The sequence below is a fragment of the Denitrobaculum tricleocarpae genome, assembly GCF_007004665.1.
Classification (GTDB): Bacteria; Pseudomonadota; Alphaproteobacteria; order Kiloniellales; family Kiloniellaceae; genus Denitrobaculum; species Denitrobaculum tricleocarpae.
In genome coordinates, this window is record NZ_ML660060.1 from 113,022 (window position 1) to 170,407 (window position 57,386).

The 57,386-nt window shown below is 60.9% G+C and carries 48 protein-coding genes (2 of these 48 cut by a window edge); 20 read left to right on the forward strand and 28 right to left on the reverse strand.

The genetic code is table 11. The features are described 5' to 3' along the window. A protein-coding gene (locus tag FKG95_RS22840) for an IclR family transcriptional regulator (protein ID WP_142898740.1) crosses the window boundary here: on the forward strand, positions 1-79 show its end. It extends 764 nt beyond the left edge of the window; only the last 79 of its 843 coding nucleotides appear in the window; its start codon lies off the left edge, out of view; the stop codon is at positions 77-79. A 147-nt stretch (positions 80-226) separates the two neighbouring features. Here FKG95_RS22840 and FKG95_RS22845 read toward each other — a convergent pair whose 3' ends face one another. Together FKG95_RS22845 and FKG95_RS22850 are read right to left on the reverse strand one after the other, a co-directional pair. Then, positions 227-553, reverse strand: coding sequence for a DnaJ family domain-containing protein (locus FKG95_RS22845; RefSeq protein ID WP_142898741.1), 327 nt, complete (start codon positions 551-553; stop codon positions 227-229). 255 nt (positions 554-808) lie between these two features. Further along, the gene (locus FKG95_RS22850; protein WP_142898742.1) at positions 809-1,597 is read right to left on the reverse strand and encodes an LCCL domain-containing protein; all 789 of its coding nucleotides are present in this window, start codon (positions 1,595-1,597) and stop codon (positions 809-811) included. A 360-nt stretch (positions 1,598-1,957) separates the two neighbouring features. Here FKG95_RS22850 and FKG95_RS22855 point away from each other — a divergent pair, with 360 nt between their 5' ends. Further along, a complete protein-coding gene (locus FKG95_RS22855; protein WP_142898743.1) occupies positions 1,958-2,506 on the forward strand; it encodes a 2'-5' RNA ligase family protein in 549 nt (182 codons plus the stop codon). Positions 2,507-2,609: 103 nt separating this feature from the next. Then, a complete protein-coding gene (gene speB, locus FKG95_RS22860) occupies positions 2,610-3,578 on the forward strand; it encodes an agmatinase (protein WP_142898744.1) in 969 nt (322 codons plus the stop codon). Here the strand turns inward: speB and FKG95_RS22865 are convergent. Beyond that, positions 3,563-4,285, reverse strand: a complete 723-nt coding sequence (locus FKG95_RS22865; protein ID WP_142898745.1) for a S1C family serine protease — start codon at positions 4,283-4,285, stop codon at positions 3,563-3,565. The two genes, speB and FKG95_RS22865, sit on opposite strands and share 16 nt — an antisense overlap. A 115-nt stretch (positions 4,286-4,400) precedes the next feature. On the opposite strand from FKG95_RS22865, the gene FKG95_RS22870 reads away from it, so the two are divergent. Together FKG95_RS22870 and FKG95_RS22875 are read left to right on the forward strand one after the other, a co-directional pair. Continuing rightward, a complete protein-coding gene (locus FKG95_RS22870; RefSeq protein WP_179954235.1) occupies positions 4,401-5,540 on the forward strand; it encodes a S1 family peptidase in 1,140 nt (379 codons plus the stop codon). A 306-nt stretch (positions 5,541-5,846) separates the two neighbouring features. Further along, the gene (locus FKG95_RS22875) at positions 5,847-6,953 is read left to right on the forward strand and encodes a hypothetical protein (protein ID WP_142898747.1); all 1,107 of its coding nucleotides are present in this window, start codon (positions 5,847-5,849) and stop codon (positions 6,951-6,953) included. Positions 6,954-6,977: 24 nt separating this feature from the next. Here the strand turns inward: FKG95_RS22875 and FKG95_RS22880 are convergent, their stop codons facing one another. The 3 genes from FKG95_RS22880 to FKG95_RS22890 all read right to left on the reverse strand — a co-directional run bounded on the left by FKG95_RS22880 (position 6,978) and on the right by FKG95_RS22890 (position 10,390). Continuing rightward, a complete protein-coding gene (locus FKG95_RS22880) occupies positions 6,978-8,096 on the reverse strand; it encodes an acetoin dehydrogenase dihydrolipoyllysine-residue acetyltransferase subunit (protein WP_142898748.1) in 1,119 nt (372 codons plus the stop codon). Positions 8,097-8,212: 116 nt separating this feature from the next. Next, entirely contained in the window at positions 8,213-9,226 is a 1,014-nt protein-coding gene (locus tag FKG95_RS22885; RefSeq protein WP_142898749.1) for an alpha-ketoacid dehydrogenase subunit beta, read from the reverse strand. 198 nt (positions 9,227-9,424) lie between these two features. Then, positions 9,425-10,390 (reverse strand): thiamine pyrophosphate-dependent dehydrogenase E1 component subunit alpha, encoded by a 966-nt coding sequence (locus FKG95_RS22890; protein ID WP_281281494.1) that lies wholly within the window; start codon positions 10,388-10,390, stop codon positions 9,425-9,427. A gap of 270 nt (positions 10,391-10,660) precedes the next feature. On the opposite strand from FKG95_RS22890, the gene FKG95_RS22895 reads away from it, so the two are divergent. Further along, positions 10,661-12,604, forward strand: a complete 1,944-nt coding sequence (locus FKG95_RS22895; RefSeq protein ID WP_142898750.1) for a sigma-54-dependent Fis family transcriptional regulator — start codon at positions 10,661-10,663, stop codon at positions 12,602-12,604. 6 nt (positions 12,605-12,610) lie between these two features. Here the strand turns inward: FKG95_RS22895 and FKG95_RS30490 are convergent, their stop codons facing one another. The 11 genes from FKG95_RS30490 to FKG95_RS22950 form a co-directional block, all read right to left on the reverse strand. Further along, positions 12,611-12,847 (reverse strand): type II toxin-antitoxin system Phd/YefM family antitoxin, encoded by a 237-nt coding sequence (locus FKG95_RS30490; protein WP_142898751.1) that lies wholly within the window; start codon positions 12,845-12,847, stop codon positions 12,611-12,613. 30 nt (positions 12,848-12,877) lie between these two features. Next, positions 12,878-13,501, reverse strand: a complete 624-nt coding sequence (pncA, locus tag FKG95_RS22905; protein WP_142898752.1) for a bifunctional nicotinamidase/pyrazinamidase — start codon at positions 13,499-13,501, stop codon at positions 12,878-12,880. Between the two features lie 392 nt (positions 13,502-13,893). After that, positions 13,894-14,583 (reverse strand): hypothetical protein, encoded by a 690-nt coding sequence (locus FKG95_RS22910; RefSeq protein WP_142898753.1) that lies wholly within the window; start codon positions 14,581-14,583, stop codon positions 13,894-13,896. A gap of 135 nt (positions 14,584-14,718) precedes the next feature. Then, on the reverse strand, positions 14,719-16,503 hold the full coding sequence (locus FKG95_RS22915; protein WP_142898754.1) for an AMP-binding protein: 1,785 nt from the start codon (positions 16,501-16,503) through the stop codon (positions 14,719-14,721). A 2-nt stretch (positions 16,504-16,505) separates the two neighbouring features. Then, a complete protein-coding gene (locus tag FKG95_RS30245; RefSeq protein ID WP_142898755.1) occupies positions 16,506-18,971 on the reverse strand; it encodes an amidase in 2,466 nt (821 codons plus the stop codon). Next, positions 18,968-19,687: an ABC transporter ATP-binding protein gene (locus FKG95_RS22925; protein ID WP_142898756.1), complete on the reverse strand. Its 720-nt coding sequence runs from the start codon at positions 19,685-19,687 to the stop codon at positions 18,968-18,970. Before FKG95_RS22925 ends, FKG95_RS30245 begins: the two co-directional genes overlap by 4 nt. Then, complete coding sequence (locus tag FKG95_RS22930) at positions 19,677-20,711, reverse strand: branched-chain amino acid ABC transporter permease (RefSeq protein WP_142898757.1); 1,035 nt, start codon at positions 20,709-20,711, stop codon at positions 19,677-19,679. Before FKG95_RS22930 ends, FKG95_RS22925 begins: the two co-directional genes overlap by 11 nt. Positions 20,712-20,717: 6 nt before the next feature. Then, entirely contained in the window at positions 20,718-21,584 is an 867-nt protein-coding gene (locus FKG95_RS22935) for a branched-chain amino acid ABC transporter permease (protein ID WP_142898758.1), read from the reverse strand. 118 nt (positions 21,585-21,702) lie between these two features. After that, positions 21,703-22,923 (reverse strand): urea ABC transporter substrate-binding protein, encoded by a 1,221-nt coding sequence (locus FKG95_RS22940; RefSeq protein WP_142898759.1) that lies wholly within the window; start codon positions 22,921-22,923, stop codon positions 21,703-21,705. Positions 22,924-22,975: 52 nt separating this feature from the next. Then, a complete protein-coding gene (locus FKG95_RS22945; RefSeq protein WP_142898760.1) occupies positions 22,976-24,553 on the reverse strand; it encodes a flotillin family protein in 1,578 nt (525 codons plus the stop codon). 238 nt (positions 24,554-24,791) lie between these two features. Beyond that, on the reverse strand, positions 24,792-25,847 hold the full coding sequence (locus tag FKG95_RS22950; RefSeq protein WP_142898761.1) for a substrate-binding domain-containing protein: 1,056 nt from the start codon (positions 25,845-25,847) through the stop codon (positions 24,792-24,794). Between the two features lie 221 nt (positions 25,848-26,068). On the opposite strand from FKG95_RS22950, the gene FKG95_RS22955 reads away from it, so the two are divergent. Together FKG95_RS22955 and FKG95_RS22960 are read left to right on the forward strand one after the other, a co-directional pair. Next, positions 26,069-26,491: a MarR family winged helix-turn-helix transcriptional regulator gene (locus tag FKG95_RS22955; protein WP_142898762.1), complete on the forward strand. Its 423-nt coding sequence runs from the start codon at positions 26,069-26,071 to the stop codon at positions 26,489-26,491. A gap of 207 nt (positions 26,492-26,698) precedes the next feature. Then, complete coding sequence (locus tag FKG95_RS22960; protein ID WP_142898763.1) at positions 26,699-27,397, forward strand: endonuclease III domain-containing protein; 699 nt, start codon at positions 26,699-26,701, stop codon at positions 27,395-27,397. A 33-nt stretch (positions 27,398-27,430) separates the two neighbouring features. Here FKG95_RS22960 and glyA read toward each other — a convergent pair whose 3' ends face one another. The 5 genes from glyA to FKG95_RS22985 form a co-directional block, all read right to left on the reverse strand. After that, the gene (gene glyA, locus FKG95_RS22965; RefSeq protein ID WP_142898764.1) at positions 27,431-28,738 is read right to left on the reverse strand and encodes a serine hydroxymethyltransferase; all 1,308 of its coding nucleotides are present in this window, start codon (positions 28,736-28,738) and stop codon (positions 27,431-27,433) included. Between the two features lie 49 nt (positions 28,739-28,787). Beyond that, positions 28,788-29,759: a 2-hydroxyacid dehydrogenase gene (locus tag FKG95_RS22970; RefSeq protein WP_142898765.1), complete on the reverse strand. Its 972-nt coding sequence runs from the start codon at positions 29,757-29,759 to the stop codon at positions 28,788-28,790. 12 nt (positions 29,760-29,771) lie between these two features. Then, positions 29,772-30,662, reverse strand: coding sequence for a succinate--CoA ligase subunit alpha (gene sucD, locus FKG95_RS22975; RefSeq protein ID WP_142898766.1), 891 nt, complete (start codon positions 30,660-30,662; stop codon positions 29,772-29,774). Next, the gene (locus FKG95_RS22980; protein ID WP_142898767.1) at positions 30,659-31,858 is read right to left on the reverse strand and encodes a malate--CoA ligase subunit beta; all 1,200 of its coding nucleotides are present in this window, start codon (positions 31,856-31,858) and stop codon (positions 30,659-30,661) included. The genes sucD and FKG95_RS22980 overlap by 4 nt, the downstream gene beginning before the upstream one ends. Before the next feature lie 66 nt (positions 31,859-31,924). Then, the gene (locus FKG95_RS22985; protein WP_142898768.1) at positions 31,925-33,133 is read right to left on the reverse strand and encodes an aminotransferase class V-fold PLP-dependent enzyme; all 1,209 of its coding nucleotides are present in this window, start codon (positions 33,131-33,133) and stop codon (positions 31,925-31,927) included. Positions 33,134-33,461: 328 nt separating this feature from the next. On the opposite strand from FKG95_RS22985, the gene FKG95_RS22990 reads away from it, so the two are divergent. From FKG95_RS22990 to FKG95_RS23015, 6 genes are all read left to right on the forward strand, one after another. After that, a complete protein-coding gene (locus FKG95_RS22990) occupies positions 33,462-34,142 on the forward strand; it encodes a response regulator transcription factor (RefSeq protein WP_142898769.1) in 681 nt (226 codons plus the stop codon). A gap of 240 nt (positions 34,143-34,382) precedes the next feature. Next, entirely contained in the window at positions 34,383-35,822 is a 1,440-nt protein-coding gene (locus tag FKG95_RS22995; RefSeq protein ID WP_142898770.1) for an aldehyde dehydrogenase family protein, read from the forward strand. 448 nt (positions 35,823-36,270) lie between these two features. Beyond that, positions 36,271-37,860: an ABC transporter substrate-binding protein gene (locus FKG95_RS23000; RefSeq protein ID WP_142898771.1), complete on the forward strand. Its 1,590-nt coding sequence runs from the start codon at positions 36,271-36,273 to the stop codon at positions 37,858-37,860. 174 nt (positions 37,861-38,034) lie between these two features. Then, positions 38,035-38,997 (forward strand): ABC transporter permease, encoded by a 963-nt coding sequence (locus FKG95_RS23005; protein ID WP_246116873.1) that lies wholly within the window; start codon positions 38,035-38,037, stop codon positions 38,995-38,997. Positions 38,998-39,013: 16 nt separating this feature from the next. Continuing rightward, positions 39,014-39,838, forward strand: coding sequence for an ABC transporter permease (locus FKG95_RS23010; RefSeq protein WP_142898905.1), 825 nt, complete (start codon positions 39,014-39,016; stop codon positions 39,836-39,838). Between the two features lie 7 nt (positions 39,839-39,845). After that, positions 39,846-41,480 carry an ABC transporter ATP-binding protein gene (locus FKG95_RS23015; protein ID WP_142898773.1) on the forward strand — a complete coding sequence of 545 codons (1,635 nt, stop codon included), beginning with the start codon at positions 39,846-39,848 and terminating at the stop codon, positions 41,478-41,480. An 11-nt stretch (positions 41,481-41,491) separates the two neighbouring features. On the opposite strand, the gene FKG95_RS23020 is transcribed toward FKG95_RS23015, so the two are convergent. Further along, complete coding sequence (locus tag FKG95_RS23020) at positions 41,492-42,445, reverse strand: alpha/beta hydrolase (protein WP_142898774.1); 954 nt, start codon at positions 42,443-42,445, stop codon at positions 41,492-41,494. A 206-nt stretch (positions 42,446-42,651) separates the two neighbouring features. On the opposite strand from FKG95_RS23020, the gene FKG95_RS23025 reads away from it, so the two are divergent. Both FKG95_RS23025 and FKG95_RS23030 read left to right on the forward strand, forming a co-directional pair. Further along, positions 42,652-43,485, forward strand: coding sequence for an alkaline phosphatase family protein (locus tag FKG95_RS23025; protein ID WP_142898775.1), 834 nt, complete (start codon positions 42,652-42,654; stop codon positions 43,483-43,485). Between the two features lie 26 nt (positions 43,486-43,511). Beyond that, positions 43,512-45,509, forward strand: coding sequence for a CocE/NonD family hydrolase (locus FKG95_RS23030; protein ID WP_142898776.1), 1,998 nt, complete (start codon positions 43,512-43,514; stop codon positions 45,507-45,509). Between the two features lie 11 nt (positions 45,510-45,520). On the opposite strand, the gene tmpB is transcribed toward FKG95_RS23030, so the two are convergent. Further along, on the reverse strand, positions 45,521-46,114 hold the full coding sequence (tmpB, locus tag FKG95_RS23035; RefSeq protein ID WP_142898777.1) for a (R)-1-hydroxy-2-trimethylaminoethylphosphonate oxygenase: 594 nt from the start codon (positions 46,112-46,114) through the stop codon (positions 45,521-45,523). Then, positions 46,111-47,262, reverse strand: a complete 1,152-nt coding sequence (tmpA, locus tag FKG95_RS23040; protein ID WP_142898778.1) for a 2-trimethylaminoethylphosphonate dioxygenase — start codon at positions 47,260-47,262, stop codon at positions 46,111-46,113. Before tmpA ends, tmpB begins: the two co-directional genes overlap by 4 nt. Before the next feature lie 232 nt (positions 47,263-47,494). Between tmpA and FKG95_RS23045 the strand changes: the two genes are divergently transcribed. The 3 genes from FKG95_RS23045 (at position 47,495) to FKG95_RS29760 (ending at position 50,921) form a co-directional block, all read left to right on the forward strand. Then, the gene (locus FKG95_RS23045) at positions 47,495-48,409 is read left to right on the forward strand and encodes a DMT family transporter (protein ID WP_142898779.1); all 915 of its coding nucleotides are present in this window, start codon (positions 47,495-47,497) and stop codon (positions 48,407-48,409) included. 132 nt (positions 48,410-48,541) lie between these two features. Then, the gene (locus FKG95_RS23050; RefSeq protein WP_142898780.1) at positions 48,542-49,975 is read left to right on the forward strand and encodes an MFS transporter; all 1,434 of its coding nucleotides are present in this window, start codon (positions 48,542-48,544) and stop codon (positions 49,973-49,975) included. A 298-nt stretch (positions 49,976-50,273) separates the two neighbouring features. Then, a complete protein-coding gene (locus FKG95_RS29760; RefSeq protein ID WP_179954237.1) occupies positions 50,274-50,921 on the forward strand; it encodes a transaldolase family protein in 648 nt (215 codons plus the stop codon). Between the two features lie 31 nt (positions 50,922-50,952). On the opposite strand, the gene FKG95_RS23060 is transcribed toward FKG95_RS29760, so the two are convergent. From FKG95_RS23060 to FKG95_RS23070, 3 genes are all read right to left on the reverse strand, one after another. Beyond that, a complete protein-coding gene (locus FKG95_RS23060; protein WP_142898782.1) occupies positions 50,953-51,954 on the reverse strand; it encodes a carbohydrate kinase family protein in 1,002 nt (333 codons plus the stop codon). 99 nt (positions 51,955-52,053) lie between these two features. Then, entirely contained in the window at positions 52,054-53,622 is a 1,569-nt protein-coding gene (locus FKG95_RS23065; RefSeq protein WP_142898783.1) for a trimethylamine methyltransferase family protein, read from the reverse strand. A 63-nt stretch (positions 53,623-53,685) separates the two neighbouring features. After that, the gene (locus tag FKG95_RS23070; RefSeq protein WP_142898784.1) at positions 53,686-56,124 is read right to left on the reverse strand and encodes a GcvT family protein; all 2,439 of its coding nucleotides are present in this window, start codon (positions 56,122-56,124) and stop codon (positions 53,686-53,688) included. Between the two features lie 573 nt (positions 56,125-56,697). Here FKG95_RS23070 and FKG95_RS23075 point away from each other — a divergent pair. Next, a protein-coding gene (locus tag FKG95_RS23075; RefSeq protein ID WP_246116881.1) for a GlxA family transcriptional regulator crosses the window boundary here: on the forward strand, positions 56,698-57,386 show its 5' portion. Its footprint extends 274 nt past the window's final position; the window shows 689 of its 963 coding nt (coding positions 1-689); it begins with the start codon at positions 56,698-56,700; its stop codon lies off the right edge, out of view.

Genomic DNA, 57,386 nt, shown 5'->3' on the forward strand with positions numbered 1-57,386 from the left:
TTGGACTCTGGAGCGCACGCAGGAGAAGATCGTACCGCTGGCCATCGAAACCGCCCGGGCTATTTCTTACTCGCTTTGAATTCTTTAAATGCATTTGCAGCCGGTCCGGCATTTGACCGGGCAGATGACGTACACAACGCAAGCACTCGAGACAGGTATTTGCATGCAGCTCTGTTCGCGTGGAATACGTCTCGTGATGCCATAGATCGGCGCTCAAAACGCGATATTAAGACAAATTACGGTTCAGGTTGCGGCGCGCCTCTTCCTGAATAGCCAGCCGCATTTCTATATCCGCAAGTTTCGCGAGGGCGGCCTTGCGTTCCTGCGGATCGACAAGCTGCTGCAGAACCGCCCGTTGCGCTTCGACTTCTTTACGAAGTTTGACCTCTTCCGGTACCGCCCCGGCTCCGGCCATGATCTTAAAGCCGACGGCCTCCGGGCCACAGCCGGTTTCTTGCGCGCACAAGGGTTTTCCTGCGCCCGCCAGGTTATCCAATTCTCCTCTCAACTGCGCTTGTCTGATCTGCTGTTCGGCGATCTTGTCCAGCTTCATCAGGTTTTCCTTTGACTGAAACCTGCTCTACGGGAGAGTCCCGGACTTCAACTCCACCAGACTAGGTGGCATCAGAGTGCGTTTTCAAGTGCTTCTCGCATGGGACCGACCTCAGCGACCGAGACGGTCTGAACAAAGGAGCCCCAGTCAATCCGGTCGATTGTGACACGGATCAAACTGGGGCTTCACTCAGTCTGTTAGCGATAAAGCATGCGGAACCAGATTGCGGAATCCGATCGCAGAAGCTTGCAGCGCTTAATTCACGAGCGGGCTATCGACGAAGGACACCGTCTGATGACCGCCGGGTCCGTCTTTGCTTTCGACCCCATTGCGCAGGCTGCCGACCAGCTTTTTCTTCCCCGGATCCAGCTGCAGATGGATCAGGCCGCCGTCCTGGGTGATTTTACCGGCGTGCATGGCTGCGACGCAAACCCGGGTGTTGTTCGCATAGGAATCGGTACCGGTAATGCGGCGCAGCTTGCCACTGGGGGCGGCCGGGCAGTTGAACGTGAACCTCTGGCCGACGAACTGCTTATGTCCGAAACCGGTCGACGAAAACTTGGTATCCCACTTCAGCCGGGGAATGTAGGGCGCCTGAGCGGCGTCAGCCGTCGTGGTGTCTGCCGCGTCGATGAAGACCATGGAACGCTTGGAGTTGTTCAATCCCGTGGAGTCGACACCGTTCTGACTGCTGGCGGTGTAGGCCTCCACGCCCGGGTTCAACTGCACCGTTACCATGCCGCCGGCATCGGCTGTAATTTTTCCGTCGTGGATGGCGGCGACGCAGATCGGACTCTTGCTCGAATAGACTCCGGTGCCTGAGATTGCCTCGTACTTATCGTGAATCGTGGTTGACGGACACTGCGCGGTAAAGCGCTGGCCAATGAATTTGTCGCTGTCGAACTGAAACTTCTCGAGCTTGGTGTTCAGTTCCAAGGCGGGCAGGGCCGCTGTCTCCTGAGCTGTCGCGGAATTGACGATGGCGCCCAATGAAAATCCGGCAACCGCAAGGGCGGTCAGGAATTTTGAATGACGTGTTTTCATAGAAATTTCTCCTTTTGATAAATGCGCGGGTAACAAAAAATTCGGGCAAGAATTTTCCCTGATTGAAGCGATGTGAAACGATCAGGTGCGACTGCTCCAAAAACTCTTGTGGCGAGGAACTTCGTCCGTGGTTAGTTTGCTTTTCGACTTATCATCACTCATGAGTCGGCTGAATCGGATCGGCTTTAAAATTTGTGAACGCATGAACTGAGATAGTATTAAGGACGCTCATGTTCGGTATGAACCCGCACAACCGCACGAGCCCCATGTAATTTTGCAGTACCCTGCGGCGGCCCGGTCAGATCTTCGGGCTCCCGCCTTCGGGGGCAGTGTCGGGAAAACGAAAATCAGGAGTCGAGTTTGAGCCAGGTTGAACCCAACGCCGGAAGCTATTCGCTCTGGCTTCTGCTGTGTGAAGAAGACGAAGTCTGGGTCAGGGGTTTGATCAGCGCGCTCGCCGGCGAGTTGGGGACAGAGGCTTTCTTTCCTCATGTCACGCTCATGGGCGCTTTATCTGAAGATCCAACGCAGGCCACGGCGGCGCTGCCTGCTCTGGCGGAGAGCCAGCCTCTTTTTGCTGCCGAAATCGACGGGATCGGTATGCAGCCTTCGGTCTTCACAGCGTTTTTTTTACGCTTGAGAGGCCATCCGGCACTGACGGCTCTTCACGAGAGGGCAAAGGACTTCGGTGGAGGTTCAGTTTCTGCACCCATGCCGTTCATGCCGCATATCTCGCTGGCGTACGGCCATATCGACGAGGGTGTGAAGCGGTCTTTGCGTGCGCGCCTGGAAGGGGAATTCGCCGGACGTTCGATCCGGTTTGACCGCATCGCATACGCCTATTCGGGCGTCGATATCCCCATCACCCGGTGGCGGATCGATGCCTGTGTCAGCCTCGCGTATGCATAGTGGGCCGTTCCAACCTGGGGTCTCCTGATTATTTGGTGTCTTCGAAAAGCCTTTAGGCCTTATCCTGGCGCGGTGAGTGATACGGCAGCAGAGGATGGAGAAGATGTCGAAGCATGGTTACGAGACGGGGCGGCTCAATCTTCCCTTTGTCGGTCACTGTACCTTCGGGAAACAGCCGATCTGCCTGGAGTGGGACAAGATTGAAGCTGATGTCGCGATCCTCGGTGCGCCCTTCGACATGGGCACTCAGTACCGCGCCGGTGCGCGCTTCGGTCCACGTTCGATCCGTGAAGCCTCCACGCTCTTCTCCTTCGGGCACGGCGGTGCTTACGATTTTGAAGACGACATCACCTATCTGCCGGTTGACAAGGTCAGGATGGTCGATATCGGCGACGCGGATATCATCCATACCGACACCATCAACAGCCATGCCAACATCGAAACCGGCGTTCGTGCGATCCTGAAAGCAGGCGCGCTGCCTGTCGTTCTTGGCGGCGATCATTCGGTGCATATTCCTTGCATCCGCGCCTTCGACGATCAGCCGCCGGTCCACATCATTCATATCGATGCGCATCTGGACTTTGTCGACGAGCGCCACGGGGTGCGTTACGGCCACGGCAACCCGCTGCGCCGGGCGTCGGAGATGTCACATGTAACCGGATTCACTCAGATGGGGATTCGGAATGTTTCCTCCTCCAACCGGGAAGACTATCAGGCTGCGCGGGATGCGGGCTCTGACATCCTCTCGGTGCGCGACGTGCGCAGGCTTGGAACCGAAGGCGTGCTGGCCCGCATTCCGGAAGGTGTGCGCTACTATGCGACGGTCGATGTGGACGGTTTCGATCCCTCGATCGCACCGGGCACGGGAACGCCAAGCCATGGCGGCTTCCTCTATTACGAAGTTCTGGAGCTCTTCCAGGGCCTGGCCAAGCGCGGCGACATCGTCGGCATCGATTTCGTCGAGGTCGCGCCCGATTACGACCAGAGCGGTTCAACCGCGTTTCTGGCCGCGCAGTTCCTGATGAATGTGCTGGGCTTTATTTTCCACGAGCGGGATCAGCGCGCGGGTTGAGGCTCAACCTGGTCTTGAGACTCCAGCATCTTGTCGACCCGCGTGCGCAGGAGTTCCGCCGAGACGGCGAAATTGACTCCTGCGTTGGCGTCGGACTCCTTGGTGAAGATGGCGCTGAGCATGCCGACCAGGCGTCCTTCTTCGTCGATCAGCGCGCCGCCTGATGCACCCGGGTTGACGGCGGCGTCGGTCTGTATGAAGTCCTCAATCGGGTTGAAGCCGATCCCCGAGCGTGCATTGGCCGAGACAATGCCGCAGGTGATGCTGAGATCGAGCCCGAAGGCGTTCGCGATGGCGCAGACATGGGCGCCGGTGGCGGGGCGATCGGAGGCGATCTCGATGGGTTGTGTGGGCGCGTCGATCCGCAGCAGGGCGATGTCGGAGGCGCCGTCGATTGCAAGGATCTTAGCCGCGATCTGGTTCCCCTCGTGATCCCGAACCTTGACCTCCGTGGCGCGCGCAACGACGTGGGCGGCGGTGACGATCAGACCTTCTTCCAGGATGGCGACACCTGTGCCTTCGGGCGCCGTTCCTTGCGGCGCACCGAAACCCGGCCTGTTGTACCCGGGCCAGGTCGGTTGCACAGAAACCACCGAGGGCGAGGCGATCTTCCAGGCTGTTTCCGCGTGGTCCGCCTGCAGGGGCGCTGAGTGCGCAAGCGGCAGTGCGAAGATGCCGATGCAAAATGCCTTTAGAACCCGCTCCATAGCGTCCAACCAATTATCAATTGCTGCCCTTGACCGACTAGAGCAGACTCCTCTGCCGCGGTAAACCGCCGTCAGGATAAATTACGCCTCCGCAATTGCTCGAAAGCCGCAGAACGTGCACCAAAAAACCGATCTCCTGAAGCTCCTGCCTTTTGCTCTCGTTGCTTTTGCGGTTCTCATCCTACCGGCTGCCGCTCATGCTCAGGACGATGATTGCCGCCAGCCTGTGGCCGTTTGCGCGGCGCGTCTGGCGGTCTTTGCCATCTCGGCCTTTGATCCGGTCGGCAGCGCGGTACGCATCGGCGAGACACAACTGGTGACGGCGCGCCATGTCGTGGCCGACCGCCAATCAGCCGAGCTCTTCCTTCAGGACGGCAGCAAGATCGAAGCGCGAGTCGTGCCGAGCGATTACAAGGCCGATATCATCTTGCTTTCGGCGCCTGATCTGCCGCCGGGGCCGGTTCTGCAGGCAGTGGATGCGCAGGAAGATTCGAAGCTCTTCACCGTGGGCGCCGATGTCCGGTTACAAAGGATCAGGGCTTATGATCCGGGAGGTGTCACGCTTTTGCCTGCTGAGGATAAAGCCCTCGCACGCCTCCATCACACGGCGCACAGTCAGCCTGGCAACAGTGGCGGCGCGCTGGTTGATCAGGACGGCCGGCTGATCGGTATCGTGGCGGCGGGTGGTGAAGGACGGCATGAGGCGGTGCCCTCCGCCGATCTCGCTACCCTGAAAGACCGAAGCGGACCTGAACATGAAGCTGTCAGCGCAGAGATAGGGGCTGCGGTCCGCATCTGTACCCTGCAGCTCGAAAACCTGCGCGGGCGCCGTGGCGCGTTGGACGAACAGCAGATCAAGGCGCTGACCACGGCCTGCCGCCGCAGCGGCAATCGGCAGCTCTATGACCTGGCGGGCCAGGCCTTTGGCATCCGCAGGATGACTGACGAGTCCCTGGCTCTCTTTCTGGAGTCCATTGAGCAGGACCCTCATGCACTGAACAGTCGGATCGGTTTGGCGATCACCTACCACATGGCTTTGCGCTATGAGGAAGAGCTGCCGCATCTGCACTTTCTCATGCAGCATGCGCCGAAGGATCCGCAGGTGCTGCGTTTCGCCATACAGGCCGGGGTCTGGGGGAACGACTTGGAAATCGCTCAACTGGCCCTCAAGCGCCTGAAGGAAGTTGATCCGCGCGCGGCCCTGGCGGCTGAGCACTTCATGAAGGAACCGCCGCCCCGGCCCCAGCCCCGCTGAGTGAAGGGGGGGAGTGAAGGGCATGCTGAGCTGAAACCGAGCCGGTACTTGCCCGGTTGCAGATCCGGCTACACCACGATCCAGCCGATAAAGCTTTTGTAACGGCCAGTGGCAGGCCGCCAGTCTCTGGTCTGGCCGGTCTCCTGGTCAGCCGTCTCTTTCGCCCGCCAATCTACCCGACCGAGTGAGGGTCTTTCTTTCCACTTCGAAACCAGACTCTTCACTTGACTAAAATGCAAATGCAACTCATTCTCAAAATCTGTTTCTACCGGATTGGAAATCGTCACAGCGACAGGAGTTGATCACATGAATCGCGGTATGCAGCATGGCCTGGAAGGCCAAAAAGTCCGTGTTGTGGCCGACCTGACATTGCCGGAAGCCCTGGTCATCTGGTCGTTGCGAAAATATGATCATGCCCGTCGGGGGGAGGACGGCCGTGATAGCTATGGTGGCGATGATCCAACGAACCCGGTACGGCTAAATCCCACCCAGCCAGATCTCTGTCAGCTGGGCTTGAACATCGGAAAACTCGACTATCTGAGCGCGACCTTTACGAAGGTCTTCGGGGATGCACATCTTGCGGAGGCGCTCGAGACTTTTGGCCGGCTCATGACAGCCCTTGGACAAGGCGCGCGCTGCCAACTGCGCATCAATGCCTATGACGAGGAGTGCCTCTCTATTCATGAGGAGCACTTTCTATCGATCCTCTCTGCGTTTCAGCAAACGGAAATCGAGCGCGCGGCAATGCTCGTACAGTGGCTGATAAACGCCGATTTCAATCCCACCTTCACCCGGCACGCCCGCTTGTTTGCGATGCTTCTTTTGAAGTCAGGGCACTCCATGACCGGCATGGTCGTCGAGATGTTACAGGGCGAAACATCACTCTTCGAGAAGAGCCGAAAAGCGTGTACTCCCCTTGTCGAGCGGGTTCAGGACCTGACACTGGGGGAGGCGGTTATATTGCAGGGCACGCGGCGCTGGGTAGGCTGTCTGCATCAGGAAAAGGATCCTTTTCCTGTTCTTGAGGCGCACTTCGGACACTATGGTGTTTCAGGTTGCGCTGCCGGATTGAACGCTGTTCTGCGCAACATTGCCTACGCTGCCAGCCGTATGGTCGATGTACGCGGGCCTGCATGCCCGAATCTTTCGCCCGATGAGGCGGATCTGCTGCATGCGGTTGCAGGCTTCCAGCGGAGCGATAGCGCCCCCGCCCATCATGCGCTTGCAAACTGGCTGCCGCCGGCCGCAATCCGTTTATCCGCCGGCGCACTCTCAAGTCTTGCGGAAAGCCTCCGGACCGCGGGTTTGATTCTGCCCCTGCGGAAGCGGTCACCCGGTAGTGAAGTCATGTCCCATCACACCCGTTCCTGGCATTTCGAACGCAGTGACGCGACAGGCAGAACCCTGCACTGACCTCAGGCTTTCATTCCGTCACGCTCAGCCTTTGACAATGGCGCTGATCAGGGCGTTGACCTCGTTGGCACGCTCCATGTGCGGCATGTGCCCGGTATCGTCGTAGATCTGTATCTTCAGTCTGTCGGGCAACCCTTCTGCATGGGAGGCGGGAATGATCCGGTCGTTCCGGCCCCATATGATCTGTGTCGGCGCGACCAGGTCATCGAGACGGTCCTTGAGTGCCGACGCCTGCTGACCTGCGGGCATATTTTTGTCACGCAGCAGTTCCAGGGCCGGACCGACGCCGTCCAGGCGTTTGTACTTGATGATGTCCTCGATCATGTCGGGCGAGATTCCCGTGGGGTCGTCGACCAGAAGTTCGATCACGGCCCGGAGCTTCCGTGCGCGTGTCTGGGTGATGAAGCCGTCGATGTACTCCATGTTGATATCGGGCCCGAAACCGACCGGCGCGATCAGCGAGAGACTAGCCACCTGATCCGGATAGCGGGTGGCGAGATCCAGGGCGATGCCGCCGCCCATGGAGTGCCCGACGAGGTGCGCGCGCCCGATCTTCATGGCCGACATGAAGCTCTGCAGCATGTCGGTCAGGGTGGCGAGCTCACCATCGCCTATCTGTTTCGTCGAGCCACCATGACCGGGCAGGTCCACCGCGTAGGTCTGGAAGTCCTCGGACAAGGCTTCCTGATTCAGCATCCAGTTATCGAACCCACCGCCGAAGCCGTGCACGAACAGTATCGGCTCGTCACTGTCCGACCCCATCGTCATGTAACGGATCGACTGGCCAGGCTGAATTTCCACGGTCTCGGGTTCCGCAGCGCCCGCAGCGGCTTCGTCCAGGACGAAATTGTCTTTGAAGTCCCTTACGAACCCGTCGATCGTGGCATCGTCGACGTCTTCCTCGGCGCATACAGCGAGCAGGAAGCCCACCGGTACGGTTTCGCCATCCATGGTCACGAAGCGGCGCAACTGACCCGTCAACGGAGATTCGAACGCATTGGTGATTTTGGTGGTCTCGATGTCCGCGATCTCCTGCCCCTTTTCGATCGCGTCGCCTTCCTCAACCTGCCACTCAACCAGCATGCCTTCTTCCATCGCGAGGCCCCACTTGGGCATCAGGATTGGTTCGATATTCCCGCTCATTCAGCGTCTCCGAAATATTTGACCTTTTTTAAGTCGAATTGAAGGTAAAAAATCCTATTCCTTCAACGGGCTCAATAACCGCACAGGTGGTTTACATTCTGTAAAGAATGCAATTTTTAGTGGCCTTTTCCCAACACCTCCCGGACGGCCGCTTCGATCTTAGCGGTGCTGGGAATGTAGAGATCTTCCAGGGCCGGCGAGAAGGGTACTGGGCAGTGCGGTGCGGTCACCATTTTGACCGGAGCTTTCAGGTCGCTGAAGATCTCCTGGCTGACCAGGGCCGAAACATCTGTGGCCATGTTGCAGCGCGGATGAGCTTCATCAATCACCACCAGACGCCCGGTCTCGGAAACGGTTTCCAGAATTGTCTCGGTGTCGAGCGGCGAAGTGGTTCTGGGGTCGACCACGGTGCAGGTGATGCCCGAGGCCTTCAGGCTGTCCGCTGCCTCATTTGCCAGGTTCACCATGCGGCCGAAAGCCACCAGGGTGACGTCGTCGCCTTCGCGGGTCACGTTGGCCTCGCCGAAGGGGATGCCATAGGCCTCGTCGGGCACTTCCATCTCCTCGTCGTACATGGCCTTGTGCTCGAAGATCACGACCGGATCGTCGTCGCGGATCGCCTGGGTCATCAGGCCCTTTGCCTCGTAAGCATTGGAGGGCAGCGCGACCTTCAGGCCCGGGATATGGGTGAAGAGGGGATAGAGGCACTGGCTGTGCTGCGAGGCCGCCCGGAATCCCGCGCCGTACATGGTTCGGATCACCAATGGTGTGACCGCCTTGCCGCCGAACATGTAGCGGAACTTGGCGGCCTGATTGAAGATCTGATCGAAGCAGACGCCCATGAAGTCGACGAACATCAGCTCTGCCACAGGGCGCAGACCGGTCGCAGCCGCGCCCGCCGCGCATCCGATAAAGGCGCTTTCGCTGATCGGGGTGTCCAGCACCCGGTCCCGGCCGAATTTCGGCATCAGGCCCTTGGTGACGCCGAGAACGCCGCCCCAGGCATCGTCCTCACCGGGCGCGCCCATGCCGCCGGCGATGTCCTCGCCCATGACGACGACCCGCTCGTCCCGTTCCATTTCCTGGTAGATCGCTTCGTTGAGCGCCTGCCGATAGCTTTTTACGGACATTTTTTGCTCCCTTCCGTCGCCTATTTTGTTTCTGTGCCAGCCCTCTCCCCCTCCCGACCACCCAATGCGATTATCCTGTGGGTGGTCGGGAGGGGGAGAGGGCTGGCGCCGGTTCGACGTCAGTCGAACCTAATCAAAGAACACGCCGGTGCCGGTTCGACGGCAGTCGAACCTAATCAAACAGCGTGAGTCAGAACCTCAATACTTCACGTAGACATCGGTCATCAGATCGGCCTCTGCCGGCGGACTGGCGCTGGTGGCCGTGGCCGCGCACTGATCGATGTAACTCTTCACGTTACCCTCGATCTCGCTGAGCTCATCGCTCTCCAGCAGGGAGGTTTCGACGACCCGTTGCTTGAAGAGGTTCAGGCAGTCCTTCGTGGCCTTGATCTTGTCGATTTCGTCCTCGCCTTTGTAGGTGATGGCGTCGCCTTCGAAGTGGCCGTAGTAGCGGTTGAGCTTAACGTGGATGAGGGAGGGACCTTCGCCGCCCCGCGCCCGCTCGATCGCTTCCCGCGCCACTTCCCAGACCGCGAAGAAGTCGTGGCCGTCGACCTCCACGCCCGACATGCCGAAGCCTTCGGCGCGTTTCGTCTGGGTTCCCGCGACGGACCAGGCGGAGGCGGTGGATTCCGCATAACCGTTGTCCTCGACCACGAAGATGGCGGGCAGGTTCCAGACCTTGGCGAGGTTATAGGATTCCAGGGTCGTGCCCTGGTTCGACGCGCCGTCGCCCAGGAAGGCGATGGCGACCCCGCCGGTCTTCAGGGTCTTGGCGGTCAGGGCCGCACCGCAGATCAGGGGCGGGCCGCCGCCGACGATCCCGTTCGCGCCCAGCATACCTTTGCTGAGATCGGCGATATGCATGGAGCCGCCTTTACCGCCGCAGAGGCCGTCCTTCTTGCCGTAGATCTCCGACATCATGCCTTCCGCGTCGCAGCCCTTGGCAATGCAGTGACCGTGGCCGCGGTGGGTCGAGGCGATGGCGTCCCGGTCTTCCAGGTGCATGCAGACCCCGACCGCCGAGGCTTCCTCGCCCGCGTAGAGATGGACGAAGCCGGGGATGTTCCCGGCGGCGAATTCATCGTGAACCTTGTCCTCGAATTCACGGATAAGGCACATGCGCCGATAGGCTTCTTTCAGGTCATCGCGGTTTAATTGCACCTGCGGATCCTCCCTTAGACTATTGTTGCAGCTCTCGTGTCGCCTGAGTGAGGCGGAGCTTTTGTTCCTTGCTCTCTTGCCCGCAAAGGGCGTGCCAGATTCGCTTTCCTTGTCTTTCAACTGGATAGCGCCCTAGTGATGTTGCAGATGCGACAACTGTCGCAATGAAGACTGTCGCAATGACACAGTTCGAAGCGACTCCGTTTTTAACCCATTGGGTGCTATACTGCTGCTCACAAGCTGCGCAAAAAGCGGCGTGGGAGGAAAGCGATGAACCTGGATGGCGGTGCGGAAACACGTCACGTAAAACGGGTGCTGGCCGCGATCGCGCATGACGCGGCGGTCTCCAACCCAAAGTCAGGATCAAAACGCAACAGGGTGCCCAGGACCATCGAGGCCTCCTGGCGGCGTTGCGTGCTGTCCCACGGCATCGAACCCCACAAGGTGCGCCAGCCGGTCATCTTGAGCCATGTCGAGGTCACGCCCCTGCGCGACCGCTTCGACGTGCTGAAATCGATCTTCGCGCCGGAGCTGGACCGGCTGCATGAGCGCCTCGCGAAGCTCGACTATGTGGTGCTGCTGGCCAACGCCGACGGCATCACGGTCGATGTGCGCTGCAGTGACGAGATCGACAAGGAAGCCCGGGATTCCGGTCTCTATCCAGGCGTGATCTGGAAAGAGGATTTTCAGGGCACCAACGGCGTGGGCACCTGTCTGGCCACCGGGCAGCCGATCTCCGTGGTGATGGACGATCACTTCGCCATTCACAACACGCCGCTGACCTGCACCGTCGCGCCGATCTATTCCCCGGATCAGGAACTGATCGCGGCGCTGGACGTCTCCACACCGCGCCCGACCGATCACCAGACCCAGCAGCTGGTCATGCAGATCGTCGCCAATGCGGCGCGCCGGATCGAGAACCAGCTCTTCATGGCGCACTTCCAGAGCGGCCACGCCATCGTTGCCCTGTCCCAGGATTCCCGATTCAGCGATCTGGCGAGCGCGACCCTGCTCGCCATGTCCTCCGGCGGCCGGGTCGCCGCCTGGTCGCCCGCCGCCAAGACACTGCTGGACCCGGTGATCGAACGTTCGACGATGGAGTACCGGCTGCAAGATCAAGTGGATCTCTTCATCCGGACCCGCGCCGAGGGCGAGGAGCCCATCGTTCTGGAGGACGTGACGTCCGGCCGTTTCTTCGCGCGCTGTCTCTCCGACGGCGAAACGGTGCAGAGGCAAAAGTCTGGACCGCAGGCGCGGGCGAAACCCAGAGCGAGACAAGAGCCAACCTCAAAGCAGATTTCCGAGGTCATCGTCGGCGCCGATCCTGTGATGGAGCGCAACTTCGCGCTCGCCGCGCGGATCGTGGATGCCGGTCTGCCGATCCTGGTGACAGGCGAGACCGGCAGCGGCAAGGAGGTCTTCGCCAAGCACCTGCATCGGATCAGCGCTCGCGCCAAGGGCCCCTTCGTGGCGGTCAACTGTGCTGCCATTCCCGAGACGCTGATCGAGGGTGAGCTCTTCGGCTACCGCCCCGGCGCCTTCACCGGCGCGGCCAAGAGCGGCTATCGCGGCAAGGTCGCCGAGGCCAACGGCGGCGTGCTCTTCCTGGACGAAATCGGCGATATGCCGCTGGAGCTGCAGACCCGCCTGCTGCGGGTGTTGTCCGAGATGGAACTGACCCCGCTGGGCGGTGCGCCCATCGCGCTGGATCTTCTGGTGATCTCCTCGACCCATCAGGATCTCGAGGCCCTGGTGGCGGAGGGGCGCTTCCGGGAGGACCTCTTCTACCGCATCGCCGGGGCGAATCTCACGATCCCGCCGCTGCGCGCCCGCCGGGACCGTCGGCTCTTCATCACCGAGATGTTCGAGGGACTTTGTGATGCGGCGGGGCGGGATCTCACCCTAACGCCGGAGGTTTTGCATCTCTTCGAGACTTACCCCTGGCCCGGCAATGTCCGCGAGCTGCAGCAGATCCTGCGCTATGCGATTGCCGTGAGCGAAAGCGAGACGGTGGAACTGACCGCGTTGCCCGCCCGCCTGACCGCGGCTCTGGAACCGCGCGCGGCGTCATCGCACAAGACAGAGACCGAACGCCTGGTGATCGAACAGACCCTGAAGCGCTGCCACGGCAAGGTCTCCGCCGCCGCCGAACTGCTCGGCATCAGCCGCTCGACGATGCATCGCCGGATGAAAAGGTTGGGGGTGAAGAGGTAAGTTGCCTCAGTCGTCCTTATTGCCCAGAAGACTTGCATCTGTTGGGCCAACCATGTGGTCCAACGAAGGGCTTTCTGTCCCGTCTTTTGCCCAAATGCCAAAGGGGAAGGGCGCTGGAGGTTTGGCCGGTACGCACACAACGACAGCTTTGCCGTCCCGATAAATCGTGACCTCTTCACCACTTTCTACAGCGGCTAGAAGTTTCGAAAAATGAGTCTGGGCCTCGTCAACGGTGAAGCGCATGGTCAGAGCTCCTTGAGCTTTGCAGTTTGACTACCAGCTCGGCATAAGTTCAACACCCAGCCCGGTCATCTCGCTCTTGGCGGCGGCCAGAGAACCCTCCAGATCGATCGCCCGGCAGGCGGATTCGATCACGGTCGCCTCGAAGCCCTGCTTGCGCGCGTCCACCGCCGAGAAGCGCACGCAGAAATCCGTGGCCAGCCCGACGCAGAAGACCCGCTGAAACCCCCGCTCGCGCAGATAGCCCGCGAGCCCGGTCGGGGTCTTCTGATCGTTCTCGAAAAAGGCCGAGTAGGAATCGATCTCCGTCCGATAGCCCTTGCGGATCACCATCTCCGCCTGCGGCAGCTCCAGCTCGTCATGCAGTTCCGCGCCCCGGGTGCCCTGCACGCAATGATCCGGCCAGAGCGTCTGCGCGCCGTAAGGCATGGTTACCTGCGAAAAGGGCGCAGCCCCGTCATGGCTGGAGGCAAAGGAAGAATGCCCCGCCGGATGCCAATCCTGGGTGATCACCACATGCGCAAAGTCCCGCGCGATCCGATTGATCTCCGGCACCACCGCATCGCCATCCGTCACCGCAAGCCCGCCGCCGGGACAGAAGTCGTACTGCACGTCGATGACAAGAAGGAGATCGGTTTCAAGAGGCGTGATGGGCATGAAGATGATCCGTTCTAAAAAGAGTATTCTGGAGAAGTTAACTTAAGCTGTGGGTGTCCTGCCAGACGCGATCGGAGACTTCTAAATAAGATATAAACAGGTAGATCGGAATGATCGTGTGTCTGCAAGTCCACGCTTTCGGCCCAGGAGTCCAAGACACTGACGGAAACTAAGTACTCTTTGAACCGCCGGTTACATGAAAAAGATGGCCGATAGAACTATGATGGTTAGGCAGAATATGCCTAAACCTGACGCATTACAGTTACCAACACTTAATCTGGATTTTTCAAGAACGTCGAAGAAACGATTCATATCGAGCTACCTTTACGCCGAAAGACAGATCTAAGAAACGTTTCTAGCCAGTGTTGCGCAATTTTTTTCTAGTGCAACAGCTATTCAGGTTTGGATGGCCATTCGATGTTTCCATCTTTGTCGAAGAACTTGGAGAGTTTCTCTGCTTCCTCTTGAAAGCTTGTACCTGGAAACCATCGAGCCACAGTACTAGGTGCAACTGCGAAGTGTTGTGCTATCCCTCGGATGGTAGGTTCTGTCCCTTGAGCCTTCATTTGTGCTGCTAGCCATATCGCGGCCTGACGTTTTTCGTGAGCGTCGATTGTTTGCTGATATTGAGGGTTTGGGCCTCCTAGCCGTTCTCGAATAGGCACGATAAGGTCACGATGAATTATTAACTCATTGTTCCAGCTGAGAGAATCTAACATTGCGCAGATGAGCCAGTCGATCAGTTTATCGGGGACAGCAATACCCCTGCGCACTAAATGAGTTTCTCCATCGCGCGTTAGTTCCTTAGCCTGAACAATTTTTTCCATCAGCTGCAAGCTTAGAGAACTAACTGCATCCTCATCTGCATCAAAAATTGAGGCCACAGTTTGTGGATCAAACCCGAACCGCTCAAGTTCATCTTCCATAGCGAATAAAGCATCGATCCCTCCGAATACTGATATTTCTATTTCAGCATCGGGGTCTGAGCGCCTTAGGTGTAGGTAATTCTCGATGGTAGGATTATTTTTGAACTCAACAGTGGGTTCGTTGTAACCACCGCCTGGCCTTTCGGCGAATTCCATTGGTAGGACTCCTCTCGCAGTTGAACAGATCAACGCAATGGTCCGAGTGTTGGATTGGTCCTGTTAGCAGTTTAGTCGATTAGCATTGCTGTCAAAACTCCGATTTTGCGATTAGCCAACCATTGAGCGAAACGATTATTTGTCCTGATTACGCCCCAACATCTCCGCCATCCGCTCCCGCATCAGAAACTTCTGCGGTTTGCCCGTCACCGTCATCGGCAGCTCTTCCACGAACCTGATATGCCGGGGCACCTTGTAGTGGGCGATCTGGCCCTTACAGAAGGCGGTGATGTCTTCGGTGGTCGCATCGGCCCCCGGCTTTAGGACGATCCAGGCGCAGAGTTCTTCGCCGTACTTGGGATCGGGGATGCCGAAGACCTGGACGTCCTGGACTTTGGGGTGGCGGTGCAGGAAGTCTTCGACCTCGCGGGGATAGATGTTTTCGCCGCCGCGGATGACCATGTCCTTCACCCGCCCGACAATGGCGCAGTAGCCCTCGCGGTCCAGGGTCGCCAGATCGCCGCTGTGCATCCAGCCCGCCGGGTCGATGGACTCTTTGGTGCGGGCGTCGTCGTTCCAGTAGCCGCGCATGACCGAATAGCCGCGGGTGCAGAGTTCGCCTTCCTGGCCGACCGGGACCGTGCGGCCCTCGGCGTCGACGATCTTCACTTCGAGCTGGGGGTGGATGCGTCCGACGGTGGAGACGCGGCGGTCGAGCGGGTCGTCGCAGTGGCTCTGGAAGGAGACCGGGCTGGTCTCAGTCATGCCGTAGGCGATGGTGACCTCGCGCATATGCATGTCGGCGATGACGCGCTTCATGACGTCGATGGGGCAGGGCGCGCCGGCCATGATGCCGGTCCTGAGCGACGAGAGGTCGTGGTTGCGGAACGCGGGATGATCCAGCATGGCGACGAACATGGTCGGCACGCCGTAGAAGGCGGTGCAGCGCTCGCGCGCGACGGCTTTGAGCGCCGTCTCGGCCTCGAAGGCCTCGCTGGGGAAGACCATGGCCGCGCCCTGGGTCGCGCAGCCCAGGCTGCCCATGACCATGCCGAAGCAGTGATAGAGCGGGACCGGAATGGCGAGGCGGTCGTCGGCGGTCAGGCGCATGCGCTCCACCACGAAACGCGCGTTGTTGACGATGTTGAAATGGGTCAGGGTCGCGCCCTTGGGCGAACCGGTGGTGCCGCTGGTGAACTGGATGTTGATGGGATCGTCCGGGTCCAGCTTCGCGGTGATGTCGTCCAGGCGCAGGCGCTGCGCCGGTCCGGCCAGCGACAGCAGCTCGTCGAAGCGCAGCATGCCGGGGATGGGTTCGGGACTGGTGACAATGATCGAGCGCAGGAAGGGCAGTTTGCTTGACGACAGACGCCCTGCTTCGGCCTCGGCCAGCTCCGGCGCGATGGAGGTGATCATCTCGACATAGTTAGTCGACTTGAAAGCCTCGGCGATGATCAGCGCCTTGCAGGCCACCTTGTTGAGAACGTATTCCAGCTCGGCGCTGCGGTAGGCCGGATTGACCGTCACCAGGACCGCGCCGATGCGCGCGGTGGCGAACTGGGTCAGCAGCCACTCCGGGCGGTTGGGCGACCAGATCCCGACCCGGTCGCCCGGTTCGATGCCGATGGCCAGCAGGCCCGCTGCTAGGTCGTCGACCTTGCGCGCCAGTTCCGAATAGCTCCAGCGGACCCCATGCGCGGGAAAAACCGCCGCGTCGCGCGCGCCGTATTGAAGGGCGGTGTCGGCCAGCACCTGGGGCACGGTCTTGCGCCAGAGCGGTTGGCGGCGGTCGCCCGTGACGTAGGAGAGGCCGTCATGCGGTTTCAGGCTTTCGGAATCTTCGCTCCGGCTCTCCGCTGCACTGTCCGACAGGGAGGTAATCGGCTGCGAAAGATCGCCGATGGTGAAGCCGTAGTTCATGACTACATGCTCTTCCAGTCGCCGGCCTGCTCGAAGGCATGTGCGGCGCGGTAGATGGTGGACTCGTCGTAATGCTTGCCGATCAACTGCAGGCCGATGGGCAGGCCCTCGCTCATCCCGCAGGGGATCGACATGGCCGGATGGCCCGTGGCGTCGAAGGGGGCGGTGTTGGAGATCATCTCGAAGGCGCGCTGGATATAGAGCGAGAGCGGCGCGTCCGGCCCGGGCAGCGGCGGGGCCTTCAGGGGCAGGGTCGGCATCATCAGCAGGTCGTAACGCTGCAGCACCTGATCGTAGTCCTGTTTCAGGCGGCGGCTGAGATTCTGCGCCTTGGCATAGTAGTGGCCGCGATGGTGCTTGAGCATGTACTCGCCGATGAACATGGAGATCTTCAGGCTCGGTGAGAGCTCGTCGGCGCGGCTGCGCCAGTTGGCGTGATGATCCAGCAGGCTGGTCATGTAGAGGCCTTCCCAGCCGGTCGCAAAGCCGTTGCCGTGCATCATGATATCGGTCAGGCCTTCCAGCGCGATGGGCGTCCAGATCGCTGTGCCGTCCAGATGGATGGGCACGGAGATCTCCTCAACCATCGCGCCGAGCCGCCGGAAGGTCTCGGCGGCCTGCCGTACCTTAGCGTCCACGTCGGCCTCGCTGTTGGGCAGGCCGAAGCCTTCGCGTACCAGACCGATCCGAAGACCGGCGACGCCGCGCCCGAGCGCCGTCAGATACTTGTCGATCTTCGGCGCGTACTGGCGCGGGTCCAGGCCGTCTTCACCCGCCAGCACTTCCAGCAGCAGGGCGTTGTCCTCCACGTTGGTGGTCATGGGGCCGGTGTGATCGATGGTCGGCTCGATGGGCATGATGCCGGTGTAGGGCACCAGGCCGTGGGTCGGCTTCATACCATAGCCGCCGCAGAAGGAGGCGGGGATTCGGATGGAGCCGCCCTGATCGCCGCCAATGGCCATCTCCACCTCGCCCAGTCCGACCAGTGCGCCGGACCCGGAGGAAGAGCCGCCCGCCGTATGGCCCAGCTTGTAGGGATTGTGTACCGGGCCAGTAGCGTTGGTGTGGCTGCCGCCCGAAAGGCAGAAGTACTCGCAATGGGCCTTGCCGACGATGGTGCCGCCCGCATCCAGAATGCGGGTGACGATGGTGGCGTCGATATCGGGCGTGTAGCCCTCCAGCGTCGAGGCGCCGTTCATCATGGGCACACCCGCCAGACAGACGTTATCTTTCAGGGCAACGCGCTTGCCTTCCAGGGGACCCGAAGGTGCGCCCCGGATATCGGTCTTGATGTACCAGGCATTGAGCGGGTTTTCCTCCTGGTTCGGGCGGCGGCCCGGCGTGCGCGGATACTTCACCTGGGGCAGGTTGTCCGGCAGGGCATCGACCCGGTCATAGGCCTGGAGAGTGCCCTCCATGATGGTCATGTAATCCATGATCTCGCGGTCGCTCATGGACATGCCGAGCCCGCCGACGACTCCGCGCATCTGATCCAGTGTGGGGCGTCGAACGGTCATGTAGGCCTCCCTGAGTGGCGCCGGTGGGGTGCTGCCGGGCATGGGGTGGATGGGCGATGGTTTTGCCGTCGTTGCGTTTGGTTTCGTGAAGGAGAGGTGTTCGCTGGCGGCCGGCTGAATGGAGGACGGGACGGCGGGCGCAGTGTTTGCGGGGGCGGCTACTCTGCCACTGGTCTGCCGTGCCGCGCCGAAGCCGACGAACTCCTCGATCAGCGCCGGATTGACCGCCGCGTCGATGGGCACCTCGCCGGTGATGGCGCCGCGTTCCAGGATCATCAGGCGGCTGGAGACCGCGCTGAGGAATTCCAGGTTCTGCTCCACAACCAGGATGGTCAGATTGGTCTCGCGCCGGATGGTGTTGAGAGTCTCTTCGATCTCTTCGATGATCGAAGGCTGGATGCCTTCGGTCGGTTCGTCGAGCAGCATCATCAGCGGTTCGGCGATCAGGCAGCGCGCGAGCGCCAGCAACTGCTGCTCACCGCCGGAGAGCGCGCCGCCCTGGCGGTCCAGCAGGCGGGTCAGGCGCGGGAACCATCCCAGCAGGCGCTCCACGGCTTCGTCGGCGGTGCCGCCGGTCTCCGCCGGCCAGGCGAAGCGCAGGTTGTCGAGGACGCTGAGCTGGCTGAAGATCCCCCGGCCCTGGGGCACGTAGCCCAGCCCGGCCCGGGCGCGCAGGTGCGGGCTGCTCTTGGTGATGTCCTCGCCGTCGAAGATCACCGCGCCGCCGGTGGCGGGCAGGAAGCCCATGATCGTTTTCAGCAGGGTCGACTTACCCATGCCGTTGTGGCCGAGCAGGCCGACCGCTTCGCCCTCGTGCACCGTCAGGCTGACGCCGCGCAGCACCGGAATGTCGCCGTAGCCGCCCAGCAGGTTTTTGACTTCCAACAGAAGTGGGGCTTTGTCGTTGCCAGTCTGATCCTTTTCCGGGGCTGTGGAGGTGATCGCGTTCATGCCCGTTTCCCCAGATAGACATCGCGCACCGCCGGGTCGGCCATGACCGCCTCGACCGGCGCTTCGGTCAGCACCCGGCCCTGGTGAAAAACCGTCACGGTCTGAGCGATGCTGCGCACGAAGTGCATGTCGTGTTCCACGATGACCAGGGCCGCATCCCGGTTCAGTTCGTGGATCACTTCGATCATGCGCTCGACCTCTTCCCCGGTCAGGCCCGCCGCCGGCTCGTCCAGCAGCACCAGGGCCGGCCGTCCGGCCATGACGATGCCCAGCTCCACCAGTTGCCGCTTGCCGTGGGCCAGGGTCGCGACCTCGTCGGTGGCGATATCCTGCAGCTCGAGCCGTTCCAGGACTTCCTCAGTTGTGCGATTGGCTTCGCAGCTGCTTTGCGCCTGCCGGGCCGAGAGCCAGATGTTTTCGTGGGCCGTGAGGGTGTTCATCACGCTGGGCACCTGGGTCTTGATGCCGACACCGCGCCGCGCGATGGCGTGGGGATGTATGCCGGTACAGTCTTCGCCCTGCAGGTAGATGCTGCCTTCGCTGGGCTTGAGCAGGCCGGTCAGGCACTTGAAGAAAGTGCTCTTGCCTGCGCCGTTGGGGCCGATCAGGCAGCGCAGTTCGTCGTTTTCCAGGCGGAAATCCACGTTCTCGAGAGCGGTGACGCCGCCGAAACGCATGGTGACGGCACGGGTTTCCAGGATCGCGTCAGCGCGCATGACGGAGCCTCCGCCGGGCGTTGCGTCCGCCGCGTTTTCCGGCTCCTGCCGCCGTCGCCCTGCGCCGGCGTTTCTTGAAGAAGGGGGCTAGCGTCGGCACGATCCCGCGCGGCAGGAAGAGAACCGTGACCACCAGGATGCTGCCCAGAACGAAGAGATTGTTCACCAGGGTCTGCTGGCCGAGGAAGAATTTCAGCGCGCCCAAAGCAAAGGCGCCGACGATGGGACCCAAAAGGCTGCCCGCGCCGCCAACGATGACCCAGATGATGATCTCCGCGGACTGGCTGAGACTGAAGAGGGCGGGGGTGACGATTTCGGCCCAGTTGGCAAAGAGCATACCCGACAGACCCGCGAGCATGCCGCCGATGGCGAAGGCGAGGGTTTTGACCAAGCGCACGTCATAGCCAACCAGTTCGGCCCGCAGTTCGTTTTCCCGGATGCCGACCAGGATCCGTCCGAAGGGCGCGGTCAGGAGCCAGCGCAGGCCCAGATACGCGAGCAGCAGAATCAGGGCGCAGAAGTAATAGAGATACTCGTTGATCAGATACTCGCTGGAGTCCCAGGGCAGGGTCAGGGTGTCGAAGCCGGGAATGCCGTTGAAGCCGCCGAGGCGGGCGTCGCCGATCTTATAGGCGCTGCCCGCGGTGGAGTTCATGAACTTGAAGAGAATGAGAGTCACGACGAGTGTGACTACGGCGAGATAGACATCGCTCAGGCGGCCATAAAACAGCATAGCGCCCAGGGCCGCGGCAAAGAGCGCCGGAATGATCAATGAGACCAGGGCCGCGATCCAGGGATCGGCGAAGTTGATCGACGCGATGGCAAAGCCGTAAGCGCCGAGACCGAAGAAGGCCGCCTGACCGAAACAGAGAATACCGCCGAAGCCCCAGATGAAGCCCAGGCTGAGCGCGAGCAAGCCGTAGATGGTCAAGACTGTCAGGGTGTAGATGTCGTCGAAAAGAAAGGGCGCGGCCACCAGAAGTGCGAGCCCGACAGCGGCGGAGAAGGCGGTTTCGCGTAGCATCGCCCGTTACACCTTGTCTTTGAGAAACCGGCCGGTGATGCCGGTTGGCAGGAGGCGCAGGAGCACCACAGCGGCGACCAGCAGCGCGATCTCGCCGACCACCGGGGTTGCGAGAAAGGTGAAGGTCTGCGACACGAAACCGAAGAGGCCGGCGCTGGCAAGCGTCCCTGAAATCACCGCCGTCCCGCCGGAGATCACGGTGATGAAGGCCTTGGCGATGTAGGCGGCACCCGCCGCCGGATTGATCCCGACCAGCGGCGCCATGACGCCGCCCGCGAGCCCGGCGAGCGCGGAGCCTGCGATGAAGGTGAACATATAGACGCGTTTGGTGTTATAGCCGAAGGCCTGCGCCATTTCCGGGTTCTGCATGGCGCCGCGCGCGACCAGACCGGCCCGGGTTGTTTTCAGGACCAGGTAGACGCCGCCGATCACGAGGGCCGCGATGACGATGACAAAGAGATTGTAGCCGCTGACCTGGTACTGGCCGACGGTGAAGCCGGAAATGGGCGTCGTGATGCCGGTCGTGGTGTTGCCGAAAATCATACTGAAGCCGCCGATCATGGCGAGGCTGAGTCCCCAGGTGGCCAGCATGGTGTTGATCAAGCGGCCGTAGAGAAAGCGCACGATGAAATGTTCGACCAGAAAACCGAAAAGGGCCGCCGCCAGCGGGGCGGCGACCAGGATCGAAAGATAGATGTTGAGACCGGCCTGGTTCGACATGATGGCCGCATAGCCGCCCAGGGTCAGAAATTCACCATGGGCAAGATTGATGACGCGCATCATGCCGAAGATCACCGCGAGCCCGGCGCTGATCAATACCAGCACCGCGATCGCGTATAGGATCTCCATGACGACGACTGCAGAAAAATCCATCAAGGACGCTCCGGACCGGTCGTGTTTTGAACTCTAGCCCTCGCGCCTAACCCCGTAACAGGCAAAGACGTCATAAAGGACACGAATTTCAGTTCCACCACACCAGGCACCTCAAAGATCAGATATCGATCTCGTACTGTGTGGTGTCGTTGGGATTTTCTTCCAGATTGCAGACCGTCTGCGTATCGACCGGCGGCCGCTGCAGGAAGGTCTCTTGCACAGCCATCTTCTGATCTTTCACCTCGATCAGATGGACGTCGAAGGTCGCATGATGGGTTTTGGGATCGATCGAGATCCGGCCGGTCGGGCCGTCGAAGGCCGCGCCGGCCTCCAGAGCCGCAATCACGTCATCGCGTGCAACGGAACCGGCTTTGCGTGCGCCCTCCGCCCAGAGGTGAACGCCCTGATAGGTCGCGACCGCAAGTTCGTGCACATCGTCTGTCGCGCCGTAGCGCTCTGTCCAGCGCTCCAGGAAAGCCTGGTTGGCGGGTGTCTCGAGTTCCTTGGAGAAGGAGTAGGCCAGCATGATGCCGTCACCCTCTTCCTTGGTCAGGACCACATGCTCGTTGCCCGCACCCATGGTGGTCGAGGCCATGGGGATCTTCTTGTTCATACCGGCCGCCGCCCACTGCCGGTAAAAGGACAGATGTGCGCCGCCCACCAGAACGGACATGATGGAGTCCGGGTTCGTGTCCTGGATTTTCGTGATGGTGGAACCGAAGTCGGCAACGTCGAGCGGGAAGAAATCGACCTGAACGACTTCGCCGCCGGCTTGCTTGGCGTAGTGCTGGATCCACTTCGCGGTGATCTGTCCGTAATTGTAGTCGGCGGCCAGAACATAGACCTTCTTGCCCCACTTCTCGATCGCGGCGGGCACCAGAACTTCGGCCTGCTGCGCCGGGGTGATGCCGGTGCAGAAGATGTTACGGTCGCAGACGCCGCCCTCGTACTGCACGTTGTAGAAGTAGAGCACCTTGTTTTTGCGCAGGGTCGGCCGGATCGCCTCGCGGGATGCCGAGAGGATGCCGCCGTGCACCACATCCACCTTGTCCTGCCGGGCCAGGCGCTGGCCAAACTGCGTGTAGAGCGCCATATCAGACTGGGTGTCGTAGGCAATCTTCTCGACCATGCGCCCCGCAATGCCGCCATCGCTGTTGATCTCATCGATCGCCATGTCGACGGCTTTATCCATGGGCTTACCGTAGAGGTCGAAGATGCCGGAGGTGTCGAGAATAGAGCCAAGTTTGATGGTGTCTTCAGCACGCACAATGGCCGGCGCCGCAATAAGCGCCGTGGCGGCGGCGGCACCTTTAAGAACTTTCCTGCGATTTACAGACATATTCAGTTTCCCTGTTCTCTAGAGTCTGGTCCTGGACAAGCGCGTTGTTTTTTTAGCCGGCTTTGTCCGCTGTTTTAGAAGGGTCGCTCTCCCTATTGCCAAGGTCAAGGTTGACCCCGATGCTTTCCCCGAGTTTCTGCATGGCGGGGAGCTGGAGCGCGAGATTGAGAATCCCGTCCACCGCGCCTGACATGGGGGCGCCGGAGGAATTGCCGCCGGTTCCACCCGCTTGACCCAGGCCCGAGACCTGGTTGATCCGGATGGAGTCGATCTTCTCGAGGGGTTTCGCCATGCGTTCCGCGATTTCAGGCAGCTTGTCGACCTTGTGGGTGTCGAGTTTCGCGCGCAGGAGCTCGCTGCTGGCGATGTTTTCCGCTTCGATCATGGCGGCTTTGCCTTCGGCTTCCGCCTGCATCAGCTTAAGGGTCGCTTCGGCCCGGCGTTCGGTTGCGCTGGCTTCCGCCGCGGCGCTCTCCTGCAGGGTGGCATTGGCGCTGCGGGTTTGTTCGCCCGAGACCTCGCTTTCCTGCTTTGCCCGGATCATCGCGGTTGCGCGTTCGCGCTCTGCCGCAAGGCGGTCTTTTTCCAGTTGAACTTCTTCCTGCGCCCGGACGATTTCACCGCGCTTCATTTCGGTTTCGGCCTGCGCGGACATTTCCTCGGTGCGTTTGCGGGCCAGGGCGATCTGACTCTCGAGCTTGGCGGTCTCCGCCGCAAGCAAGGCCGTGACCTCGTTTTCCCGCAAGGAGCGGTCGCGCTCGATCTCCGCGACCTTCACACCGCGTTCCCGTTCGATCCTTGCGCGGGCGGCGGTTTCCTCTGCCTGTTGCCGGGTCAATTCGGTTTCCGCAGAAGACTTGGCTTTCAGTTTTTCGATGGTCAGGGTCTGGGCGATCTGGGCTTGTTGCTGTTCGCGGTCCAGTTCCAGTTTCCGCTTCAGAGAATCGAGTTGCGTGTGGCGCACGGCGACATCCGCGTCGGCCTCAATCTCGGCGCGCTTTTTTTTGTTAGCGGAGATAACTTCCGCCAGGCGGCGCATGCCGACGGCATTGAAAGCATTGTTGTCGTCCAGCGCGCTGAAGGGTGCCTGGTCGAGCCGCACCAGAGACGCCGATTCGAGGTACAGTCCGTTCTGCGCTAAATTCTCCTTCAGGGTCTCGGCGACTTTCGTCACGAAGACACCGCGGTTTTCGTGCAGTTCATCCATGGTTTGCGTTGCGACTACGGCCTGCATGGCATCGATGAAACGGCCGCCGAAAAGGGTCTTCAGGTTGTCCGGGTTCAGCGCCCGGGAACCGATGGCCTGGGCCGCGGTTGCGACGCCCTCTGGTGTCGGCTGGACGCGCAGATAAAATTCCATTTCCAGATCAAGGCGGAGACGGTCTTCCGACATCATCGACTTTTCGCCGGTGCGCAGCACTTCGAGACGCATGGTGCGCATGTCGATCTGGTCGGCCCGGTGCAGGAAAGGCAGGACCAGCGCGCCGCCGTCCATGACCACCTTCTGTCCGCCGGCGCCGGTCCGGATCAGAGCCTTCTCCCGCGTGGTTTTGCGATAGAATCTCTGCAGGAAGGCAATCGCGACTGCCAGGACGACGACGAGGACAATGAGAGTTGCGAGTAGGTCCACGAATCTCCCCTCTTTTTGATGCCGAAGGTCAAAGCTTCACTTCAGGCGTCGCGAAACGGAGCAACGAGCAAGAGCTCTCCGCTATCGCTTGAACACTTAAAGGGTCAATTTATTTTCCCAGGAAATCAATATCTTTTTTCGCGAAGTATTTCATGGGCAAAGGTATCACGTGATTCTGGGCCGAAAGTCTGGGCCGAAAATCTGCCCCGAAAAGCTACGCCGAGGCAGTGCTAGCGCGCTAGTCGTCCGACAGTTGCTCAACAAGTTGAAAGGCGTGACCTTCGGCTTCCGCGAGATACATGGGCATCCGCGAATGGCCGGATTCCTGAAACACAGCTCCGCGCGGTCCTTTCACCGGCAGCGCTGTTCGAGGCCGAGACCAATCCGATGCTTGAGTCGCATCGGAGAGGGCCTGCAGGAAATAGAGACCTTCGTAGAGCGATTCGCCGATGGAGTTGAGCATCGGCCCGCGCTCGCCGAAGCGCGTGTGATAGCGTTCCCGGAAGGCACCATTGGCGGCCGTATCGAGAGACGAGAAGTATCCTGACGCCGCGAAGAGTCCGTCGGTGGCATTGGCGCCAATGCCCAACAGCGTATTCTCTTCGACGGCGCAGGAGAAACGAATGACCTTGCTAGACATAGGACTGCGGGCGAAGTCCCGGTTGAAGCGGATGCAGTCGTCTCCCACCAGTGAGAGCAGCAAGCCGTCAGGCCGGGCACGCCGTATGCGTTCCATGACGTGCTCGAAGTTCCGGGTTCCGAAGGGCAGGTAGGCCTGCCCCACGATGCCACGCTCTCCGCTTCGGAAATGACGATGCACGGCGGCGTGAGATGCGCGCGGCCAAATGTAATCGTTGCCGAGCAGGAACCAGCGCTTCAGGCGGAAGCGTTCCGACAGCCAGTCAAGACCGGGCAGTAGCTGCTGGCCCGGGGTTTCCCCGATGCAAAATACGCCCTGTCCCGCAGGGCCGCCCTCGAAAAGCGGTGTATAGACGTAGGGAAGACTCCCCGCGATCCGGTCTGCGATCGCCTCACGGACATCGCTGGTGTGCATACCGACCACGGCATCGATCATGCCGCTCTCGCGCAAGGCCTCGGCCTCCCGCGCCACCAGCTCGGGGTCGTTACCGGCATTCACGATGGTCAGATTGATCGGGCGACCGCCGATGCCGCCGTCCGCGTTTAATTCCTCGGCGGCAAGTTCAGCGCAGGCTCGGCAGGAAGGTCCCCAGATTCCGGCGGCGCCGCTGGTGGGGATGAATAGACCGACCCGATAGGATTCGCTCGTTTTCAAGCCCTGCTCCCAATCGTCTTTGCGCTGCCTGCGGGGTTGTCACCACGCGCTGCGACATTTTGTCCTGACAGTGTCTGCTATAACACGCCGGATTCCAAGGGCCCCGCACAACGGGTTGATTTTACGGCAAATGTTGCGGGTAACGCTTGATTGCCCTTCCAATTTTATTCCGGACGGGCTATCTCCTGACAGAAGCAGGTTTTGTTATTTTGGGATCTTACATGTCAGCCGACTCTCTGACGAATTCTCTGCCTTACCTTCTGGCCCGGGCACATCGCTCGGTGCATGGCGAACTGGATGCCGCTTTGCGGCAGGAAGAACTTCCGGTCGAGCACTGGCGGGTGTTGCGGGCTCTGGAGAGCGGCGAAGGTCTGACCATGTCGGAGCTGTCGCAGATTGTCTTGATGACGATGTCCGCCCTGTCGAAGGTCGTCGACCGCATGACGACGCGATCCCTGGTGCACCGAAAGCAGGACATGGGCGATCAGCGCCGGGTTCTGGTTTACATCTCCGATTTCGGTCTTGAGCTTCTCGCCCGTTGCGAGAGCCACCTCTCGCCTGTCCAGGCTTCTTTGGAGAGCCGCCTGGATCCCGACGATGCGGCACAGCTCAACGGATTGCTGCGTAAGCTGAACGGCCAGTAGAGACCCGGCCTGGGCCGTGCGGCACTCTCTCGTAACTCAGATACAGAACTATTGAACCCGCAGTCAGCGTTCCGACCGACCCGGCGACCGGAACGCGCGCTTTCGCGAAAAGCGACACGGCACAGGTCAAATCACGTTGGTGGTAGAGACATGCCTACTTCAGATTGTTCTTGATTTGTTCTCATAAACTGCTACTCTGAGTTTATTATGCAGCTCCTTCTCGCGTTTGACGATGGAGCCGCGACCTTCGCAGATATCCACTCCAGATTGCTGACCCGTTTCGGGCGGCAAGGACCATGGCATCACCCCGATCCCGTGAGCCAGTTGGTATTGGGTATTGTCGGCGGTCGGACCCGTGGCTCTGTTTCCCTCTCGGCTTTCGAGACTCTCATGCAGCGTTTCGGGTCCTGGGACGCCGTTCGCGATGCGCGCTATGCCGAGGTGAGGAAGGCTATCGGCACGGTGACCTTTCCCGACAATAAAACGCACTATCTGCAAAGTGCCTTGCGTCAGCTAACGCAGATGCGTGGCCGTCTGGAGCTGGAATTTCTTGCGGATTGGCCGGTGGAGTCTGCGCTGGACTGGCTGGAACGCCTGCCGGGTGTCGGGCGCAAAGTGAGCGCGGCGACTTTGAATTTTAGCAGTCTGAAAATGAAGGCGTTGGTGATCGATACGCACCATCTGCGGGTCATGAAGCGGCTTGGCCTTCTGCGGCGGCAAGCCGGTTTCGCAGAGGCCTACCGGCACCTGATGCCACGGTTGCCGGATTATTGGACGGCAGCTGACGTGGACGAGCACCATCAACTGGTCAAGCTCTTGGGACAGACCACCTGCCATCACGATGTTCCAGCCTGCGCAGATTGTCCTGTTGCAGCTCTTTGCGAGAAAACAACCCGTGATGGCTGAGCACTTCTGTTGTGCTGAACTTAAGGCAGACGATCACTCATAGATCGGAAAGCGGCCGGTCAGGGCAATAACCTTTTCCTTCACGGCAGCTTCGACCGCTGCGTTGCCGTCTTCGCCGTTACGGGCCAAACCGTCCAAAACCTCGATGATCAGATCGCCGACCTGTTTGAACTCGGCGGTGCCGAATCCGCGGGTCGTGCAGGCCGGTGAGCCCAAACGGATGCCGGAGGTCACCATGGGCTTTTCCGGATCGAACGGGATGCCGTTTTTGTTGCAGGTGATGTTGGCGCGCCCGAGTGCGGCCTCGGCAGCCTTGCCGGTCAAAGCCTTGGGCCGAAGATCGACCAGCATCAGGTGGGTGTCCGTGCCGCCGGAGACGATGTCCAGGCCGCCTTCGATCATGGTGCCGGCAAGGACCTTTGCGTTGTTGACCACGGCCCGGGCGTAGCTCTTGAAGTCGGGTTGCAGTGCCTCGCCGAAGGCGACGGCCTTGGCGGCGATCACATGCATCAGCGGGCCGCCCTGCAGACCCGGAAAGACGGCGGAATTGATCTTCTTGCCGATCGTTTCGTCGTTCGAGAGGATCATGCCGCCGCGCGGACCGCGGAGCGTCTTATGTGTCGTCGTGGTGACGATGTGCGCATGGTCCAGCGGGTTGGCATGGACACCACCGGCGACCAGGCCTGCGAAGTGAGCCATATCGACCATGAAATACGCGCCGACGTCATCGCAGATCTTGCGGAAGCGCGCGAAATCGATCGTTCTGGGATAGGCCGATCCTCCCGCAATAATCAGCTTGGGTCTGGTTTCCCTGGCGAGCCGTTCCAGGTCGTCGTAGTCGATCTGATGATCGTCCTCCCGCACGCCGTAGGGCACCACGTTGAACCACTTGCCCGATTGATTCACCGGCGCGCCATGGGTCAGATGACCTCCCGCTGCGAGGTTCAGGCCCATATAGGTGTCACCCGGCTGCAGCAGGGCGAAAAACACCGCCTGATTGGCTTGCGCGCCCGAGTGCGGCTGGACGTTGACGTAGCTGCAGTTGAATAGCTGTTTTGCCCGGTCCCGCGCCAGATCTTCGGCTGTGTCCACGAACTGGCAACCGCCGTAGTAGCGCCGGCCCGGATAGCCCTCGGCGTACTTATTGGTCAGTACCGATCCCTGGGCCTCCATCACCGCGGAAGAGACGATGTTCTCCGAGGCGATCAGCTCGATCTCATGCCGCTGGCGCCCCAGTTCCTGACGGATGACGGCCTGCATTTCGGGATCGCTCGCGTCGAGCGAGCCCCCGAAAAATCCGGGGAAGAGTTTCTGTGTTTGAATTGCGGCCTGTTCGCTCATCCTTGTATCCCTTGCTTTATCTTTGGTTTTTCGCGGTCCCTACCCGTCGTTACGCGACAAGATCGCGGGGCGCGCGGCCCTCGAAGAAATCCTTGAGGTTCTGAACGACACGAAAGCCCATGGCTTCCCGGGTCTCCAACGTCGCGCTGCCAAGGTGGGGCAGGAGAACCGCATTCTCACAGGACCGCAGCTCAGGCAGTACGTCCGGCTCGCCGTTGAAGACATCCAGCCCGGCACCGGCAATGGTCTCGAAGGTCAGAGCCTGGACGAGAGCCCGTTCGTCCACGACCTCGCCGCGTGCGGTGTTGATCAGAAAGGCGGATTCCCGCATCAGGCCCAGACGGCGGCAGTCGATCAAGTGCTTGTTGGCGGCACCGCCAGGGCAATGGAGGGATACGAAGTCGGCTTGGGGCAGAAGTTCATCGATCGAAGCGACGCTTTCCGCGCCGGTCTTGATCAGAACATCTTGTGCGATGGGGGAACGGTTGAAGGCCAGGACGCGCATGCCAAAGCCGTGATGGGCCCGCTTCGCGACTTCCTGCCCGATCCGCCCGAAACCGATGATGCCCAGGGTCTTACCGGAGACCTTCGAGCCCAGCAAATGGGTCGGACGCCAGCCGGACCAGGCGCCGGTCTTGACCTCCCGCTCGCCCTCGCTGGCGCGCCGGGCGGCCATGAGCATCAGCGTCAGGGTCAGATCGGCGGTGCATTCGCTCAGGACATCCGGGGTGTTGGTGACGGTGATGCCATGAGTCCTGGCGCTGTCGATATCGATGTGACTGTAGCCGACGCCATAGTTTGCCAGGATCTTCGTGCGCGGGTTGGCATCGTCCAGCACGCGGGCGTCAATACGATCGGTCACCGTCGGCAGGACGGCATCCGCAAAGTGGACTGCGTCCTTCAGCTCATCCGCTGTCAGCGCACGGTCCTGCTTGTTGAAAGTGACGTCGAAATCCTCGACCAGGGCGGCTTCGACCGCTTTCGGCCAGCGCCGGGTGATGACGACTTTCGGCTTGATCATGGCGAAATTCCCTTAGGCTGCTTTTGAGAGGACACCGGCGATGGTTGATCCTATCTGCGAGGGATCCGGTGCGATGGTGACGCCGACTTCCCGCAGGATCTCGACCTTCTCGCTGGCGCTTTCACCGAAGGCCGAGATGATGGCGCCCGCATGGCCCATGGTGCGGCCTTTGGGGGCGCTCAGTCCCGCCACATAGGCAACGACCGGTTTGGTCATGTTGTCGCGGATGAATTCGGCGGCTTCGGCCTCCTGGGGCCCGCCGATCTCGCCGATCATGACGATAGCGCTGGTCTCCGGGTCGTTCTCGAAGAGCGTCAGAATATCCTTGAAGGAGGAGCCGTTAATGGGATCGCCGCCGATGCCCACGGAGGTCGAGACACCGATGCCCAGTTCTTTCATTTGCGATGCGGCTTCGTACCCGAGGGTTCCGGAGCGCCCGACGACACCGATCGAGCCCGGCTGATAGATGTGGCCGGGCATGATGCCCAACAGCGCTTTGCCGGGGCTGATGATTCCGGCGCAGTTCGGTCCGATCAGCTGCATGCGCTTCTCTGCTTTATAACGGCGCATGTAGCGTTTCACCCGGATCATGTCCTGCGCGGGGATTCCGTCAGTGATGGCCGCGCAAAGCCTCATGCCGCAGTCGGCGGCCTCCATGATGGAGTCGGCGGCAAAAGGCGGTGGCACGAAAACCACGCTGACCGTCGCGCCGGTCGCCTGCACCGCGTCTTTCATGGTGTCGTAGACCGGAATGCCGTGCACGTTCTCGCCACCCCGGCCAGGAACCACGCCACCCACGATGTTGGTACCGTAGTCGAGCATTTCCCGCGCGTGGAAGCTGCCGATTTTACCGGTCAGGCCTTGCACCAGAACCGGAGTCGTACGGTCGATGAGAATGCTCATGACGATGCCACCATTTTGACGTTGTGCTTACTGTCGTTCTTCCAGGCGGCAACCGCCCGCTCCGCGGCTTCCTTGAGGGTCGCCGCGCGGATAATCGGTAAGCCGCTTTTTGAGAGGATTTTGCGCCCCTCCTCGACGTGCGTGCCTGCCAGGCGGACGATCACCGGCACATTTACCGGGTTGGCCTCCAGGGCTTGAATGATCCCTTCGGCAACCCAGTCGCAGCGGTTGATGCCCGCAAAGATATTGACCAGGATCGCCTCGACATCGCCATCCGACATTACCAGGCGGAAAGCTTTTGCGACGCGTTCGGGCGATGCACCACCGCCGATGTCGAGAAAATTGGCCGGTTTGCCGCCAGCCAGTTCGATCATATCCATGGTTGCCATGGCAAGGCCGGCACCATTCACGATGCAGCCGATTTTGCCGTCCAGTCCGACGTAGCTCAAACCCCGGTCCGCGGCTTGGGATTCGCGTGGATCTTCCTGGGATTTATCGCGCAGTTCGGAAACGCTCGGATGCCGGAAGAGGGCATTGTCGTCGAAGGTCATCTTGGCATCGAGGGCCACGATCGCATCGTCGCTCGTGACCACCAGTGGATTGATTTCGACCATGGTTGCATCGAGTTCGCGGAACGCGCGGTAACAGCCTTTGATCGTGTTGACAGCCTGTGTGATTTGCGCAGGTTTGAGGCCGAGCTTGAACGCGACTTCGCGCACCTGGAAATCGCGGATGCCGACGGCAGGCTCGATCACCGAACGGATAATGCTGTCCGGCCTGGTGGCGGAAATCTCTTCGATCTCCATGCCGCCGGCCGCCGACGCGACCACCATCACCCGTTCAGTCTTGCGATCCAGTACGAAACCCAAATAGATCTCGCGCTCGATCAAGGCGGCGCCCTCGACGTAGACCCGATACACCACCTTGCCCTTGGGTCCGGTCTGATGCGTGACCAGACGTTTGCCGAAAAGCTCATCGGCGGCATCATAGACCTGGTGTTCGTCCTGACAGACCTTGACGCCGCCCGCCTTGCCGCGGCCACCGCTGTGGATCTGTGCCTTGACGACCCAGGCGTCACCGCCGATTTCCCGCGCCCGGTAGGCCGCCTGCTCGGGGCTGTAAGCCAGTCCTCCACGGGGCACCGGCACGCCGAAACCGCTCAGAATTTCCTTGGCCTGATACTCGTGAATATCCATGATTTTGGTCCCGCTTGGGTTTGTTGTGCCACAAACCGCGCTTTGGTTCCGGCTGCTATTCGGCTGCTATTCGGCGGCAGCCCGCGTAATGAGGAGGTCGCTGTAACCGTTCGCGGCGCCGCGGTAATATTCCTGCGCCGCGGCCACGCCGCTTCCCGCGACGATCGGCACACCGAGATCGCGCAGGGCCATCTCGGTCCCGGCCAGGGCGGAGAGCAGCATGACCTCGTTCATATCGCCCAGGTGTCCGATGCGGAACACCCGTCCGGCGACCTTCGAGAGACCTGCGCCGAGCGATATGCCGTACCGGTGATACGCGCGGGCCAGCAGCTCGCCGGAATCATATCCATCCGGCAGGCAGATGGCACTCACGGTGTCGGAATACCATTTCGGTTCCTTCGCGCAGAGCCTGAGACTCCAGGCATCGGCTGCTTTGCGCACGCCCTCGGCAAGATAGTGATGGCGCGCGAAGACATTCTCCAGGCCCTCGTCCAGCAGCCGGTCGACCGAGCAGCGCAGGCCACGGATCAGGGTCATGGGCGGTGTGTACGGGAAGTAGCCGCTGTCGTTGGTCTGGATCATGTCCTGGAAATCGAAGTAGCAGCGCGCAAGGCCTGCGGACTTCGAGGCTTCCAAGGCTTTCTCGCTGGCGCACATGATCGCGAGACCGGCGGGCAGCATGAAACCCTTTTGCGATCCCGAAACGGCAAGGTCGACGCCCCATTCGTCCATGCGGAAATCGACCGAGGCAATCGAGCTGACACCGTCGACGTAAAGCATGGCCGGATGGCCTGCGTCATCGAGTGCCGTGCGGACACCTGATACGTCGCTCTGGACGCCGGTTGCGGTCTCGTTCTGCGTGACCAGGACTGCCTTGATCTTGTGGTCTTTGTCGGCCTTGAGTCTCTCAGCATAGATATCGAGCGGCACACCCTCGCCCCAGTCAACGTCGACGATTTCAACATTCAGACTGTGACGCTGACAGAGATCGATCCATAGGTGCGAGAATTGGCCGAAGCGGGAGGCGAGCACCTTGTCGCCGGGTCTCAGCGTATTGGTGATCGCCGCCTCCCAGCCCCCGGTGCCGGATGCAGGGAATAGAAACACCCGGCCGGTATCGGTCTTGAAAATCTTCTTCAGATCGGCGAAGAGCGGAAGGGTGAAAGCCGGCAGATCCGGCGCCCGGTGATCTTCCATGGGCACGTCGATCGCTTTGCGGACGTCCTCGGGAACGTTGGTCGGTCCGGGGACAAACAGGCTTCTGGTACCTTGCATGGATCGGTTCCTCCCTCGTATGTTTTTTTGGCCTCGCGTTTTTCTTGAAATGCGGTCTCTTCCGGACCGTTTGCTTCCAAGAAAGGGGCCGGACGCTGCCACCAAGACGTGCTGGCCTGGGCGCACTCCGATGGCCCGAAACAAGTGTTTGAGCGCCGTTGCCGACATAACACCGCTGATTGATCCGGCACACAACACCCATAACTCCTGCTTTTGGGTATCTATTAGAATAGGTAAAAACCTACCCATTTAGGTAGAAAATGAACACGAACTCCGCTATACTACCTACCCATTCAGGTGGTTTCTCAGTTGCTCTGAGGTGAAATTCATGGAAACAGGGAAAAAATCTGCCGCAGTGATCGAGGTGGCGCTGGCCGATAGCAACTCCATCATGTTGTCGGCTTTGTCCGAGTTTTTTGACCGGGATCCCCGCTTCAGCCTTGTTGCGACCGCCAGCTCGGCCGAGGGCTTTCTTGAGGCGGTTTTACGGGTTCCGGTTGCGGTTGGCGTCATTGACTGGACCCTGCCGATGCTGGGCGGTGAAAAACTGATCGAGATTTTGCGCGCGCAGGTGTCTGCGCCCCGGATTGTGGTCTACTCCCACGGTTCGGGCCATGAAGTGCCGCGCCGGGCTATGGCGGCCGGTGCAGCCGGATTTTGCGCGCGCAGTGAATCGCCCGAGAATCTCTTGGATATCGCCGCCGATGTCGCGAAGGGTCAGATGGTGTTTCCTTTCCTGGACGTGCGCGAACTGCGCCAGGATCCCATGTACAGCCTGACCGAGCGGGAGCGCACGCTCCTGACCGCATTATCCCAGGGCTGTACCAACAAACAGCTGGCGCACGACTTCGGCATCTCGATCAATACCGTCAAGTTCCACCTGCGCAACCTCTTCGAGAAGCTTTCGGTCACCAACCGCGCGCAGGCGATCGCGTTTTACTATGCATCGATCGTGGGACAGTCCCATCAGCTGCCTGATTTGCCCCCGGAGGGATCACCCGAGAGATAACCGAGGGGATCTCTTGGCGGATCAGCGGGGGGATCAAAGGAGAATTGACTGCCAGCAATCAGTCGCTATCTCCAGTTCCACCACACTAGCTTAAGGATCTTTGCGCCGGATCCAATCTACGAAAAGTGGGTCGACAATGGCTCTTGCGCTGACCGCCAGATTGATGAAGATGGCGTCAGAATTCGAGGTTGTCGAAATACCTCTGCAGATAGCGGCTCAGGCCGGCTAGGGAGAAATACTATGTTGAAGAAAACGGACTTTTACATCGACGGAAAGTGGGTCGCGCCTGCGGTCGCGAAGGATTGCGAAGTGATCAATCCGGCAAACGAAACGGCTTTTGCCACGATCTCTCTCGGATCCGAGGCGGACATCGACCGTGCTGTCACCGCTGCACGCAAGGCTTTCGAGAGCTACAGCCTGACAAGCCGCGAGGAACGCGTGGCTCTGCTGGAAAAGCTGCTGGAGGTCTACAAACGCCGCTCCGGCGAAATGGCCGAGGCGATCTCCCAGGAGATGGGAGCACCGATCTCCATGGCCCACCACAGTCAGGCCGCGGCGGGGGCGGGCCATCTGGGTGCTTTCATCAAAGCCCTGAAGGATTACGAGTTCGAGTATGACTTCAACGATTCCGGCGAGCGGATCGTCCAGGAGGCAATCGGCGTCTGCGGTCTGATCACGCCCTGGAACTGGCCCATGAACCAGATTGCGCTCAAGGTCGTGCCCGCTCTGGCTGTCGGCTGCACGGTGATCCTGAAGCCGAGCGAGATCGCACCGATGTCGGGGATCCTCTTCGCGGAAATGGTTGATGAGGCAGGTTTCCCGGCCGGTGTCTTTAACCTGGTCAATGGCGAAGGTCCTGTCGTCGGCGAGGCTATGTCGCGCCACCCGGGCATCGATATGATGTCCTTTACCGGCTCGACCCGGGCCGGGACCGCCGTCACCAAAGCGGCGGCGGATACGGTCAAGCGGGTAACGCTGGAACTGGGCGGCAAGTCGCCGAATATCGTCTTTAACGACGCGGATCTTACCAAGGCCGTCAAGACGGGCGTTCTGCACTGCTTCAACAACACCGGGCAGTCCTGCAATGCGCCGACGCGCATGCTGGTTCAGCGCGATATCTATGACAATGCGGTCGAGATTGCCGCAGAGGTCGGGCAGAAGGTTCAGGTCGGCGATCCTTCCGAGGAAGGCCGCCACATCGGCCCGCTGGTCAGCTCCATGCAGTTCGACAAGGTTCAGGGCCTGATCGAAACCGCCATCGGCGAGGGCGCCCGCGTGGTGATCGGCGGTGCCGGGCGGCCGGAAGGTCTCAACCGGGGCTACTACGTGCGCCCGACCATCTTTGCGGACGTGAACAATCAGATGACCATCGCCCGCGAGGAGGTTTTCGGACCGGTTCTCTGCATGATTCCCTTCGACACCGAAGAAGAGGCGGTGGAGATCGCCAACGACACGCCTTACGGACTGGCGGCCTACGTGCAGAGCGGAAGCCCTGAACGGGCGAATCGCGTCGCCCGCCGTCTTCGGGCCGGCATGGTTCAGATCAATGGGGCCCAGCGCCCGGCCGGCAGCCCCTTTGGCGGCTACAAGCAATCCGGCAATGGCCGTGAGGGTGGTACCTACGGCCTGGAAGACTTCCTCGAGGTCAAGGCGATCAGCGGGTATCAGGCCACGGCCTGAGGCTGCGAATTCGTCACCAGGCAAGGTTGCCTGATGAGCAAAGGGTGCGGAGTAGTTCTTCGCACCCTTTTTCTATTCCGTCGGTAAAGAGACACTCTCCCAGGTGCTTCCCGGATTGTGGTCGTGCACAAACGATAAGATGCTCATTGGATCATGATTTCTTGATCAAAGGAGGCTCTGCAGGTTTAAAATATCCGGCGTCATTGCTGATGTAATGATTTAAGAACAAAGGCTTAGTGGGGCTGGTTTTGTAAACAATCGCTTTGGTTGAAATTTGCATCGGCTCGTTTTTTCGCATTATCTATTCGACAGACCGGAGATATGAAACGAAACTAAGACTCATCGCAGATATAAAACTCGTTTGTCGTATTTGGAACAGCGGCCTTATGAAGGGGGCTGCTTTGATGTCGACTAGATAAAGACTAGAAGAAGCAGGGAGAATTAAGAAATGTCGGATGAACTCAAAGATCTGGGAATGCTGGTTGCGCGCGGGCAGGTGAGCCGCCGTGACTTCCTGGGACGGGCCGCGGCGCTGGGTGTGGCTGCGCCACTGGCGACCAGCCTGCTGTCCTCGACCGTCCTCGCCGCCGGTCCGAAAAAGGGCGGCCACTTGAAGCTGGGTATGAACGGCGGCACCTCCGCTGACAGTCTCGACCCGGCGACCTTCGCCAGTTCGATCCCCTTTACCTTCGGGCGCGTTTGGGGTGAGACCCTGACGGAGACCAGCCCGGTCGACGGCAAGCCGGTTCCGGTCCTGGCAGAGTCCTGGGAAGCCTCGGAAGATGCCAAGAGCTGGCGCTTTAAGATCCGCAAGGGCGTCACCTTCCATAACGGCAAGGAAATGACCGCCGACGACGTGGTCGCCACTCTTCTGCGGCACTCGGATGAAAACGCGAAATCCGGCGCGCTCGGCGTGATGAAGACGATTCAGGGCATCAAGAAGGATGGTGACGACGGCGTTCTGGTTACACTGGACTCAGGCAATGCCGATCTGCCCTACATGCTTTCTGATTATCACCTGATCATTCAGCCAAACGGCGGCAACGACGATCCGGCTGCCGGCATCGCGACCGGTCCCTATAAGGTCAGCGTGAATGAGCCCGGTGTCCGTTACGCCGCCGAGCGGTATGAAGGCCATTGGCGTCCCGAGGTTGGTCATGCCGATTCCGTCGAGATTCTCGTAATCAACGACCTGACCGCCCGTATGGCGGCACTGACCTCCGGGCAGGTTCACATGATCAACCGGGTCGATCCCAAGACGATCGGTCTCTTGAAGCGCGCACCGACGGTCTCCATCGCAAATACCGCGGGCCGGGGACACTATGTCTTCATCATGCACACCGACAAAGAGCCTTTCACAAACGTCGACCTGCGTTTGGCGCTCAAATATGCGATGAACCGCGAGCAGATGGTCGAGCAGATCCTGCGCGGCTATGGCACGGTCGGGAACGACTTCCCGATCAACGGCGCCTACGCCAACTTCCCGGACGACATTCCGCAGCGTACGTTCGATCCGGACAAAGCCAAGTTCCACTTCAAGAAATCGGGCCATGACGGTGCCGTGCTGCTGCGCACCTCGAACGCGGCTTTCAACGGCGCTGAAGACGCAGCCGTGCTATTCCAGCAGTCCTGTGCCCAGGCCGGAATTGAGATCGAAATCAAACGCGAACCGGCGGACGGCTACTGGTCGAATGTCTGGAACGTGCAGCCATTCTGCACCTCTTACTGGGGCGGCCGTCCGACCCAGGACCAGATGTATTCCGTCGCCTATCAGACTGGCGCGGACTGGAATGACACGAAGTGGAGCCGACCGGCTTTCGACGAGCTGCTGGTCGCGGCCCGTGCGGAACTCGATGACGCGCGCCGCAAGGAACTCTATCGGGAAATGGCGCTGATGGTGCGTGACGACGGCGGGCTGATCCTGCCGATGTTCAACGACTTCATCGCGGCTGTTTCCAATAAGGTCGACGGCTACGTGCACGATGCCGGCGGCGAAATGTCGAACGGTTTTGCGGCCATCCGGGCCTGGTTGGTCTGACGAGTCGGAGAGAGCGGGCGGTCCTTCGGGACCGCCCGTTTCGATCTGGGCCGCGGCGACAAAAATTTTTTTCCGCGGCCGAGTTGATGATTCCTCGTCACAGAGCTCCGGAAATGAACCATGTCCAATGCAAACACCAGTCCGCCGCCCGGCTCCGGGTCGGCTGGAGGATTCTTGAGCAGTAACCCGCTGCTCGTCCTGATTTTTCAGCGTATTCTTTTAGGATTCGTTCTTCTTTTTGCCATTTCGGCTCTCCTCTTCGTCGGTATCGAAATTCTGCCTGGCGACTTCGCGCAAGCCTACCTCGGTCAGTCGGCGACACCCGAAGCCGTGGCGAACATCCGCAAGGAACTGGGGCTCGATGCCCCGCTGCTGCAGCGCTATCTCGGCTGGCTCGGCGGCGTTCTGCAGGGCGATTTCGGCACCTCCTGGGCCAATAAGGTCAGCGTCTCGGAGCAGATCGGCAAGCGTCTCGGCAACACTCTGTTTCTGGCGTTTTGGGCAGCCGTGGTGTCGGTGCCTCTGGCTATCGGTCTGGGCATGATCGCTGTCCATTACCGCAACCGCTTCATCGACCGGCTGATCAATATCGTCTCTCTTGCGGCCATTTCGCTGCCTGAATTCTTCACCGGCTATCTTCTTATTCTTTTCTTCGCGGTGAACTGGGGCGTGGCGGTTTTCCCGGCCACGGTCTTCGCCGATATGGCCTTCACGGACCGTCTCGCGGCGATTGTCCTGCCTTGCGCCACCCTGGTGCTGGTCGTGCTCGCGCACATGATGCGCATGACCCGGGCGGCGATCCTGAACATCATGTCCTCGGCTTACATCGAGACCGCCGAGTTGAAGGGTATGAATGCCTTCCGGATCATCGCCAAGCATGCGGCTCCCAACGCGATTGCGCCCATTATCAATGTGGTGGCGCTGAACCTCGCCTATCTGGTGGTAGGTGTTGTGGTCGTCGAGGTGATTTTCGTTTATCCCGGCATGGGACAATATCTGGTGGACGCTGTTACGATCCGCGACATGCCGGTGGTACAGGCCTGCGGCCTTGTGTTCGCGGCGGTTTACATCATCCTGAACATGGTGGCTGACGTTTTGGGCATTCTCGCCAATCCGCGCCTTCGGCATCCGAAGTGAGGGCGGGGATATGAGCATGATCAAAGCCATGCCCTGGAGTGCCCGTATCGGCTGCCTGGGGGTTTTCATCTTTCTCTTTTCCGCCGTCTTCGCGGATGTCATCGCACCTTATGGTGAGCGGGATATCGTCGGCGATGTCTGGGAGCCGTCGTCCGGCCAGTTCCTGCTGGGGACCGACAATCTGGGGCGGGATTTGCTCTCGCGCATGATGTATGGCGCGCAGACCACGATCTTTATTTCCGCGGTTGCGTCCGTCCTGTCGTTTTCGGTCGGGATTTTTCTGAGCTTCCTGGCGGCGGTCATGCGCGGCTGGACCGATCAGGTGCTCTCGCGGCTCAACGATATGATGATGGCAATCCCAACCCTGATCTTCGCGCTGGTGGTTCTGGCGGCTCTGCCTCAGGAACTCTGGATCCTGGTACTGGTCATGGCCCTGATCGACTCGACGCGCGTGTTCCGTCTGGGTCGGGCGGTTGCCGTCGATATCGTGGTGATGGACTTCGTCGAGACAGCGCGCCTGCGCGGCGAGGGACGGATGTGGATCATCTTCCGGGAGATCCTGCCCAACGCCCTGTCGCCTCTGCTGGCCGAATTCGGGCTGCGCTTTGCATTTGCGGTGCTTTTCCTCTCCTCGCTTTCCTTCCTGGGCCTGGGTATCCAGCCGCCGGAAGCGGACTGGGGCGGCATGGTGAAGGACAATAAGGACGGCATTATCTTTGGCGTTCCCGCCGCGCTGATCCCAGGCGGCGCTATCGCGGCACTGGCGATCTGCGTCAATCTGATCGTGGACTGGCTGCTGAATCGAACCGCCAGCCTGAAGGGAGGACGTGGTGATGTCTAGTGGGGCGATGTCTGATAGACTTCTGGACGTTAAAGACCTGCGCATTGAAGCCACGGTCTATCCGCCGGGCGAGACGCCCAAGGATATTGTGATCGTGCACGGCGTCTCCTTTACGCTCGAGAAGGGCAAGGTGCTTGGCTTGATCGGTGAATCCGGTGCCGGCAAATCCACCATCGGCCTGGCCTCCATGGCCTATGGCCGGGGCGGGTGCCGGATCACCGGAGGCACGGCGCATTTTAACGGCGAGGATATCCTCGCCGCTTCCAAGGCGCGGGTGCGGGACCTCCGCGGTTCGAAGATCTGCTACGTGGCCCAGTCCGCGGCGGCGGCCTTCAATCCGGCTCACCGGCTTGGCGATCAGATCGTCGAGGCGACGGTGTTGCACGGGGTGTCGAGCCGGGCCGAGGCCATGGAAAGGGCCGATCATCTCTTCGAGATTCTGGGACTCCCCAATCCGAAGGAATTCGGTCAACGCTATCCGCACCAGGTCTCCGGCGGGCAGCTGCAGCGCGCTATGACCGCCATGGCACTCTGTTCACAGCCCGATCTCATTGTTTTCGACGAACCGACGACCGCTCTGGACGTGACCACCCAGATCGACGTGCTGGCCGCGATTAAACATGCGATCGAAGAGACCGGCACGGCGGCGCTCTATATCACCCATGACCTTGCCGTGGTGGCGCAGGTGTCGGACGACATCATGGTGCTGCGCCACGGTAAGACCGTGGAATATGGGCCGGTGGCTCAGATCATCGAAACACCGCAAGAGGACTACACCCGCGAACTGGTGTCGGTGCGCTCCAACATCAAGCCGGAGGCCGAGGATCAAACTCAACCGCTGCTGACGATTGAGAACATCGATGCCGCCTACGGGAATTCCCTGCAGGTCCTGTTCGATGTTTCCTTCCATCTCCCCAAAGGCCAGACACTGGCGGTGGTCGGCGAGTCGGGCTCGGGCAAGTCGACCACCGCGCGTGTGATCACCGGTCTGCTGCCTCAGCGCAACGGACGGGTGACCTTCGATGGCCGGGACCTGGCGCCCAGGTTGGCGGACCGGCCCCGCGAGGACCTGCGTGCGCTGCAGATGATCTATCAGATGGCCGATGTCGCCATGAACCCGCGGCATACGGTGCGGGACATCATCGGCCGTCCGCTGACCTTTTATTTTGGCCTGCGCGGGCGTGAGAAGGAAAAGCGGGTGATCGAGCTGCTCGATCAGATCGAAATGGGCGAGTCCTTTATCGACCGCTATCCGGCGGAACTCTCAGGCGGTCAGAAACAGCGGGTTTGTATTGCGCGCTCGCTGGCGGCGGACCCCAAGCTCATCATCTGCGACGAACCGACTTCGGCACTCGACCCGCTGGTTGCGGAGGATATCCTGAAGCTGCTGATGAACCTGCAGAAAGAGACGGATGTTTCCTACCTCTTCATCACCCATGATATCGCCACCGTCCGCGCCATCGCGGATTCGATCGCGGTGATGTACCAGGGGCGGCTGGTGCGCTTCGGTCCCAAGAGCCAGGTTCTGTCGCCGCCTTTCGACGACTACACCGATTTGCTGTTGAAGTCGGTTCCCGAGATGGAGCTTGGTTGGCTCGAGAAGGCTCTGGTCGAACGGAAGATGGAGGCCGCTGGCAATTAACGCCCCGGAAACTAACGTCCCGCGGCTGCGCCAAGACGCGCAATGGCGTCACAGATACGGGCGAAGCTATGCTTCGCCCGTTCGCTCGAGGTTCTGGCCCTCAGGTAACCGTGCACCAGCCCTGGTTCATTGATCCACTCGGCTTCGACACCCGCATCGCGCAAGCGCTTGACGTAGGTTGCGCCATCGTCGCGTAGGGGGTCGCAGTCCGCTGTGACGATTACGCAGGGGGCTGCGCCTGTGAAGTCTCTTGCCGATAAAGGCGCGTAGGTCGGATCATTTCCCGGCACCTCGCCCTCGACCCGGACGTTCTTGTAAAACATCACGTCCCGTGTCGTGAGCAGAGGCGCATGCGCTTCTTCCCGGTAAGACGGCAGCCCCATGATTTCCCCACCCAGGCCCGGATAGATCAGGACCTGACCGGCAGGCGCGTCAGGCCGGTGCCGGATCGCCAGGCAAACGGCAGCCGCCAGATTACCGCCCGCGGAATCACCGCAGAGGATGATCGGATTGCCCTCCTTTGAGATCGCTTCAAAAGCGGCCAGCACGTCGTTGTAGGCTGCGGGGTGCCGATGTTCCGGGCAGAGGCGGTAGTCGACGGATACGACGGAAAAGCCCGTTGCTGCTGCGATCTCGGCGCAGACATCGTCGTGGCTTTCCAGTCCTCCGACGACGAAGCCGCCGCCGTGACAGTAGATCACTATGGCCGCAGGTTCCGCCGTCGCGTGCGGCTGGTAACGGCGGATTGGTATTTCACCATCACCGCCCGGAATACTCTCGTCTCTTACCGAAAGGCCTGACGGTCTTTTCTGCCGGAACGCTGCGCACATCTCGTCGTAAACCGCGCGCTGTGTTGCAATGTCGGCATCGACCGTGTCGGGTGGATAAAAGCTGTCGGTCCGGTCGATAAATGCCCAGATCTCTTCATCGATTCGGGGGGCGTAGAAGGGATCGCGTTTGGTCATGGCGGTCTCTGCGGATGTGCCGGAACGATAGTCTTACGGATAAAGCTTGTGGCGCTTCGAGCGAGGAGTCAATCGCACTCTGGCGTCTTTGATCTTGCAGCCAGTATTTCCTTTCGTTGCTGAGAAAGCGGCTTGCCGGGATTCGAAATCACCTGCACTCTGCGCTCGGCAGGCAGACAGGGATGTTTTGCGGGGGGAGATCTTACATGAGTCGAAAAGTCGTCCTGATCATTCTGGACGGAATGGGGTGGAAGACGGCACGCACGCTGCTCGGAAATGTCGAAGGCTGGGTCGAAAAGGGCGATGCCTCGGTATGGAAAATGCGGGCGACACTGCCGTCGGTTTCCGGGCCCTGCTACGCCTCGATCCATAGCGGTGTGACACCGCAGGAGCACGGCATCGTCGACAATTACAAAGAGATGAAGACCGATGTGGCGGATATTTTTTCCGAAGCCCGCAAGGCCGGGCGGACCACGGCGGCTGCGGCGCACTCTCTCTTTTCCAGTTACTTTCAGCGTGCTCCCTTCGATATCTACCGCGACCTGGAGGTCGACGACGAGAGCCTGCCGATCCAGCACGGACGTTTCTACACCATGCGCGGCGAGACCAAGGGCAATCTGGCGGTGCCGGCCGAGGCAGATCTCTTTGCCCAGGCAGCCATCATGATCGACCGGCATCAACCGGACTATCTGTTGCTGCACAGCTGCACGGTGGATTCCACTGGGCATCGCCACGGTCCGGATTCCGCCGAGATGGATCATGTGGTCTATGTCCTGGACGGCGTATTGGGGAATGCTCTGCCGCGCTGGCTCGACCAGGGCTACGAGATCATGGTTACCTCCGACCACGGCCAGTCGCCGCGTGGACATCACGGCGGCACCACGGACGAAATGCGCGAGGTGGCCTTCTATTACTTCGGTGACGGCAAGCGTCCCGATGCGGGTGTGGTCCTGGACCAGCTTCAGATCGCCCCGACGGTCCTGGCGCGGCTTGGGGTGCCTCCGGCGGACAGTATGCGGCATCCGAGTTTTCTCACATAACACAGCAGCCGGGCAGGGACAGGGCTATGTCGAAACGGTCATTTCACGTCATAGAAGATGCATGGATTCCCCTGCGCGACGGGACGCGCCTGGCGGCGCGCATCTGGATGCCGGAGGGCGCAGAGCAGGATCCCGTTCCTGCCATTCTCGAACATCTGCCCTATCGCCGCCGCGATGGCACCGCACCCCGGGACGAGAGCACCTATCCGGTTTTCGCCGAAGCCGGTTATGCCGGTGTCCGGGTCGATATGCGCGGCAGCGGCGATTCCGAGGGGGTCATCGAGGACGAGTACTCGCCGCAGGAACTGGCCGATGCCGTGGAGGTCATCGAATGGCTGGCGGCCCAGGATTGGTGCAGCGGCTCCGTGGGCATGATGGGAATCTCCTGGGGCGGTTTCAATTCTCTCCAGGTAGCGGCGTTACGGCCCCCGGCTCTGAAGGCGGTGATCTCACTGAGCTCGACGGTCGACCGCTACAACGACGATATCCATTTCAAAAACGGATGCCTGCTCTCCGCCAATTTTTACTGGGCGACCAACATGCTGTGTTATTCCTCACGGCCGCCCGATCCGGAGATCGTCGGTGCGGACTGGCGGACGCAGTGGCTGAAGCGCCTGGAGACCATCGACTATCCGCTGAACACCTGGCTGGCCCATCAGCGGCGCGACGACTATTGGCGTCACGGTTCGATCTGCGAAGACTACGACGCGCTCGAGGCAGCGGTTCTGATCATCGCCGGCTGGGGCGACGGCTACCGCAATGCCCCGCCGACCGCGGCGGCCCATCTGAACGCACCGGTGAAAGCGATCAACGGTCCCTGGATTCACAAGTATCCGCACTTCGCCTGGCCCAAGCCGCGCCTCGACTTTCATGCCGAGGCGATCCGCTGGTGGGACCACTGGCTGAAGGGAATCGAAAACGACGCGGAGGATCTGCCCGCGTACCGCGCCTATGTGACCGAGGGCGTTCGTCCGTCGACCTGGCGCGAGAGCGACCCGGGCCGCTGGGTCGCCATGGAGAGCTGGCCGTCGTCAGACGTTGCCGGCATGACTCTGCACCTGACCGGCGATGGTTGCCTGAGCGATGCCCCAGGCGAGGGCGGTATGGCGGTGGTGGCTTCCCCCCAGGACTGCGGGACCGCCTCGGGGGAGTATTTCACTCTGGCGCCCGGTGCAGACCTGCCCGGCGATCAGCGGGGCGACGACGGTTTGTCCCTGGTCTTCGAGACGGAAGTCCTCGCCGAACCCCTCGAAATTCTCGGACGTCCGAGCCTCAAGGTGAAGCTTGCCATCGACGCGCCGCTCGGGAACCTCGCGGTTCGGTTGGTCGATGTGCATCCGGACGGTATGGCGCAGCGCGTAAGCCTCGGCGTGCTCAATCTTGCTCATCGCGGCGGCAATGCCACGCCGGAGCCAATGACGCCGGGCGCATTCGAAGAGGTCGAGATTCTATTGGATGAGTCCGGGCATCGCTTTCGCGCGGGGCACCGCATCAGGCTTGCCATTTCGACGGCCTATTGGCCACTGATCTTGCCGCCGCCCAGTCATGTGACCGCGCAGCTTGTGACCGGCTCCGACAGCCGTTTCACGCTCCCGGTCCTGCAGGCCGCCAAACCCGCCGAGATGCCCGAACCTGCCGACCCGGATCCTCTGCCGAAGTACCCGAACCTGGAACCCGGCGAAACCCGCCGCTGGATGGAGCGCGACCTGAGTGCGGGCGTCACGCATTATCTCATTCTTGATGATACCGGCGCGAACCAGCACCCCGGGCACGGCATGGTCTCGCAGGAGATCCGGCGGGAGTGCTGGTCGATCCAGCCGGAGGATCCGCTGAGCGTCACGGGCGAAGCGCACATGACCGCCAGGCGCAGCCGGGGCGACTGGTCCACCCGCACCGAAACCACGACCCGCCTGACCGCCGATGCCACGCACTTCCATCTCACGGCCAAGCTGGAGGCCTACGAAGGCGAGGCCCTTGTGTTTGAGCGGGAATGGACCAGAAAAATCCGCCGCGACTTCATGTAGTGGCGAGCTTCTCAGTCTCGTTCGGCGCAGAAGCGGTCAACGACATGTTGCAGAATTGGGGCGTAGTGCGTGAAGGGGGGCGTTTCCAGGTCCGGGTCCTTGCCGTCTTCGTCCCAGAAACGCACCTGCAGAATATCTTTTAAGTGCGGGTTCTCGCGAAAGGCGGCCACCTCGTCATTGGACATAGGGCCGCCCTGCAAGCGGAGGCTATGAACCGAAGCCTCCGACAGGCGGTTGAAGTAGCTCGGGTCCGTGGCGCAGAGGTAACGCTTGGCGTCGACGTGATAGCGGACACAGTCGACCACGAGCCTCGGAAAGAAGGGCGCCAGGACGGCGGCGCCCGCCGTGTCGTGATAATTGTTCAGGCCCTTTTCCAGGGCATCTTCCGGAAATTCGCTTGTGTAGTGCCCGATGTCGTGCAGCAGGGCCGCGGCGATCAGCTCGTCCGACGCGTCCGACTCTTCGGCCCTGAAAGCGCCCTGCAGCATATGCTGGGACATGGTGACCGGTTCGCCCAGATAGGATTCCGCGCCCCGGCGATTGAAGATATCGCCGATGAAATCCACGATGCTGTCAGGTGTAAGACGTGTCATGGCGTTGGTCATTCCGCGGCTTCCGGCAGCTCTTCCTCGATGGCGGCGAGGGTGGAGAGCAGATCGTCTTTATCCGCGTAACAGCCCTGAAGCCAGCGCGATCCCGTGCCCGAGAAACCTTTCCGGGCATGGAGCACGCGGGTGTTGTCGACGATGAAAAGGTCGCCGGGTTTCATCTTGAAGGTGACTTCGCCCTCGGGCCGCTCAATGATCTCCGCCAGGTGCCGGTAGGCGGCGTAATAGGTGGCCATGTCGTCGAAAGGAATGTCCGTGAAAGGCGCGGCGGAGCGGTTATTGAAACGCAGGCCGAGCAGTTCTCTGTCCGGTCCCAGTTCGACCATCGGGCGCTTGGCCCGCAGCCGGATGCCGTCTGATCCGGCATATTCGAAGCGAGCCGGGTAGCAGGCGAGCAGGTCGAAATGCTCCGGCGCTTCTTTCTGAAGGATTTCGAGCGCCTTAAAGCCGTCGACGACTTTGGAGTCCCCGCCCTCCGCGGAGTTTTCCAGGCAGGCCAGAAGCTGAAGGGTCGGCACCGGATCGCGGTAAGGATTGTCGCTGTGGGCCTGCAGGCCTAATCCCGTGTAGGCCAGATTGACCGGGTTCACCTCGGATCTGACCTCGAACCAGCGCCCGTAGTTGGTTTCGCGCACGTAACCGAAGAGGGCGGCGACCTCCAGCAGTGCACCGCTTTCCGGTTTCAGCCCCGTCATGACCGCGAAGCCGCAGCGCCGGATAGCACCCAGCCAACCTGCCAGGGCCCGGCGGTCGTTTTTGGCGGCGGCAAGGTCGACGGTGGGAATTGCGGAGGCGAGATCCGAGCCCCAGCGGGAGATAGCCTCACCGGTCCAGCCTTTCGGGCGGTTCTCGATTCGGTCGTAGTTGTGTTCGGCGAGCCATGCGGCCGGAAAGCTGACCTCCTTGCCATCAGGCAGGAAGCGGAGCGCGAGAGACTGCTCCTCCGCGCGCGCCGATTCAATACGTGTGTTTTCAGGGCAGTCCAACAGCGTGACCAGACGCTGCCCGTTGCTTGCTGAACGCGTCTCCGGATCCAACGCGTTGTCGCGCAGCCAGATTGCATGGAACCGCGCGGTCTTGCCGTTCGACCAGGTGATTGCGAGGGCCTGCCCCTCCTGGAGAAGATTAACAGATTTGATCACCATCCACCGCGTCCTTGAAGTGAGGCCGTTATCTATGAATTTGGACAGTAAGCCGGGCGAAATCTCAAGCGATATATGGTTTAGGCCCTGTGCCGACGTTCGGGGCGCAAAGCCGTGCATGGCAGACCCGACGGGTGAGCGCTTGACCGTCAACGCGCATCTGTGACAAGGCATAGCCTCGCGGAAGGTCTCCGCGCGCAGATCATATGAAGCCGATCACGGGAAAACGCAGCGGATGTTTTTGCAGGCCAAAGCCCTGGGGCAAAGCCTTTTCAGCCGGCCTTACCTTCTTCTCACCCTGACCATGCTGTTCTGGGGCGGCAACGCCGTGGCCGGGCAGCTGGTGGTGGGCGAGGTTTCGCCGCTGATGCTGACCTTTCTCCGCTGGCTGTTGGTCTGCAGCTTTCTCTGGGTGACGGCGGGGCGGCGGGTGATTGCCGAGTGGTCGGGCGTGCGGCCGCGCTTGCTCTGGATCACCGGAATGGCCCTGTGCGGTTTCACCGGCTTCAACTCTCTCTTCTATGTCGCGTCGCACGACACCACGGCGGTGAATATAGGGATCCTCCAGGGCTCGATTCCCGTGCTGGTTTTTCTGGGCGCATTCGCCCTGCACCGCACGCGCGTCGGCCTGCTGCAGGTGGTGGGGGCCGTGATTACGATCCTGGGCGTAATGGTGGTGGCGACGGCCGGCGACATCTCGCGCCTCACGACTCTGGCCTTCAATCCCGGCGACGTGACCATGATGATCGCCTGTCTGTTTTATTCCGCTTACGCGTCGGCGCTGCCGAACCGGCCGAAGGTTTCCGGGCTGGTCTTTTTCACGGTCATGTCCCTGGTTGCCTGCGTTACGACCTTACCGCTGGCGCTTTATGAAGTTTTCTCCGGAACCGTCATCTGGCCGACACCCAAAGGCTGGGCCATTGGACTCTACATTGCACTTTTTCCTTCCTTCATCGCCCAGATCTTTTTCATGCGGGGCGTAGAGCTGATCGGGCCGGGCAGGGCGGGGATCTTCGTCAATCTGGTGCCGGTCTTCGCGGCCGGGCTGGCCGTCGTGATCCTGTCCGAAGTCTTCCAGCTCTATCACGCGGTCGCGCTGGTCTTGGTCCTTGGCGGTATCTGGCTGTCCGAGCGGCGTAAAGTGAGCTGAGACGCGTACCCTCGTTGGATTGAGCCGGGCTTCACGTCTAATTTTCATTCCTTACTGATAGCGTTTGAATTATGAAAGAAAAAACTTTATTAATATAATCATCGTTTTCAATTCCCGGTCCAAGGCAACGAAATGAGCAAAGCTGAGCAGGCGGTTTTGGGCTGGGGAGATCTTCTGCGCTCGGGACACTTCGCCCGGCTCGCGCTGATCTGCACCGGAGTCTGGCTCCATGCCGCCGATGCCCTGATGGTCGCCACGCTCATTCCAAGCATCCTGGCCGACATTGGCGGGGCTGCGCTGGTGGCCTGGACCATCGCCCTCTACGAAATCGGATCGATCGCAGCCGGGGCGGCGAGCGCCCTCTTGAGTCTGCGCTATGGATTGCAGCGGGTCATGACGCTCGCGGCTTTGCTCTACGGCGCGGGCTGTATCATCAGCGCCCTTGCACCTGATATGCCGGTGATGCTTGCGGGGCGCCTGTTCCAGGGGCTGGGTGGCGGCGGACTGATGGCCCTGGCCTTTGTGGCGATCAACCGGCTCTTCCCCCGCGAGCATATGCCCCGGGTCATGGCGGTTCTCTCGATCCTCTGGGGCGCATCCGCCTTCAGCGGCCCTTTGGTCGGCGGGGTTTTCGCGGAGCTCGGCATCTGGCGCGGCGGCTTCTGGTTTTTCGCGATCCAGGCCTTCGCCCTGTCGGTCTGGATCTTCCTGGGCCTGCGGGACCAGAAAAGGGGAGAGGAAAATCACGAGGGGCGGATTCCGGTCTGGCGTCTGTTGGTTCTCTCGTCGGGCGTGGTCTGCATTGCCGCCGCCGGGATCGAGGTCTCGCCGATCCGTTCACCGCTGCTGGTGGTTTTAGGCACCGCGATCCTGGCGGTATTTCTGCGCATGGATAGCCGCCGGCACGCCAATCGTCTCTTGCCCCTGCGCCCCCTCGATCCGCGTCATGGGGTCGGCGCGGCCCTGCTGATGATCTTCTGTTTCACGGCTTCGACCATTGCGATCAGCGCCTACGGTCCGGTGCTGATGGTCATCCTCTTCGATAGCTCTGCTCTGGTTGCCGGTTATATTCTGGCGCTTTCGGCGATCAGCTGGACGGTTGCGGCGGTCGTCACGTCCGGCGCGCCGGAGCGGCGGGACCCTTGGCTGATCATGACCGGCATGATCGTTCTGACCGTCAGTATTGTCGGTTTTCTCTATGCCATCCCCAACGGTCCCCTGCCCCTGATTGCTGTCATTGCCGTTATCGAAGGCGCAGGCTTTGGTATGGCCTGGACCTTCATTCTGCGCCGCGCGACTGCGATTGCCGCGGAGGAGGATAAAGACCGGATCGCGTCGGCCATGCCCACCATCCAGCGCCTGGGCTATGCGGTCGGGGCTGCCTATGTCGGGATTCTGGCCAATGCGGCGGGCTTCGCCGACGATACGGTCCCGGAGATCGCGAGATCCGTCGGCTTCTGGATCTTCGCCGGCACGCTTCCCTTCGCGGTGGTTGGCCTGGCCGCGGCCTGGGCATTCGTTCGTGCGGACACCACGGCCGCGCGGCAAGGCGGTTCCGCCGCATGATCCGCTTCGCCGTTGCGGTCGTGAAATTGCCGGGCTAGGGTCTGTTGATGTTCAGGATATCGTCGTGGCGGGTGATATTTTATCAGCGGTTAGGAGCAAGTGGCACAGTGTGGTGGATCCACACAAGGCACTTGCGACGCTTCCGCTGGTAAAATACGACCCGTCCTGGAAGGATTGCTCAGAGATAAAGCGAGTTTTCGTCGCTCTATCTCTGAGCAACCCCGGCGGTGTCCTGAACATCAACAGACCCTGGGGTCGCCATCGCTGTCCTTCACCTTCAGACAGGCTCTCATCTCTTATGAAGCTCTTGATCGACACCGCCGAGCGGAGCCTATGGCAAAAGCTTGCATCGAGCGGGATCTATTGCGGCGTGACCACCAATCCCCTGCTGATTCAGCGTGCCGGTCTGAGCTGCAGTCTCGAGACGCTGTCCGAACTTCACCGGACCGCGGTCGGAGCCGGCTTTGGAGAGATCCAGATGCAGTCCTGGGGTGAGACGCCGGAAGTCCTGTCGGACATGGCCCTGCGTTTGGCGGACCTGGGACCCGAGGTCGTCGTGAAGTTGCCGGCGACCCCGGCGGGCTTCAGCTCTGCAAGCAGACTTCGTCTGGAGCGGCGGGAGACCCGGGTGACCATGACGGCGATCTATGCACCGGGTCAGGTGATCGCAGCCGCCGCCTTCGGTGCTGCCTATGCTGCGCCTTACTATGCACGCTTGCAGGAGGCGGGAGAAGACGCCGATGCGATTCTCACACGGATGCAGCTTGCGGCAGGAACGGACACGCAATTGCTGCTGGCCAGCCTGCGCAGCGTCGAGCAGGTGGTGCACCTGAGCAGCCAGGGACACCGCTGCTTCACCTTGCCGCCGCCGGTCGCCCAGAGTCTGCTCGAGAGCGATCTCGCGGCTAAAGCGGTTGCCGAGTTCGACGCCGCGGCCCGAGGTTAGAAGATTCACTCAAACCTCATGAGCGGTCAGCCTACTGGCTTTCGTCCTGTGCAAGGCCTTGAACCTGTTCCCGGGTCGGCGGATTGCAGCCGGTTTCCGCGCAGTTTAGTCCGGCGATTGTACTGGCGAAGTCGAGCATCTGAGTGAGATCGTCTTCGCTCAAGGCGGCGAGGCCGGCCTTCGTGAGCTTGGCGTTGTCTTTCAACCAGGCGAGCAGGCCCGCCTGAAAGGAGTCGCCGGCCCCGATGCTGTCGCCCTTTTCCTCGTCGTCTCCGGTAAAGGATTTCGCGGGCCGTGAGGCCGACAGGCTCGAAGCCGTGTAGGCCGTTGCCCCTTCCTTGCCGCGGGTCAGGACCGCGAGAGAGATCGCATGCTCGCTCATGGCGCGGCGGATGGCGTCTTCGGGCGCGAGGCCCGGGTAGAAGTAGTCGAGGTCTTCGTCGCTGGCTTTGATCATATCCGCCAGATGCAGCATGGCCATCAGCCGTGCGCGGTAATCAGTGTCATCGGAGATCAGGCGCATCCTGACGTTGGGGTCGAGCGACACCACGGCCCCGCGTGCGATGGCGGCGTCCATGGCGGTCGCCCAGGAGAGGGTATCTTCCTTTTCGATCAGGGCGAGGGAGCCGATCTGAAAGGCTTCAACCTGGCCCGGCAGCGCCGCTGTCACCGCTGCGGGTTCCAACTGACGGTCCGCCGTGTCCTGGCGATAGAAGCTGTAGCTTGGGCTGCCTTCCGGGTCGAGTGAGACAACTGCGAGTGACGTGGGGGCCTGCACCAGGTCCGACATCAGCGCTGTTACGCCCGAGTCCTCCAGGCGTGCCATGAGCAGTGCGCCGAGGGAATCGTCTGACAGCGGACAGAGAAAGCCGACGTCAATCTGCAAGCGTCCGAGTGCGATCGCGCAGTTATAAGGAGAGCCGCCCGGGCAGGCCTCGTAGAGCGGTCCGCTCTGACCCTCGCCGGAGAGTTGGGGACGGTGGACGAAATCGATCAGGCTTTCACCGGCAACGACAATCATGGTTCTGCTCATCCAGGCACATCATACGCTGCCGCAAGAATGGCGCGTTCTGCCTCGGCTGCAATGACTTTTTTCCCAAGAGGGAGATTGTCCCGCGTCCCGGATAGCGCGTTATGCTTTCCGCATGCTCGCCCTTGGCAGCTTGATGTCGAAGTTCGCGCGGATCTGCCGGTCGAGATCCTCGGAGATGTGATCGGGGAAGAGGTTGCCGAGAATGCGGCGCTTTTCCTCAATGGCTTTGCGGATCAGGTCGGGCTTGCCCAACTCTTCCCACTCCTTGGGCGAGGTGCGGTCGCCCAGCGCCGGGTAAACATATTCGGTCTGCATGAGTTCGAGCGTCTGCGCGTGGCCCAGGTAGTGCCCCGGACCTTCCAGGCAGACCTGGCGCATGGTCTCGACCGAGATGGATTCGTCGGTGACCTCGATGCCCCGTACGCAGCGCAGGCACTGGCCGATCATGTCGTTGTCGATGATCAGGCTCTCCATGCAAAACCCGAGAAGCGAGCCGTGCATGCCCACGGATTCGTAGACCATGTTCAGGCCGGAGAGGCCCGCCATGACATTGGTGATCCCCTTTTCGTAGCCCGACTGTGGATCCGGCAGCTTGGCGTCGGCCATGCCCGCCGCCGAGCCGCCAGGCAGGCCATAGAAATGGTGCATCTGGGCGCAGGCGGCGCTGAGCAGAGCCTGTTCGCCGGAGCCGCCCGACATGGCGCCGGTGCGCAGATCCGAGACGAAGGGCCAGGTCCCGAAGATGGCGGGATGACCCGGCTTGATGGCATTCACATAGATAAGGCCCGCGATGCACTCGGCGGTCGCCTGGGTCACCGTTCCGGCAATGGCTGCGGGGGCGGTCGCGCCCGCCTGACCGGCGGAGAGCAGCAGGACCGGCATACCGCCCCGGATACAAACCTCCATGACTTCGCAGGATTCGGTCGCGAACTTGAGCGGCGGCACCACGAAGCAGTTGGTATTGGAGACGAAGGGACGGGCGCGCCACTGGTCCTCGCCGCCGGCGATCATCTGCAGCATCTCGATGGACTTTTGGGCGTTCTCGGCGGTGGTGAAGCTGGTGCCGATATGTTTCCGGGTTCCGCTAACCGCCGCGTAGACGGTGTTGAGGTCCAGATCCGCCGGATCTTCCATGTCCCGGGCGACCATGGGCCGCTGAAAAAAATGGACGTTGTCGAGGGTCTCCACGATCCGGCCCGCATCGTAGATATCTTGAAGGTTAGACTCCCGGTACGCGCGGTTCTCCACGTCGACCAGATGGACGGCGGCCCCGGCGGTTCCATAATGCACGCGATTTCCACCCGGCCGGATATCATGCTTTTCGACCTGGCCGAAAAGTGTGAAATCCCGGTTGGCTTTTGCCAGCGTGTCCTCGACCAGTGCGGCGGAGAAGCGCAGACGCCCATCGTCGCCCAGTGTTGCGCCCGCCGCAGTCATGATTTCGATCCCGGACTCCGGCGCATCCGCGAGGCCGATTTCAGCCAGGATCTTCAGGACGGCCTGATGGATCTTCTGCAGCGAGGCATCGTCCAGCGGCTTGAAGTTCCCGCCCTCAAGCCCGGGGCGGATCGGGCGTACATTATCCGCAAGGGGTGCGGCGCGGAGGGCCTTCCGGGCGTCCCGTCCGCCGGCACGGCGGCTTTTGCGTTCTCTTTGCACTTGCGTCATGACGGCGGACTCCTGGCGTAATGGGTCTAAAGCAGTTTCCTGAAATCCTGCGGGTCTGCGGCTTTACGCCCGCAGCCGCTCGTTCTCCGGATCGTAGAGCGGTTCGCGCGCGACCACGGCCTTGCGCCGCTCGCCCAGGACCTCCACCTCCAGCTCGGTCCCTTCCGCGGCGCAGTCGATATCGATGGTCGCCAGGGCAATCGACTTTTCGATCCTGTGCCCGTAGCCGCCGGAGGTCACGAAACCGATACGCTTGTCGCCTTTCCAGACGCTCGAGAGATAGACGGCATCGGCCGAGCCGTCTTCGAGCAGCAAGGGCGCGAAGGTCTGTTTGACGCCTGCTTCCTTCTCCTTGCGGAGCGCCTCCTGTCCGATGAAGGGCGTCGGTTTGTCGAGCCTGATAAAGCGGTCGAGGCCACCCTCGAACATGGAGTAGTCGTTGGTCAGGTCATGTTTCCAGGCGCGGTAACACTTCTCCAGACGCATGGATTCCATGGCGTACATGCCGTAATCGATGATCCCGTAGGGTTCCCCGGCGGCCCAGAGCTTGTCGTAGATGCCCAGGACATGCTCGATCGGAAGGTGGAGTTCCCAACCGAGCTCGCCGAGGTAGGAAACCCGCACCGCAAAACCCCGCGCCATGCCGATTTCGATCGGCTGGTGGGTCAGCCAGGGGAAAGCCTCGTTCGAGAAATCCTTGTTGCAGACCGAAGACAGCAGATCGCGCGACTTCGGCCCCGCAACCACCAGCGAAGTCCAGCTGCCGGTCTTGTTTTCGATGGTGATGGGCGACCCGGCGGGAATGTGCTGCTCCAGCCAATCCCGGTCGTGCCATTCCGCGGCTGCTGCCGTGATCAGCAGGAAGTGATCCTCTGAAAAGCGTGTGATCGTCATTTCGGTCAGGATCTTGCCCTTCTCGGTCGCGAAGTAGATCAGGCCGATCCGTCCCGCTTTCGGCAGCGCGCCGGTCACCATGCCGCGCAGCCATTCTGCGGCGCCTTCGCCAGAAACCTCAAAGCGCGAGAAGCCGCAGAGGTCCATCAGACCGACCCGGTCGCGGATGGCGAGGCACTCTTCGCGCACCGCGTCGAACCAGTTGGTGTGGTGGTAGCTGGCTTTCTGAACCGCTTCGTCCTTGCCCGGACGTGGGAACCAGACCGGGCGCTCCCAGCCTGCCGCGGCGCCGAACATTGCGCCCTTAGCCTTCAGTTTCTCGTAAAGAGGAGAGGTGCGGGCCTGACGACCAGCCGGCCACTCCTGCGCCGGGAAGTGGATCGCGTACTCGTGGGCGTAGATTTCCTTCGCCTTCTCGACGCAGTACTCATGGGTTGCGTAACTGGTAAAGCGGCGCGGGTCCACGGCCCACATGTCACCGTCGGTCTCGCCCTCGACGATCCATTCGGCGCAGACCTTACCGGCGCCGCCGGACTGCACGATGCCGAAAGTGAAGACGCAGGCCTCAAAGGCGTTGGGGACGCCCGGCATGGGGCCGATGAGGGGATTGCCGTCCGGCGCGTAGGGGATCGGGCCGTTCACGACGCGGGTCACGCCGGCGGTGCCCAGCAGGGGTACGCGGGCGCAGGCGTCCTCGATGTACCACTCCAGCCGCTCCAGATCATCCGGATAGAGCTGGAACGAGAAATCCTCGGGCATGGGGTCGTTCTTGGTGATCCAGTGCGGCGTCGCCTGTTCTTCATAGGGACCGAGCAACAGGCCGTTCTTTTCCTGGCGCAGGTAATAGGAGCTGTCGGGATCGCGCAGAAGCGGCAGCAGTTTGCCGTGCGCTTCCAGCTCGGGAATCTCTTCGGTGATCAGGTACTGATGGGCCATGGTCGCGCAGGGCACTTCCCGGCCGAACATGCGGCCGACTTCCTGGGCCCGGTAGCCGGCGGCATTGACCACGAACTCGCAGCGGACTTCGCCTTTTTCGGTCTCGATGACCCATTCGCCGTTTTCTCGCCGCACGCCGCTGACCGGACAGAAGCGGATGACCTTTGCCCCCAGGTTGCGTGCCCCTTTGGCGTAGGCCTGCGTAAGCTGCGCGGGGTCGATATCGCCATCGTTGGGGTCCCAGACACCGCCGAGGATGTCGTGGGTTTCCATGAAGGGATAGACCTCCTTCATCTGCGCGTTGGACACCATGTCCATCTCGAGACCCAGATGGTTGGCCATCGCCGTGACGTGACGGAATTCGTCCATGCGGTCCTGGCTGTGGGCCAGGCGGACCGAACCGGTGACGTGATAGTTCATGGGGTAGTCGACCTCATCACCCAGGCGGGTGAAGAGATCAGTCGAGTAGGCCTGCATCTTCATCACGGCAAGCGAGCCTGAGAAGTTTGGGCAGTTGCCCGCGGCGTGCCAGGAAGATCCGGAGGTCAGCTCGTTCTTTTCCAGCAGCAGACAGTCGCTCCAGCCCATTTTGGCGAGGTGGTAAAGGATCGAGCAACCGACCGCGCCTCCGCCGATAATGACCACACGTGCTGTACTCGGTAACTCCGCCATCTCTCAGTCTTCCTATCGTGTATGTTTCTTCGCGTATATTTCTGCACAGCCTTCCGGCTTTGAGGGATTATACCATCCCCTGCAGACGCTTTGTCGTTATTCGAATAGCCGGTATTCATCCGGCTGATTTTTGTTCGGCATCCGTCCCGCTTGACGGATAGGCCTCTGCCCCGCGCAAGTCGACATCTTCCCCGTTTTGGGGCTCCGCAGTTTTGTCAATTTGCGGCGCGCACCGCTGCGATATGCGACCGCCGGACTTTTGATTTTCCTGGAGGTTGCAAAGCCGCTGAAAACGGGCGTTTTACCTTGTTGCAGTGCAACCTCGAACCTCCAACGCTTCAAATTGGTGTCAAACAGTTGTCAGGCCGGGTTTTGAAGGCCCTTTTCTTCATCTTTGGAATGCTATAGTTCAAATCCATGCGCGTTGTCTGCGGATCGTAAGATGAATCGCGTAACAGGAAAAATAGTGTAAAAATTCAACTTGAAGTTGGCGGAATGAGTGATCATGCAAACGGCCGGCTTCGCGAGCCACGGGAGACTGGACGCGATGGGCCGATAAGATTCGGTTTTTTGATGATTCCCCAGTTCACCCTGACGTCGTTTGCCGCCGCCATAGACTGCCTGCGGGCGGCCAACCGGGTTGCCGAGCAGCAGGTCTGCAGCTGGCATATTCTTTCGGAGGATGCTGCGCCGGTCGCCTCCTCATCGGGGATCGAAATCGCTGTCGATCAGGCCATCTCCAACGAAGACAAGTGGGATGTGCTGGTGGTCTGCTCCGGCTTTCAGCCGGAAGCGGCGGAAACCAAGAAAACTCTGAACTATGTCAGACGCCTGTCCCGTTTCGGCAGCATTGTCGGCGGAATTGAGACCGGGGCCTATGTGCTTGCCGCCGCGCAGGTGCTGAACGATCAGGAGTGCACCGTTCATTGGGAGCTCTTCGACGGCTTTGTTCAGCGTTATCCCGAGGCGCGCGCGGTGACCCGCCTCTTTGTGATCAATGAAATGAATTTCACCTGCGGCGGCCATCTGGCGGTGGTGGATCTGATGATCGCGCTTTTGAGCCGCTGGCTGCGCGACAATGAGGTCAGCCGCCTTTCCAGTCTCTTCATGCACGATATCCGGCGCAGCACGGCGGAGGAGTTTTCCAAGGTTCAGAGCCAGGAACTCTCGACGGTCAACTCCGGCAAGGTGTTGAAAGCCATCGAAATCATGCGCGACAATATCGAAACGGTGGTCGATCGCCGCGAGATCGCTGCTTACGT

Bases quoted from the DNA above. Each gene is read 5' to 3' on its own strand.
- FKG95_RS22845 (WP_142898741.1), bottom strand. From the start codon at position 553: ATGAAGCTGGACAAGATCGCCGAACAGCAGATCAGACAAGCGCAGTTG.
- FKG95_RS22850 (WP_142898742.1), bottom strand. From the start codon at position 1,597: ATGAAAACACGTCATTCAAAATTCCTGACCGCCCTTGCGGTTGCCGGA.
- speB (WP_142898744.1), top strand. From the start codon at position 2,610: ATGTCGAAGCATGGTTACGAGACGGGGCGGCTCAATCTTCCCTTTGTC.
- FKG95_RS22865 (WP_142898745.1), bottom strand. From the start codon at position 4,285: ATGGAGCGGGTTCTAAAGGCATTTTGCATCGGCATCTTCGCACTGCCG.
- FKG95_RS22875 (WP_142898747.1), top strand. From the start codon at position 5,847: ATGAATCGCGGTATGCAGCATGGCCTGGAAGGCCAAAAAGTCCGTGTT.
- FKG95_RS22880 (WP_142898748.1), bottom strand. From the start codon at position 8,096: ATGAGCGGGAATATCGAACCAATCCTGATGCCCAAGTGGGGCCTCGCG.
- FKG95_RS22885 (WP_142898749.1), bottom strand. From the start codon at position 9,226: ATGTCCGTAAAAAGCTATCGGCAGGCGCTCAACGAAGCGATCTACCAG.
- FKG95_RS22895 (WP_142898750.1), top strand. From the start codon at position 10,661: ATGAACCTGGATGGCGGTGCGGAAACACGTCACGTAAAACGGGTGCTG.
- FKG95_RS30490 (WP_142898751.1), bottom strand. From the start codon at position 12,847: ATGCGCTTCACCGTTGACGAGGCCCAGACTCATTTTTCGAAACTTCTA.
- pncA (WP_142898752.1), bottom strand. From the start codon at position 13,501: ATGCCCATCACGCCTCTTGAAACCGATCTCCTTCTTGTCATCGACGTG.
- FKG95_RS22910 (WP_142898753.1), bottom strand. From the start codon at position 14,583: ATGGAATTCGCCGAAAGGCCAGGCGGTGGTTACAACGAACCCACTGTT.
- FKG95_RS22915 (WP_142898754.1), bottom strand. From the start codon at position 16,503: ATGAACTACGGCTTCACCATCGGCGATCTTTCGCAGCCGATTACCTCC.
- FKG95_RS30245 (WP_142898755.1), bottom strand. From the start codon at position 18,971: ATGAACGCGATCACCTCCACAGCCCCGGAAAAGGATCAGACTGGCAAC.
- FKG95_RS22925 (WP_142898756.1), bottom strand. From the start codon at position 19,687: ATGCGCGCTGACGCGATCCTGGAAACCCGTGCCGTCACCATGCGTTTC.
- FKG95_RS22930 (WP_142898757.1), bottom strand. From the start codon at position 20,711: ATGCTACGCGAAACCGCCTTCTCCGCCGCTGTCGGGCTCGCACTTCTG.
- FKG95_RS22935 (WP_142898758.1), bottom strand. From the start codon at position 21,584: ATGGATTTTTCTGCAGTCGTCGTCATGGAGATCCTATACGCGATCGCG.
- FKG95_RS22940 (WP_142898759.1), bottom strand. From the start codon at position 22,923: ATGTCTGTAAATCGCAGGAAAGTTCTTAAAGGTGCCGCCGCCGCCACG.
- FKG95_RS22955 (WP_142898762.1), top strand. From the start codon at position 26,069: ATGTCAGCCGACTCTCTGACGAATTCTCTGCCTTACCTTCTGGCCCGG.
- FKG95_RS22960 (WP_142898763.1), top strand. From the start codon at position 26,699: ATGCAGCTCCTTCTCGCGTTTGACGATGGAGCCGCGACCTTCGCAGAT.
- glyA (WP_142898764.1), bottom strand. From the start codon at position 28,738: ATGAGCGAACAGGCCGCAATTCAAACACAGAAACTCTTCCCCGGATTT.
- FKG95_RS22970 (WP_142898765.1), bottom strand. From the start codon at position 29,759: ATGATCAAGCCGAAAGTCGTCATCACCCGGCGCTGGCCGAAAGCGGTC.
- sucD (WP_142898766.1), bottom strand. From the start codon at position 30,662: ATGAGCATTCTCATCGACCGTACGACTCCGGTTCTGGTGCAAGGCCTG.
- FKG95_RS22980 (WP_142898767.1), bottom strand. From the start codon at position 31,858: ATGGATATTCACGAGTATCAGGCCAAGGAAATTCTGAGCGGTTTCGGC.
- FKG95_RS22985 (WP_142898768.1), bottom strand. From the start codon at position 33,133: ATGCAAGGTACCAGAAGCCTGTTTGTCCCCGGACCGACCAACGTTCCC.
- FKG95_RS22990 (WP_142898769.1), top strand. From the start codon at position 33,462: ATGGAAACAGGGAAAAAATCTGCCGCAGTGATCGAGGTGGCGCTGGCC.
- FKG95_RS22995 (WP_142898770.1), top strand. From the start codon at position 34,383: ATGTTGAAGAAAACGGACTTTTACATCGACGGAAAGTGGGTCGCGCCT.
- FKG95_RS23000 (WP_142898771.1), top strand. From the start codon at position 36,271: ATGTCGGATGAACTCAAAGATCTGGGAATGCTGGTTGCGCGCGGGCAG.
- FKG95_RS23010 (WP_142898905.1), top strand. From the start codon at position 39,014: ATGATCAAAGCCATGCCCTGGAGTGCCCGTATCGGCTGCCTGGGGGTT.
- FKG95_RS23015 (WP_142898773.1), top strand. From the start codon at position 39,846: ATGTCTGATAGACTTCTGGACGTTAAAGACCTGCGCATTGAAGCCACG.
- FKG95_RS23020 (WP_142898774.1), bottom strand. From the start codon at position 42,445: ATGACCAAACGCGATCCCTTCTACGCCCCCCGAATCGATGAAGAGATC.
- FKG95_RS23025 (WP_142898775.1), top strand. From the start codon at position 42,652: ATGAGTCGAAAAGTCGTCCTGATCATTCTGGACGGAATGGGGTGGAAG.
- FKG95_RS23030 (WP_142898776.1), top strand. From the start codon at position 43,512: ATGTCGAAACGGTCATTTCACGTCATAGAAGATGCATGGATTCCCCTG.
- tmpB (WP_142898777.1), bottom strand. From the start codon at position 46,114: ATGACCAACGCCATGACACGTCTTACACCTGACAGCATCGTGGATTTC.
- tmpA (WP_142898778.1), bottom strand. From the start codon at position 47,262: ATGGTGATCAAATCTGTTAATCTTCTCCAGGAGGGGCAGGCCCTCGCA.
- FKG95_RS23045 (WP_142898779.1), top strand. From the start codon at position 47,495: ATGTTTTTGCAGGCCAAAGCCCTGGGGCAAAGCCTTTTCAGCCGGCCT.
- FKG95_RS23050 (WP_142898780.1), top strand. From the start codon at position 48,542: ATGAGCAAAGCTGAGCAGGCGGTTTTGGGCTGGGGAGATCTTCTGCGC.
- FKG95_RS29760 (WP_179954237.1), top strand. From the start codon at position 50,274: ATGAAGCTCTTGATCGACACCGCCGAGCGGAGCCTATGGCAAAAGCTT.
- FKG95_RS23060 (WP_142898782.1), bottom strand. From the start codon at position 51,954: ATGAGCAGAACCATGATTGTCGTTGCCGGTGAAAGCCTGATCGATTTC.
- FKG95_RS23065 (WP_142898783.1), bottom strand. From the start codon at position 53,622: ATGACGCAAGTGCAAAGAGAACGCAAAAGCCGCCGTGCCGGCGGACGG.
- FKG95_RS23070 (WP_142898784.1), bottom strand. From the start codon at position 56,124: ATGGCGGAGTTACCGAGTACAGCACGTGTGGTCATTATCGGCGGAGGC.